This window comes from Vibrio hepatarius, from assembly GCF_011806575.1.
GTDB lineage: Bacteria > Pseudomonadota > Gammaproteobacteria > Enterobacterales > Vibrionaceae > Vibrio > Vibrio hepatarius_A.
Genome location: NZ_JAATOO010000004.1, coordinates 1 through 57,671, shown reverse-complemented (window position 1 = coordinate 57,671; position 57,671 = coordinate 1). Strand labels below are relative to the sequence as shown.

The 57,671-nt window shown below is 46.5% G+C and carries 50 protein-coding genes (1 of these 50 running past the window's edge); 37 read left to right on the top strand and 13 right to left on the bottom strand.

Going from position 1 to position 57,671, the window contains the following annotated elements; all coding sequences use genetic code 11:
• Nucleotides 1–238 carry the 3' end of an NADPH-dependent 2,4-dienoyl-CoA reductase gene (locus tag HCZ42_RS04050; RefSeq protein WP_167419614.1) on the top strand. It extends 1,766 nt beyond the left edge of the window, so the window shows 238 of its 2,004 coding nt (coding positions 1,767–2,004); its start codon lies off the left edge, out of view; its stop codon occupies nt 236–238.
• 71 nt (nt 239–309) lie between these two features.
• Here HCZ42_RS04050 and purU read toward each other — a convergent pair whose 3' ends face one another.
• Nucleotides 310–1,143, bottom strand: a complete 834-nt coding sequence (gene purU / locus HCZ42_RS04045; RefSeq protein WP_167419474.1) for a formyltetrahydrofolate deformylase — start codon at nt 1,141–1,143, stop codon at nt 310–312.
• 253 nt (nt 1,144–1,396) lie between these two features.
• Here purU and HCZ42_RS04040 point away from each other — a divergent pair, with 253 nt between their 5' ends.
• From HCZ42_RS04040 to HCZ42_RS03980, 13 genes are all read left to right on the top strand, one after another.
• Nucleotides 1,397–3,313: an ATP-dependent DNA helicase gene (locus HCZ42_RS04040; RefSeq protein WP_167419473.1), complete on the top strand. Its 1,917-nt coding sequence runs from the start codon at nt 1,397–1,399 to the stop codon at nt 3,311–3,313.
• Nucleotides 3,314–3,341: 28 nt separating this feature from the next.
• Nucleotides 3,342–4,040 (top strand): tRNA (adenosine(37)-N6)-threonylcarbamoyltransferase complex dimerization subunit type 1 TsaB, encoded by a 699-nt coding sequence (tsaB, locus tag HCZ42_RS04035; protein ID WP_167419472.1) that lies wholly within the window; start codon nt 3,342–3,344, stop codon nt 4,038–4,040.
• A gap of 18 nt (nt 4,041–4,058) precedes the next feature.
• Nucleotides 4,059–4,361 (top strand): chromosome partitioning protein ParA, encoded by a 303-nt coding sequence (locus tag HCZ42_RS04030; protein WP_167419471.1) that lies wholly within the window; start codon nt 4,059–4,061, stop codon nt 4,359–4,361.
• A 27-nt stretch (nt 4,362–4,388) separates the two neighbouring features.
• Nucleotides 4,389–4,958, top strand: coding sequence for a Slp family lipoprotein (locus tag HCZ42_RS04025; protein ID WP_167419470.1), 570 nt, complete (start codon nt 4,389–4,391; stop codon nt 4,956–4,958).
• On the top strand, nt 4,958–5,812 hold the full coding sequence (locus HCZ42_RS04020; RefSeq protein WP_167419469.1) for an alpha/beta fold hydrolase: 855 nt from the start codon (nt 4,958–4,960) through the stop codon (nt 5,810–5,812). The genes HCZ42_RS04025 and HCZ42_RS04020 overlap by 1 nt, the downstream gene beginning before the upstream one ends.
• Nucleotides 5,813–5,924: 112 nt before the next feature.
• A complete protein-coding gene (gene fadD, locus HCZ42_RS04015) occupies nt 5,925–7,619 on the top strand; it encodes a long-chain-fatty-acid--CoA ligase FadD (protein WP_167419468.1) in 1,695 nt (564 codons plus the stop codon).
• 96 nt (nt 7,620–7,715) lie between these two features.
• Nucleotides 7,716–8,831, top strand: coding sequence for a ribonuclease D (rnd, locus tag HCZ42_RS04010; protein ID WP_167419467.1), 1,116 nt, complete (start codon nt 7,716–7,718; stop codon nt 8,829–8,831).
• 287 nt (nt 8,832–9,118) lie between these two features.
• A complete protein-coding gene (locus tag HCZ42_RS04005; RefSeq protein ID WP_167419466.1) occupies nt 9,119–10,315 on the top strand; it encodes an extracellular solute-binding protein in 1,197 nt (398 codons plus the stop codon).
• The gene (locus tag HCZ42_RS04000; RefSeq protein WP_167419465.1) at nt 10,315–12,348 is read left to right on the top strand and encodes an ATP-binding protein; all 2,034 of its coding nucleotides are present in this window, start codon (nt 10,315–10,317) and stop codon (nt 12,346–12,348) included. The genes HCZ42_RS04005 and HCZ42_RS04000 overlap by 1 nt, the downstream gene beginning before the upstream one ends.
• Nucleotides 12,291–13,643: a sigma-54-dependent transcriptional regulator gene (locus HCZ42_RS03995; RefSeq protein ID WP_167419464.1), complete on the top strand. Its 1,353-nt coding sequence runs from the start codon at nt 12,291–12,293 to the stop codon at nt 13,641–13,643. Before HCZ42_RS04000 ends, HCZ42_RS03995 begins: the two co-directional genes overlap by 58 nt.
• Nucleotides 13,644–13,821: 178 nt before the next feature.
• A complete protein-coding gene (locus tag HCZ42_RS03990; RefSeq protein WP_167419463.1) occupies nt 13,822–15,162 on the top strand; it encodes an ABC transporter substrate-binding protein in 1,341 nt (446 codons plus the stop codon).
• A gap of 88 nt (nt 15,163–15,250) precedes the next feature.
• Nucleotides 15,251–16,999 (top strand): ABC transporter permease, encoded by a 1,749-nt coding sequence (locus HCZ42_RS03985; RefSeq protein ID WP_167419462.1) that lies wholly within the window; start codon nt 15,251–15,253, stop codon nt 16,997–16,999.
• Nucleotides 17,000–17,014: 15 nt separating this feature from the next.
• The gene (locus HCZ42_RS03980; RefSeq protein ID WP_167419461.1) at nt 17,015–18,094 is read left to right on the top strand and encodes an ABC transporter ATP-binding protein; all 1,080 of its coding nucleotides are present in this window, start codon (nt 17,015–17,017) and stop codon (nt 18,092–18,094) included.
• 45 nt (nt 18,095–18,139) lie between these two features.
• On the opposite strand, the gene HCZ42_RS03975 is transcribed toward HCZ42_RS03980, so the two are convergent.
• Nucleotides 18,140–19,699, bottom strand: a complete 1,560-nt coding sequence (locus HCZ42_RS03975) for a SulP family inorganic anion transporter (RefSeq protein ID WP_167419460.1) — start codon at nt 19,697–19,699, stop codon at nt 18,140–18,142.
• A gap of 261 nt (nt 19,700–19,960) precedes the next feature.
• Nucleotides 19,961–22,936 (bottom strand): ribonuclease E, encoded by a 2,976-nt coding sequence (gene rne / locus HCZ42_RS03970; protein WP_167419459.1) that lies wholly within the window; start codon nt 22,934–22,936, stop codon nt 19,961–19,963.
• 733 nt (nt 22,937–23,669) lie between these two features.
• Here rne and rluC point away from each other — a divergent pair.
• On the top strand, nt 23,670–24,617 hold the full coding sequence (gene rluC / locus HCZ42_RS03965) for a 23S rRNA pseudouridine(955/2504/2580) synthase RluC (RefSeq protein WP_167419458.1): 948 nt from the start codon (nt 23,670–23,672) through the stop codon (nt 24,615–24,617).
• A gap of 47 nt (nt 24,618–24,664) precedes the next feature.
• On the opposite strand, the gene HCZ42_RS03960 is transcribed toward rluC, so the two are convergent.
• Complete coding sequence (locus tag HCZ42_RS03960; protein WP_167419457.1) at nt 24,665–25,246, bottom strand: Maf family protein; 582 nt, start codon at nt 25,244–25,246, stop codon at nt 24,665–24,667.
• Nucleotides 25,247–25,393: 147 nt separating this feature from the next.
• Here HCZ42_RS03960 and yceD point away from each other — a divergent pair, with 147 nt between their 5' ends.
• From yceD to HCZ42_RS03885, 15 genes are all read left to right on the top strand, one after another.
• Nucleotides 25,394–25,918 carry a 23S rRNA accumulation protein YceD gene (gene yceD, locus HCZ42_RS03955; RefSeq protein ID WP_053408166.1) on the top strand — a complete coding sequence of 175 codons (525 nt, stop codon included), beginning with the start codon at nt 25,394–25,396 and terminating at the stop codon, nt 25,916–25,918.
• 31 nt (nt 25,919–25,949) lie between these two features.
• Nucleotides 25,950–26,120, top strand: a complete 171-nt coding sequence (rpmF, locus tag HCZ42_RS03950; RefSeq protein ID WP_014232495.1) for a 50S ribosomal protein L32 — start codon at nt 25,950–25,952, stop codon at nt 26,118–26,120.
• A 9-nt stretch (nt 26,121–26,129) separates the two neighbouring features.
• Nucleotides 26,130–27,155, top strand: a complete 1,026-nt coding sequence (plsX, locus tag HCZ42_RS03945) for a phosphate acyltransferase PlsX (RefSeq protein WP_167419456.1) — start codon at nt 26,130–26,132, stop codon at nt 27,153–27,155.
• Between the two features lie 5 nt (nt 27,156–27,160).
• Nucleotides 27,161–28,111 (top strand): beta-ketoacyl-ACP synthase III, encoded by a 951-nt coding sequence (locus HCZ42_RS03940; RefSeq protein WP_167419455.1) that lies wholly within the window; start codon nt 27,161–27,163, stop codon nt 28,109–28,111.
• Nucleotides 28,112–28,185: 74 nt separating this feature from the next.
• A complete protein-coding gene (gene fabD, locus HCZ42_RS03935; protein WP_167419454.1) occupies nt 28,186–29,109 on the top strand; it encodes an ACP S-malonyltransferase in 924 nt (307 codons plus the stop codon).
• A gap of 22 nt (nt 29,110–29,131) precedes the next feature.
• On the top strand, nt 29,132–29,866 hold the full coding sequence (fabG, locus tag HCZ42_RS03930) for a 3-oxoacyl-ACP reductase FabG (RefSeq protein ID WP_167419613.1): 735 nt from the start codon (nt 29,132–29,134) through the stop codon (nt 29,864–29,866).
• Between the two features lie 306 nt (nt 29,867–30,172).
• Nucleotides 30,173–30,406, top strand: a complete 234-nt coding sequence (gene acpP, locus HCZ42_RS03925) for an acyl carrier protein (RefSeq protein WP_004406112.1) — start codon at nt 30,173–30,175, stop codon at nt 30,404–30,406.
• A gap of 89 nt (nt 30,407–30,495) precedes the next feature.
• Nucleotides 30,496–31,740 (top strand): beta-ketoacyl-ACP synthase II, encoded by a 1,245-nt coding sequence (gene fabF, locus HCZ42_RS03920; protein WP_167419453.1) that lies wholly within the window; start codon nt 30,496–30,498, stop codon nt 31,738–31,740.
• A 79-nt stretch (nt 31,741–31,819) separates the two neighbouring features.
• Nucleotides 31,820–32,623: an aminodeoxychorismate lyase gene (gene pabC / locus HCZ42_RS03915; RefSeq protein WP_167419452.1), complete on the top strand. Its 804-nt coding sequence runs from the start codon at nt 31,820–31,822 to the stop codon at nt 32,621–32,623.
• Complete coding sequence (gene mltG, locus HCZ42_RS03910) at nt 32,620–33,636, top strand: endolytic transglycosylase MltG (RefSeq protein ID WP_167419451.1); 1,017 nt, start codon at nt 32,620–32,622, stop codon at nt 33,634–33,636. Before pabC ends, mltG begins: the two co-directional genes overlap by 4 nt.
• Nucleotides 33,633–34,262 (top strand): dTMP kinase, encoded by a 630-nt coding sequence (tmk, locus tag HCZ42_RS03905; protein ID WP_167419450.1) that lies wholly within the window; start codon nt 33,633–33,635, stop codon nt 34,260–34,262. Before mltG ends, tmk begins: the two co-directional genes overlap by 4 nt.
• A gap of 2 nt (nt 34,263–34,264) precedes the next feature.
• Nucleotides 34,265–35,227 (top strand): DNA polymerase III subunit delta', encoded by a 963-nt coding sequence (locus tag HCZ42_RS03900; RefSeq protein ID WP_167419449.1) that lies wholly within the window; start codon nt 34,265–34,267, stop codon nt 35,225–35,227.
• Nucleotides 35,218–35,985: a TatD family hydrolase gene (locus tag HCZ42_RS03895; protein WP_167419448.1), complete on the top strand. Its 768-nt coding sequence runs from the start codon at nt 35,218–35,220 to the stop codon at nt 35,983–35,985. The genes HCZ42_RS03900 and HCZ42_RS03895 overlap by 10 nt, the downstream gene beginning before the upstream one ends.
• A gap of 445 nt (nt 35,986–36,430) precedes the next feature.
• On the top strand, nt 36,431–37,861 hold the full coding sequence (gene ptsG, locus HCZ42_RS03890; RefSeq protein ID WP_167419447.1) for a PTS glucose transporter subunit IIBC: 1,431 nt from the start codon (nt 36,431–36,433) through the stop codon (nt 37,859–37,861).
• A 171-nt stretch (nt 37,862–38,032) separates the two neighbouring features.
• The gene (locus tag HCZ42_RS03885) at nt 38,033–38,443 is read left to right on the top strand and encodes a hypothetical protein (RefSeq protein WP_167419446.1); all 411 of its coding nucleotides are present in this window, start codon (nt 38,033–38,035) and stop codon (nt 38,441–38,443) included.
• A gap of 61 nt (nt 38,444–38,504) precedes the next feature.
• Here HCZ42_RS03885 and HCZ42_RS03880 read toward each other — a convergent pair whose 3' ends face one another.
• Complete coding sequence (locus tag HCZ42_RS03880; RefSeq protein WP_167419445.1) at nt 38,505–39,098, bottom strand: outer membrane beta-barrel protein; 594 nt, start codon at nt 39,096–39,098, stop codon at nt 38,505–38,507.
• A 134-nt stretch (nt 39,099–39,232) separates the two neighbouring features.
• On the opposite strand from HCZ42_RS03880, the gene cydH reads away from it, so the two are divergent.
• Entirely contained in the window at nt 39,233–39,325 is a 93-nt protein-coding gene (gene cydH / locus HCZ42_RS03875) for a cytochrome bd-I oxidase subunit CydH (RefSeq protein ID WP_157052321.1), read from the top strand.
• A 12-nt stretch (nt 39,326–39,337) separates the two neighbouring features.
• Nucleotides 39,338–40,486, top strand: a complete 1,149-nt coding sequence (locus HCZ42_RS03870) for a patatin-like phospholipase family protein (RefSeq protein WP_167419444.1) — start codon at nt 39,338–39,340, stop codon at nt 40,484–40,486.
• A gap of 66 nt (nt 40,487–40,552) precedes the next feature.
• Here HCZ42_RS03870 and pyk read toward each other — a convergent pair whose 3' ends face one another.
• The gene (gene pyk / locus HCZ42_RS03865; protein ID WP_167419443.1) at nt 40,553–41,995 is read right to left on the bottom strand and encodes a pyruvate kinase; all 1,443 of its coding nucleotides are present in this window, start codon (nt 41,993–41,995) and stop codon (nt 40,553–40,555) included.
• A 239-nt stretch (nt 41,996–42,234) separates the two neighbouring features.
• On the opposite strand from pyk, the gene mlc reads away from it, so the two are divergent.
• Entirely contained in the window at nt 42,235–43,452 is a 1,218-nt protein-coding gene (mlc, locus tag HCZ42_RS03860; protein ID WP_167419442.1) for a sugar metabolism global transcriptional regulator Mlc, read from the top strand.
• 224 nt (nt 43,453–43,676) lie between these two features.
• The gene (locus tag HCZ42_RS03855; protein ID WP_167419441.1) at nt 43,677–44,624 is read left to right on the top strand and encodes a chemotaxis protein CheV; all 948 of its coding nucleotides are present in this window, start codon (nt 43,677–43,679) and stop codon (nt 44,622–44,624) included.
• A gap of 73 nt (nt 44,625–44,697) precedes the next feature.
• On the opposite strand, the gene HCZ42_RS03850 is transcribed toward HCZ42_RS03855, so the two are convergent.
• From HCZ42_RS03850 to HCZ42_RS03840, 3 genes are all read right to left on the bottom strand, one after another.
• Nucleotides 44,698–45,207, bottom strand: coding sequence for a DUF2301 domain-containing membrane protein (locus HCZ42_RS03850; RefSeq protein ID WP_167419440.1), 510 nt, complete (start codon nt 45,205–45,207; stop codon nt 44,698–44,700).
• A gap of 317 nt (nt 45,208–45,524) precedes the next feature.
• The gene (locus tag HCZ42_RS03845) at nt 45,525–46,382 is read right to left on the bottom strand and encodes an alpha/beta fold hydrolase (protein ID WP_050482087.1); all 858 of its coding nucleotides are present in this window, start codon (nt 46,380–46,382) and stop codon (nt 45,525–45,527) included.
• A 60-nt stretch (nt 46,383–46,442) separates the two neighbouring features.
• The gene (locus tag HCZ42_RS03840) at nt 46,443–48,341 is read right to left on the bottom strand and encodes an alkyl sulfatase dimerization domain-containing protein (RefSeq protein WP_167419439.1); all 1,899 of its coding nucleotides are present in this window, start codon (nt 48,339–48,341) and stop codon (nt 46,443–46,445) included.
• A 102-nt stretch (nt 48,342–48,443) separates the two neighbouring features.
• Between HCZ42_RS03840 and HCZ42_RS03835 the strand changes: the two genes are divergently transcribed.
• Complete coding sequence (locus tag HCZ42_RS03835) at nt 48,444–49,343, top strand: LysR family transcriptional regulator (protein WP_167419438.1); 900 nt, start codon at nt 48,444–48,446, stop codon at nt 49,341–49,343.
• 131 nt (nt 49,344–49,474) lie between these two features.
• Here HCZ42_RS03835 and HCZ42_RS03830 read toward each other — a convergent pair whose 3' ends face one another.
• The 4 genes from HCZ42_RS03830 to HCZ42_RS03815 all read right to left on the bottom strand — a co-directional run bounded on the left by HCZ42_RS03830 (nt 49,475) and on the right by HCZ42_RS03815 (nt 55,538).
• Nucleotides 49,475–52,546, bottom strand: coding sequence for an error-prone DNA polymerase (locus tag HCZ42_RS03830; protein WP_167419437.1), 3,072 nt, complete (start codon nt 52,544–52,546; stop codon nt 49,475–49,477).
• Nucleotides 52,547–52,558: 12 nt separating this feature from the next.
• Nucleotides 52,559–53,974, bottom strand: coding sequence for a Y-family DNA polymerase (locus tag HCZ42_RS03825; protein WP_167419436.1), 1,416 nt, complete (start codon nt 53,972–53,974; stop codon nt 52,559–52,561).
• A gap of 2 nt (nt 53,975–53,976) precedes the next feature.
• Nucleotides 53,977–54,654 carry a translesion DNA synthesis-associated protein ImuA gene (imuA, locus tag HCZ42_RS03820; protein ID WP_167419435.1) on the bottom strand — a complete coding sequence of 226 codons (678 nt, stop codon included), beginning with the start codon at nt 54,652–54,654 and terminating at the stop codon, nt 53,977–53,979.
• Nucleotides 54,655–54,797: 143 nt separating this feature from the next.
• Nucleotides 54,798–55,538, bottom strand: coding sequence for a YciK family oxidoreductase (locus tag HCZ42_RS03815; protein ID WP_167419434.1), 741 nt, complete (start codon nt 55,536–55,538; stop codon nt 54,798–54,800).
• Between the two features lie 87 nt (nt 55,539–55,625).
• Here HCZ42_RS03815 and sohB point away from each other — a divergent pair, with 87 nt between their 5' ends.
• Nucleotides 55,626–56,687, top strand: coding sequence for a protease SohB (sohB, locus tag HCZ42_RS03810; protein ID WP_167419433.1), 1,062 nt, complete (start codon nt 55,626–55,628; stop codon nt 56,685–56,687).
• A 545-nt stretch (nt 56,688–57,232) separates the two neighbouring features.
• The coding region (locus HCZ42_RS03805) for a hypothetical protein (protein ID WP_167419432.1) at nt 57,233–57,671 on the top strand (439 nt) is incomplete at its 3' end.

Below are 57,671 nucleotides of genomic sequence, written 5' to 3'. Positions count from 1 at the left end.
TGTGAGCTACGAGAAAATTGATGACCAAGGCCTGCATATTTCTATTGATGACAAAGAGCAGTTATTGGAAGCCGATAAAGTGATCATTTGTGCTGGACAAGAGTCGGTGCGCCCGTTTGAAGATAAGTGGTCACAACTCGAAGGTAAACTCCACGTGATCGGTGGTGCAGATTACGCCGGAGAACTCGACGCTGTTCGAGCAATTCGACAAGGCGTTGAGTTGGCAGTGAAGCTTTAAGCAAGACGATTAAACAATGAGTCATAAAAAGGCCTCCGCTGTGGAGGCCTTTTTGTTGTTTTGAACCGAGACTACAAAATAACGGTCTTATTACCGTAAACAAAAACGTGGTCATTCAGCACTTTGTTCAAGGCTTTACTTAACACGTTCTTTTCTACGTCACGACCCGCTTGCGCCATGTCTTGTGCGCTGAAGGTATGGTCGACAGGAATAACATCTTGTTTGATGATCGGACCTTCGTCTAAGTCATTGGTGACGAAATGCGCGGTTGCACCGATGATTTTAACCCCACGCTCGTACGCTTGTTGATACGGTTTCGCGCCGATAAACGCAGGTAAGAAACTGTGGTGAATATTGATGATCTTGTGGTGGTATTTCTCGACAAACGATGGTGTCAGTACACGCATGTATTTCGCTAGAACTAGGAAGTCCGCATTGTACTCGTCGATCACTTCCAGTAGTTTCGCTTCGTGTTCTTCGCGGTTTAAGCCTTCGTGAGAAACGCAGTGATAAGGGATATCAAAGCGTTCAGTAAGGTTTTGTAGTGAGTCGTAGTTGCCGACAACCGCAGCAATCTCTACGTCTAAACTGCCGTCGTAATTCTTCATCAGGATATCGCCCAAACAGTGCGCTTCTTTGGTCACAAGGACTACGATGCGTTTGCGGCGTGAGCTGATGAGTTTGTACTTGGCTTTATCTGGTAACGCGTGGCTAAGATCGGCTAGCAGCGTCTCGTCGTTGAAATAGCCTTCCAGTTCGGTGCGCATAAAGAAATGGCCACTGGTGTTATCAACGTATTCATTGTTGTGAATGATATTGAGTTGGTGCTTATAACAAATATTGGTGATTTTCGAGATCAGACCCGGGGCATCAGCACAGTGTGTGAGTAGTGTTTTCTTTTCCATTAAATTGGTACTTCCATGAAATAATTTTTGTTGTATTTTCAATCTTTGACAGGGCTTCGAACGGTGAAGTAACCCGCGGCATGGCAATAACAATTAAACTAATTACCCAAGTGTTTCAACAAATATTGTGAGTTAATCGTTTGTCTGCTTATAAGTGAGCAGATTTTTCGAGTGATGATGGTGATCGATGTTCGCGCCGTGCAGCGAAAACTGCCATAATCTCAAACCCAAATAGCTCGACCGATAACTTTTGATGATCTGCAAAACTTTCTCCTCTGATGGCGCTCTTGGTAAAGCGATTCCCGGATTTCAGCCTCGTCAGGCTCAGCTTGATATGGCCGAAGCGGTCACCGATGCGATCAAGCATGACTCGCAGTTGGTGGTCGAAGCCGGGACCGGAACGGGCAAAACCTTTGCGTATTTAGTACCAGCGTTGCTCAGTGGTAAGAAAATCATCATCAGTACCGGTTCTAAAAACCTGCAAGAACAGTTGTTTCACCGCGACTTGCCGTTAATGGTCAGTGCGTTGGGATTTTACGGCCAAGTGGCTTTGTTGAAAGGGCGGGCGAACTACCTGTGCCTCGACAGACTTAGCCGCCAGATGATTGAAAGCCACACTAACAGTGCAGATCCAACCTTGCTTAGCCAACTGGTCAAAGTGCGTTCGTGGGCGAGTGAGACCAAAACAGGTGATTTAGGTGACTGTGACGCGATCGCCGAAGATAGCTTAGTCATCCCAACGATCACGTCGACCAACGATAATTGCCTTGGGAAAGAATGTCCGAGTTATCAGGATTGTTTTGTGCTCAAAGCGCGTAAGAAAGCGATGGATTCTGATGTGGTGGTGGTTAACCACCATCTGTTCCTCGCCGACTTAGCGATTAAAGAAACGGGCTTTGGTGAGTTAATCCCTGAAGCGGACGTGTTTATTTTTGATGAAGCGCACCAGCTTCCGGACATTGCCAGCCAGTATTTCGGTCAATCGCTTTCCAGCCGTCAAATTCAAGAGCTATCCAAAGATATCGAAATTGGCTATCGCACCGAAGCCAAAGATATGCGCCAATTGCAGAAAGTGGGCGAGAAACTCCAGCAAGCCGCGATGGATTTACGCATTACATTAGGCGAACCTGGTTTTCGTGGTAACTGGCGTGAAGCGATTAAATCCCCGTCTATTGCGCGCGAGTTAGAGCGACTACAAGAAGCACTCGATTTTGCCTTAGAAGTACTAAAACTAGCGTTGGGGCGTAGTCAACTGCTCGATACCGCGTTTGAGCGGGCAAACACGATTCAAGCGCGATTGCAGCGCGTGTGTGATGTATCCATTACTGGCTATTCATATTGGTACGACACCACGCCAAGGCACTTTAGCCTGCATATTACACCGCTGTCGGTTGCCGATAAGTTTCACGAGCAAATCGAACTTAAACAGGGCGCGTGGATTTTTACATCTGCGACTTTAGCGGTTAATGATGACTTTGGGCACTTCACTTCCCGCTTAGGCTTAAAACCGTCCAAGCAGTTTTCTTTGCCGAGTCCGTTTGATTACCAAAGCCAAGCGAGACTGTGTGTGCCGCGTTACCTGCCCGAGCCGAACAGTCCGGGGCTGGCTGACAAGTTAGTTCGTATGCTCGCTCCGCTGATAGAGAAAAACCAAGGCCGCTGCTTCTTCTTGTGTACTTCACACAGCATGATGCGAGATTTAGGTGAACGCTTTAGAGAAACCCTTTCCGTCCCAGTGCTGTTGCAAGGTGAAACCAGTAAACAGAAAACGCTGGCAGAGTTTATGGAGCTCGGTAACGCGTTACTGGTGGCAACAGGCGCATTTTGGGAAGGCATAGATGTTAGAGGTGACGCGCTGAGCTGTGTTATCATCGACAAATTACCGTTTACCGCACCCGATGACCCATTATTGAAGGCTCGCATCGAAGATTGTCAGTTAAAAGGCGGCGATCCGTTTTCACAGGTTCAAATACCCGATGCAGTGATTACACTTAAGCAGGGAGTCGGGCGGTTAATACGAGACAAGAAAGACAAAGGTGCGTTGATCATCTGTGACAACCGCTTAGTGACGCGAGAGTATGGTGGCGTGTTTCTCGCCAGCTTACCGCCTATTCCGCGTACGCGTGATTTGGCTGTGGTGAGCAACTTTCTTGACCATATTTCAGATTAGAAACAACCAACAAAATTTAGAGATTTCAATGAGCGCAAAGATTCTTGCCCTAGATACGGCTACAGAGAACTGTTCTGTAGCGCTTTTAGTCGATGACCAAGTGTATGTTCGTAGTGAAGTTGCACCGAGGGATCACACCAAAAAGATCTTACCTATGGTGGACGAAGTACTAAAAGAAGCGGGACTTACCTTGAACGACTTGGATGCCTTGGCGTTTGGTCGTGGTCCTGGCAGTTTTACTGGGGTTCGTATCGGTATTGGTATTGCGCAAGGTTTAGCGTTTGGCGCAGAACTGCCTATGATTGGCGTATCTACCCTTGAAACGATGGCGCAAGGCTGTTTCCGTAAGCATGAAGCTCAACATGTCGCGTGTGCGATTGATGCACGTATGAGTGAGGTCTATTGGGGACGCTTTGCTCGTCAAGAAGACGGTAGCTGGCTGCAAGTGGATCCTGAGTGTGTGATTCCACCTGCGCTTCTCGCTGAAAACAGTCAAGCGGATGAGCACGTTTGGCATACTGCAGGGACGGGTTGGGACGCGTATTCAGAGCTATCAGCGCTTAAATTTGAGCGTACTGGCAGCGAAGTTCTTTTCCCAGACGCAGAAGATATTGTTCAACTGGCGAAACTGGAATGGCTAAAAGGCAACACGGTGGATGCAGAAGAGGCGAGTCCGACTTACCTGCGTGACAAGGTTGCTTGGAAGAAGTTACCCGGTCGCGAATAAACAACATAAGCGGATAGTATGGTTTCAATTAACGGATTACCTCCTTCGGTCAATGGTCCCAATCGAACCAATAAGACCAACAAAAAGAACGAGGTTAAGAAGTCACAGCAGAAAGACCCAGTAGGACAGCCATCGAAGGTGGCGAATGCTGTGGCGCATACTATCCGCCAAGTAAGCGAATCAGAAGTACACAAAGCTCAGATCCAATATGATCTCCCTGAAGGGAAAGGTCGTAAAGCGATGGAAGAGTACATGAACGTGATGAATCAAACGAAACGTGATGAACTCTCCTCCATGCTAGGTGTCGATATCTATATCTAGTTTCACTTCTTAGTCTTGGTGGTCGTTATGACTAACAGTATGTTTTATCGCCGATTTTTCTCCAAGGTCATGGTTCTTGCTGGCGTACTATTATTGAGTGCGTGTAGCTCTCTTCCTGAGTCGTTAAAAACCGATAACACCAATCTGATTACCGATTACAGTCAATGGCAATCAAATACAGCCAGCAATGGTGAAGTTAGGTTGGGTGGCGTGATTGCGAAAGTGACCAATCTTGAAAATCAAACCCGTGTTGAAGTGGTCAATTTGCCGATCAATTCAACCGGCAGGCCAGACATTGATATGGAGCCCCAGGGGCGCTTTGTCGGTTACATCAGCGGATTTGCAGACCCGGTTACTTTGTCGGAAGGTCGTTTGATTACTCTGCTAGGCCAATCGGCTGGCCGGGAAGAGAATCAGGTCGGTGACTATAGCTACGATTTCCCTGTGATGAAGGTGAAAGGTTTCCATTTGTGGCGCATCGAAGAAACCGTGGTCACTAACGATTTTGATAGCCATTTCTATCCTTGTCGCACGCTTTATTGTCAGGATCTTCGCTTTGGAACGAGGCGAGCGAAAGTGATACAGGAAGTCAGGTAATGTTTGAGAGTAAACGCTATCCACTCCATGAGGGGTTTCTTGAGGCTGTGGAGTATGGCAACAGCAAAACGGCCGATATATCGGTCGTTTTTTTGCATGGTTGGTTGGATAACGCCGCGAGTTTCTTTCCCATTCTAGAGGGATTACACCAAGCCGCGCCAAAGCTACACCTCTGCGCAATCGATTTACCTGGTCATGGCCTTTCAAGTCATAAAAGTTACGGCAATTTCTATCCATTTCACGACTATATTGACGATATTTACCAGCTTTTGGTTAACTTCTCGCCAAACAGAATAGTGTTAGTAGGGCATTCGCTTGGTGCTTTGGTCGCAAGTTGTTATAGTGCCGCCTTTCCTGAACAAGTCAGTGGGTTAGTTCAGATAGAAGGTTATGGACCTTTGGCTGAAGAAGAAAGCCAAACCGTCTCTCGATTAAGGGATGGTGTGCTCAGTCGACAAAGGCTCCGTAGAAAACCAGCAAGAGCATTTGCATCACTACAAGATGCCATTGAGAGAAGGGCGAAGGTCAATCACCTATTGCCACAACAGATCGCTCCGATAGTGACTCGAGGGGTGGTTGAACGCGACTCTCAATGGTACTGGCGACATGATATCAAGCTGCAAAGCCAGTCTTTATATCGAATGTCGTGGCAACATGCGCACTCCATTCGTCAACACATCACCTGTCCTCAGGTGGTCATATTAGGCGAGCAAGGTTTTTCTCATTTGCAGAGTTTTCGACAAGATGCGTCTGAAGCGATTCAAATTGAATTGGTCGCAGGCGGGCATCATTGCCACCTACAATCTCCAGTTAGAGTAATTGACCTAATCTTTGGCTTAGTTAACAAAATTTAAACAAGTGTTTGGCTGTTTCGTGCTCCAACACTTTGCCTGTGGTGTAATAGTCGGCAATAAAAAACACGGCGTTTCGTCGACAACTGCCCGCTTATTTTCGAGGAGTATTACCGTGGATAAACCTTGGTTATCACGTTATCCAAGCGATGTGCCTGAGCACATCAACCCAGATCAGTATCCATCACTGGTTGAGATGTTCGAACAATCAGTCCAAAAATACGCTGACCAGCCTGCATTCATGAATATGGGTTCGGTAATGACATTCCGTAAGCTTGAAGAGCGCAGCCGAGCATTTGCCGCTTATCTGCAAAACGACCTCAAGCTTAAGAAAGGTGACCGAGTTGCGCTAATGATGCCAAACCTGCTGCAATATCCAGTAGCGCTGTTTGGTGTCTTACGCGCAGGTTTGATCGCGGTAAACGTGAACCCACTCTACACACCACGTGAGCTGGAGCATCAGCTGAACGACGCTGGCGCTAAAGCGATTGTTATCGTATCGAACTTTGCCAATACACTGGAGCAAATCGTTGATAATACGCCAGTTAAACACGTGGTTCTGACCAGTCTTGGTCAGATGCTGCCACGCGCCAAAGGTACGATTGTCGATTTCGTCGTTAAATACGTGAAAGGCATGGTACCTAAGTACGATTTGCCAGGTGCGATTTCAATGCGTAAAGCACTGCGTAAAGGTCGTCGTCTACAGTACGTGAAACCATTTATGTCCGGCGAAGATATTGCCTTCTTGCAGTACACAGGTGGCACTACTGGGGTGGCAAAAGGCGCGATCCTGACTCACCGCAATATGATTGCCAATGTGATGCAAGCCAAAGGTGCCTACGGACCAGTATTGTCTGAAGGCCGTGAGCTGGTGGTTACAGCACTTCCGCTTTACCACGTTTTTGCTTTAACGGTGAACTGCTTGCTGTTCATTGAGATGGGTGGTAGTAACCTGTTGATCACCAACCCACGTGATATTCCGGGCTTTATCAAAGAGCTACAGAAATACCCATTCACTGCGATTACTGGTGTAAACACGCTTTTCAATGCTTTAGTGAACAACGAAGACTTCCACGAGCTTGATTTCAGCAACCTGAAACTTTCTGTTGGTGGTGGTATGGCAGTGCAGCGTGCGGTTGCTGACCAGTGGCAGAAAACCACAGGTATTCACTTGCTGGAAGGTTACGGTCTAACCGAATGTTCACCACTGGTCACGGGTAACCCATACGACTTGACTCAATACACGGGTGCCATCGGTCTACCAGTACCGTCGACAGAAGTTCGTATCGTCGATGATGAAGGCAAAGAGCTACCGATTACCGAAGTGGGTGAGCTTCAAGTTCGTGGTCCACAGGTGATGCAAGGTTACTGGCAGCGTCCGGAAGCAACCAAAGAAGTGATTGACGCCGACGGTTGGCTATCAACCGGTGATATCGTTAAGTTTGACGACGAAGGCCTTATCCATATCGTTGACCGTAAGAAAGACATGATCCTTGTGTCTGGCTTCAACGTCTATCCAAACGAGATTGAAGATGTGGTCGCGTTGCACGGCAAAGTGCTTGAAGTGGCGGCGATTGGTCAGGAACATCCAGTCTCGGGAGAAGTCGTGAAGGTGTACGTTGTGAAACGTGACCCAAGCTTAACCAAAGACGAAGTGATCACTCACTGTCGCCAGCATCTGACTGGCTACAAAGTGCCTAAACTTGTTGAGTTCAAAGAAGACTTACCAAAAACGAATGTAGGTAAGATTCTGCGCCGTGAATTGCGCGAAGAGAACGAAGCAAACCTAGCAAAAACTCAGCAAAGCTAACTAGCCGAGCAGAGTTAAAACAGAAATGATAGAATGCCGACAATCCCTTGTCGGCATTTTGTTTTCCGGCGTATTTAACTTCACAGCGAGAACTTAGTGAATTATCAAATCATCACCCAATCGGAACAATTAGAAACGGTCTGTTTGCAGGCAAGAGATACCGACATCGTTATGCTGGATACCGAGTTTGTTCGTACGCGAACGTTCTATCCTCAGCTCGGTTTGATTCAGCTTTATGACGGCCAGACATTATCCTTGATTGACCCGACAACCATCGAAGATATGAGTGCTTTCGAACAGCTGTTGAAAGACACCTCTGTCCTTAAAGTGTTGCACGCGTGCGGTGAAGATTTGGAAGTGTTCCAGAATAGCTTTGGTTGTTTGCCTTACCCTATGGTAGACACGCAAGTAATAGCGGCGTTTTTGGGGCATGGTCTATCAACCGGCTTCGCTTCACTGGTGGAGTCTTACCTGAGCGTTGAACTGGACAAGAGTGAGTCGCGCACCGATTGGTTGGCAAGACCACTGACCACGAAGCAGTTGGAATACGCCGCGGCTGACGTTTACTATCTCTACCCACTGTTTGAGAAGCTAGAACAACAAGTGACAGAAGCAGGCTGGTGGGAAGCGGCGCAGCAAGAGAGTGATTTGCTGGCGGCGAAACGTGTGAAAAATGTCGACCCAGACAACGCGTACCTTGATATTAAGGGCGCTTGGCAGCTTAAACCGAGTGAGCTAGCAATACTCAAGCCTTTGGCAACTTGGCGCTACAAAGAAGCAATTCGCCGAGACTTGGCTCTGAACTTTGTTTTTAAAGAAAACGACCTGTTAATGGTTGCGCGTTTGGGGATTCAAAATCGCCAACGTATGGAGCAAGAAGGCATCGACCCACGTTCGGTTGGTCGCCACTCAGCGCGAATTATCTCTATCGTCAAAGCGGCTAAAAACATTCCGGCTGAAGAGTATCCAGCGAAAATAGAGCGCTTGATGGATATGCCGAGTTATAAGCAGCTGTTCAAAAAGCTAAAAGATGAAGTCAAACACGCATCGCAGTCATCGGGTTTGGCGACGGAGTTTTTAGCCTCGAAGAAGCAATTAAATCAGTTCATCAGCTGGGTATGGAGAAAAGACCGTGACCCTTCAAGGTTGCCGGATTTGATGCAGGGCTGGCGCTTAGAGTTACTCGGCGAAAAGCTCAATAAAATGATTTAACGAAAGGCTCCGACAGGAGCCTTTTTTATCTCGCCGATTCACAATGTTATGTATGGCGAGATAAGTAATACCAATCGTAGTAAATAACTGCTCATTCTAGCTTGTTAAAACACTCGATAACTGCGTTGAAATTTTTGATTGTAGAATAACTACTTATCGAAAAATTTTGCCTTGTTCTCAAGTGTTTTTCCGACGCTATATCTGATCATTTACTTACTGTGATTGGTATATGTTTTATTTTTGTTGCAGTTTGGTTAATGTTGTCAGTAAGGGATAGGAGATTGACAATGTTAATTAGGTTATGGATTTGCTTGTGGCTGCTGGTTGCATCTCTTTCTTCATGGGCTGAAACGGTAGTTATCACCTCTTTCCCGGAAAACTTTTATTCTCAAGTCTCTCAGCAGTTTAAACGTGAGTATCCTAGTTCCGACATACGCTTCATTAATAAGAAAACCCCAGCACTGATCGCGCATTTCATGCAGAAACGCCAGCCTGAGCCAGACTTGGTATGGGTTTCGTCATCCGATGCGATGGCGCTGATGCAGCAGGCGGGTTATATCCAAACACCGGTGACATTTGCATGGTCTGAGTTTGGTTTTTTTTGGCATCAAGATGCGCTCACAAGCGACAACTTGCCGCAACCCGATAGTTGGGAAACACTGCTTTCTCCCCAGTTTGAAGGCAAAGTCGCGCTCAGTGCGCCGTCGCGATCGGGGACTAACCACATCGTGATCGAGCTGATATTACAGCAATACGGCTGGCAAGAGGGGTGGGCGCTAATCGCACAACTGAGTGGCAATTTAGCGACCATTACCGCTCGCAGTTTTGGTGTGCGTCAAGGCATTATCAAGCAGCGTTTTGCCGTTGCGCCTGTGGTGGACTTCTTCTACAAAAACGCTAAGGGCGAAGGCGAGAACGTCGGTTATGCGGCGCTGCCTAACACGCCACTGGTTCCCGCTCAAATTGCGTTAAGCGCCAATACTCAACAAGCTACGACCGCCCAACAGTTTATTGATTTTTTACTCGGAGACAGCGGGCAGCGTCTGCTCTCTTCTCCTTCGCTGAGTCGTCTGTCGCTTAAGCAAGCGGCTAACCAAAGTCAGCGCTCAACGAGTCGCTTTGACCAACAACTTTCCGCTGAACGCTATCATCTGGTCAATCGCTTGTTCGATGCGTTTGTCACCGAACGTTTAACCTCTTTGCAAACCTTTTGGCACGCGTGGCACGAGTTAGACAGACGTGAATTGAACACTGAACAGCGCAATGAGTTACAGCAAATCTTTCGCCAAGTGACTCAAATCCCGATTGATGAATCCGTCGCGCGAGACCCGAAATTAAACCAAGAATTAAGCCCGAATAATCGTTATAGCAACTTCTATCAGCGATTAACCTCTCAGTGGCAAGAACAGCTAACTCAAAGCCTCAATGATGCGATTGAACGTGTCGAGCGTTTGAGTTTGGATGTCACTAAGGATGGTCAGTGATGAAAAAACGGCACAGTATCGCGACCAAGATTTTTTTGCTGTTCGCGTTGTCAGGTGGTATTGCGGGTGGGGTTGTGTTGATTAACTTTTTCACCTTCTATCAGGTGGCGGACAGCGTTGAAGTGACGGTGCATGAGCACTTGCCCGTTCTTACGTCTGCAGCGAAAATTGCCCATATTGGCGGTATGATCACTACAGATGCGTCAAAACTGGCGTCAGCGGATTCGGTGCTGGCGCTGACTCGAGCACAAGTTAACCTTAAAAAAAGCTTACCGATCCTAACCGAGTTGGCTCAGTCGGGTTTAACCGATAATCGGCGTAATGAGTTGCAGGCGTTGGTTGAGTCTCTTGAGGTCAATGTCGCCAACTTATTTGCCAACAGTCAGGAAAAGCTCAAACTGCGAGAGCGTCAGGATCAACTGCGCCAACAGCTGCATTGGCTGCAAATCGATTTTGTCGATGAGGTAGCGCCGCTTACCGCAGAGAGCCAATACAACCTCGCACAATTGGTGTTTGGTTTTAAGGGCACTCAGTCGCTCAGTGACAGGGAGTTAGATCAGTTAGCTGCCGAAGCCAATATTCAGGCTCAGCTACTCAAGTTTGAGGCCGATGTGAATTTGGTGCTGGATCTACTGCAACGTGTGCCTTTGTTCAGCTCACGCAACGATGTACTGGCTGCCCAGAGTATGATCGATGAGAACATGCACGCGATCGAGACGCAAATCTCTGTACTAAAAAGCAACCCGAGCACCATTACATTGCGGCAAATGGCGCAGAGCCTAGAAGAACACGTGAGCGGCTCTGATAATGCGTTAGACCGAAGCCTGCGAGTATTAGTGCTTGATGAGCAAAACCAGACATTGTTGGAAGATAACCGCCAGCTTATTCAACGCATCAAGTTGATCATCGACCAAGCCATTGTCGATGCTGAAACCGCGAACCGAGAGACCACCACTGAGCTAACCAAAACGCTAGACAACAGTCGAACTCAACTGACGTTAGCTCTGTTGGGCATACTAACGCTATTAGTGTCGATGGCGTGGTACTTGAAATATCACATCCTGCATCGCCTCGCTTATGTACTTCGAAGCATGCGCCACCTAGCGGAAGGTCAACCGCAAAGTATGATTCATGTATCCGGTAAAGATGAAGTCGCGTCTTTGGCGGATGCGACCAACTTGTTTAACTATCAGTCGCAAGAATTGCGTCGTTATACCGAAACGTTAGAAGCTACCAACCAAAAGCTGGTGGTCGAAATTCAGCAGCGTAAACAAGCTGAGCAAACCCTCAAAGATACCCAAGATGAGCTGATTCAAGCGGGGAAATTGGCGGTGCTTGGGCAGTTAACTACGGGTATCGTACACGAGTTTAGTCAGCCTCTGGCGGCGATTCGCTCTAATACTTACTTAGCTGAGCAGTATATTGTTAACGACGATGTGGCCAAAGCGGGTGATAAACTCATTAAAATCAACAATATCACTGACCGTGCGACCAAGCTGTGTCAGCACTTAAAATCGTTTGCACGCAAAGCCGATGACTACAATCAAACCGTTAAGTTGCGCCCTGTGATTGAAAACGCATTGGAGCTGTTTACTGAAAACATCCCGCCTTCATGGGTTGAACTTAATGTCGATGCTAATTTGCAGGTGCTAGCAAACGAAGTTCGCTTGGAGCAAGTGATGGTCAACTTGCTCAGCAACAGTATTGAAGCGCTGGAGCGAGTTGACGGACGAGATGAGCCGAAGATTTGTATTAATGCTGAGCAAAACGATGATGAAGTTGAAATCAAAGTGATCGATAACGGCTGCGGCATCGAAAACTCCCAACTCAAACAGATTTTCGAACCCTTTTTTACTACCAAGGACGTGGGGAAAGGGTTAGGACTGGGCATGTCTATCACGCACAATATTATTCAAGACTTTGGCGGAAGCATCCAGGTCACATCGCAAGTTAACCAAGGAACGGAGGTGACGATATGTCTCAAGCATCCATCATTCTCGTCGAAGACGACAAAGAACTCAGAGAAAGCTTAAGTGAAATCCTCGAACTGAATGGTTTTCGCGTTAACGCTTTCCCTTCGGCAGACAAAGCGTTGCCCTGCATCAGTTATGGTTGTGACGCGACGATTGTCTCGGATATACGTATGCCCAATATGGACGGAGTGACGTTTCTAGAGCATATCCGACAAATCGATGAGGAAATCCCGGTCATCTTGATCTCAGGTCATGCAGATATCGAAACCGCGTTGCAGTGTATTAAGCTCGGCGCGTTCGATTTTGTTGAAAAGCCACTGCGGCCGGAACATTTAATCGGGCTCGTCACTAAGGCAAGCCAGCACCGCCAACTGACGTTAGAGAACCGCCGATTAAAGCAGAGCTCACGTCGACAGATATCACTCGATGAAGTATTGCTCGGACAGTCTGAAGCGATGGTGAAGCTCAAGCAGCGTCTGATTACTCTAGCGAATGCCGACGTTAACATCGTGATCAATGGTGAAACTGGGACAGGTAAAGAGAAGATTGCCCGAACGCTGCACGCGCAGTCAGAGCGTAAAGATAAGCCGTTTGTTGCGATCAACTGCGGTGCGATGCCTGAAAACCTAATCGAATCGGAACTGTTTGGACATGAGCAAGGCAGCTTTACTGGTGCGAGTAAAAAGCGCATTGGTAAAATTGAGTACGCGTCTGGCGGGACGTTGTTTCTTGATGAAATAGAGAGCATGCCACTATCTGCGCAAATTCGTCTGCTGCGTGTGATTCAGGAAGGAGAGTTGGAACGTGTTGGCAGTAACCAGTTGGTACATGTGGATCTGAAAGTGCTGTCTGCCTCGAAAGAAGACCTTTTGGCGTTGTCGCAAAAAGGCGGTTTTCGTCAGGACTTATATTACCGTTTGAGCGTGGCTAGCTTGGATATTCCGCCGCTTAGAGAGCGAAAAGACGACATCCCGCTGCTGTTGAGCCATTTTATTCACGAGTCAGAATCGCGTTTAGGAAAGAAAGCACCGCCGTTATCACCGCTGCATTTTCAGCAGTTAATTGCCCACGACTGGCCGGGAAACGTGCGCGAGTTAATGAATGAAGCCGACCGCATTGCGCTTGGGATCTCTGACCTCATCAATGTAAGCAACAAACCAGAATGTACCAGCTTAGCTCACCAGTTAGCGCAGTTTGAGTTGCAAGTACTGCATCACGCACTGGCAAGGTTTTCAGGCCATATTGGTGATACCGCTGAGCACTTGGATATCCCACGCAAAAACCTCTATTTAAGAATGAAAAAATACGGTTTGAAGCGCGAAGAGTATGCCAATGAAGATGACCCTGAAGAGTAGGTCGTTTTTGACATACCGTGAGACGCGTTTAGTCTGTATTTGACCTAGTTTGAAATAAGTGGTTTTTATAAGGCATTGAAATATAACGGGTTAACATTTTCATAACATTGGCATGCCGTTTGATTTATCTAGAGGAAGAGTCTGAGCTCTTTACCTCTACAACAATACGGAGTGCAACATGAAACAAGGAAATAAACTACTCTCTCTGACGCTGGCCGTGAGTTTCGCGCTAGGCACTAGCTCTGCGTTTGCAATGTCTGATAAAAATCTGGTTGTAGTAACGTCATTCCCAACCGACGTTACAGATGTCTACAAAACGGCATTTGAGAAAAAGTACCCTGAAGTCAAAGTAGAAATCCTGTCGAAGAAGACCACCGCAGGGATTAAATACCTACAAGAAACGGCTTCGAACAACAAATCTGACATCTTTTGGGCATCAGCACCGGATGCGTTTGAAGTACTAAAAGATAACCAACTCCTCGCTCAATATACCTCTTCAGTGGCGGGCATTCCTGACAAAGTTGGCTCTTTCCCAATCAACGACCCTGACGGTTACTACAAGGGTTTTGCGCTGTCAGGTTACGGCATCATGTGGAATGAGCGTTACATGAAAGCGAAGAAGCTGCCGATACCAAAAGAGTGGGAAGATCTGGAAAACCCGATTTACCACAAACATATTGGTATGTCGGCACCGTCGCGCTCAGGTACCACGCACCTAACCGTTGAAGCGATTTTGCAAGGTAAAGGTTGGCAAGAAGGTTGGGCGACGCTGAAATCGATCTCGGGTAACTTCAAGACCGTTACAGAGCGCAGTTTTGGTGTACCAGATGGCGTAAACAGTGGTTCATTTGGCTTGGGTATCGTTATCGACTTCTTTGGTTTGTCTTCCAAGGCAACAGGTTTCCCGGTGGACTTCCATTACCCAACTGTGACGGCTCTGGTTCCTGCTAACGTCGGCAAAATCAAAAATGCGCCAAATGACGAAGCCGCGAGCGCGTTTATCGACTTCTTACTCTCTGAGCAGGGCCAAGAGTTGCTGCTTGATAAAAAGATTCAACGTCTTCCCGTAAACCCTGCGGTGTACGCAAGTACGCCTGAAGGCTTCCCGAATCCATTTACGGGTCAGAAACTCGGTACTGTGGACTTTGACCTTGAACTGTCTAAGTCGCGCTACAACGTCGTGAACAGCTTGTTTGACGTGATGATCACTTACCGTTTGGATGAACTAAGAGAAGCGACCGATGCAATTGCTGAAGCTGAGCAAAAAGCGAAGAAAGCGAATAACTCGGAAGCGTTGGAGTTAGTCAGTCAAGCGAAGGCGTTAATCAATCAAATGCCAATCACTGCTGAACAAGCTAGCGATCCTGAGTTCGCGGCGATCTTCACCAAAAAACGTAAGAAAAAGACCGACAGTGTTGGCGCTCGCCAAGCTGAAGTTGAACAAGATTGGGACAACAAAGTCGTGGCAAATTATAAGCAGGCGACTGAGTTAGCAGAAAAAGCGCTCGATATTTTGTAATCCTCCTTACTCCCCCTTTCTTAACGAGAGAGTGCCGCGATTTGCGGCGCTCTGGGGGCTTTTTAACCATGAATAATGGAGAACTCCAATGAGTAGCGTTTCTCTACCTCAATCGAGTAAAACCGCAGGCAAGGAAAATAGCGGCTGGTTAAAGAAAATCAGAGAGGACTGGGGTCTTTACCTCAGCGCTGTGATTATCGGCTTATTCATTTTGGTCTTCTTGTTTGTTCCTGTAATTAAGGTGATTTTCGTTGCCTTTCAGGATAGTGAAGGCAGCTTATCGCTAGTTAACTTTCAAGACTTCTTTAGTTCGAGCCTGTTCCAAGAATCATTTTTTAACTCGTTTTACGTGGCGTTTATGTCGGTGATCGTTGCGTCGATTATCGCTATGCCGTTGGCGTACTTCACGAGTCGTTTCCAGTTCAAAGGGACGGTGCTTATCCAAACGCTGGGTATCGTGCCGTTGATCATGCCACCGTTTATCGGTGCGGTCGCGATGCAGCTATTGTTTGGTGAGAACGGCACCATGAACCTCCTGCTCGATGAATATTTTGGATTCACTATTCCGATTATGGAAGGGTTGAACGGGGTTATCTTCGTTCAGAGTGTTCACTATTTCCCGTTTATCTTGATTAACTTGTCTGCTGCGCTGCAGAACATTGACCGCTCAATGGAAGAATCTGCGCAGTCGTTAGGTTCATCGGGCATCAAATTGTTCCGCAAGATTGTACTGCCGTTGGCGATGCCGGGTTATGTCGCTGGGGCGTCTTTGGTGTTCGTTAAAGTGTTTGATGATTTGGGTACGCCACTACTGCTTAATGTTAACAACATGCTTGCACCTCAAGCGTACCTACGTATCTCGTCTGTCGGTATTTCTGACCCGATGGGTTACGTCATTTCGGTCATCTTAGTCGCATTCTCTGTGTTCGCATTGTGGGTCTCATTCCTTGCGCTGCGAGGTAAAGATTACTCAACGACGCAGAAAGGTGGTGGCGGTCTATCCAAACGTGAACTGCGTCCGGCTGAAATGGTGGGTTGCTACGCGGTGATCGCTTTAATCTTAATGCTGGTACTGGCGCCGCACTTCGCGTTGCTACTGTTGTCGTTTGGTACCATTTGGTCTTTCAGCCCATTACCAGATGCTTACACCCTGGAACACTACTCGACGGCGATTACTCAAGCGTCTGACTTTATTACCAATACGCTGCTGTATGCCGGTCTTGCTGGCATTATCGATGTGGTGCTCGGTACTGCGATTGCTTACCTAGTGTGGCGAACCAAAATGGTTGGTCGCAAATGGCTGGACTTTGGCGCAATGGCCGCACTGGCGGTGCCTGGGGTGGTATTGGGTATCGGTTATTTACGTACATTCTACGACGTTGATTTACCGTTCGTTGGCTCTTCAATGGCGACGTGGTGGGGCATCATCGTGATTGCACTTGCGGTAAGACGTCTTCCTTATGCATTACGCTCTTGTGTCGCAGCGCTGCAGCAAGTGAGCCCTTCACTTGAGGAAGCGTCAGAGAACTTAGGTGCAACGCGCGCGACCACGATTAGAAAAATCGTCGTGCCATTAATGGCTGCCGGGATTCTCGCGGGTTTTGTTACCGCGTTTGCCACCGCAGCGGTTGAGCTGTCGGCAACCATCATGCTGGTCTCACAAGAATCAGACGCGCCATTGGCGTACGGCTTGTACTTGTTTATGCAGAGTGCAGCGGGTCGAGGTCCAGGTGCCGCATTGGGCGTTATCGCGGTTCTTATTGTCGGACTCGCGACTTACGTTTCTCACACAATTGTTGAACGTACGCGTCAGGCGCACGGACTGAAAAGTCAATAACAGAAGGATTTGAAAATGAGTTTAGTAAATACAGAGCAAGTAGGCATCTCAATTGAGAATTTAACTCTGTCTTTTGGCGATACTGAAGTTTTGAAGGGCGTGAATCTCGATATCAAACCCGGTGAGTTCTTTGCCTTTCTAGGACCTTCGGGGTCGGGTAAATCGACCCTGCTTCGCGCCATCGCAGGTTTTGGCCCCACACCACAGGGTAGGATTCTGCTCGGCAAAGAAGACGTTATTTCACAGCCGCCCTGGAAGCGCAATGTCGGTATGGTGTTCCAGAGCTACGCCTTGTGGCCCCACATGACAGTAAGACAAAACGTCGCCTACGGTTTAGAAGAGCGCAAGGTTGCAAAACCAGAGATCAAACGCCGCGTTGATGATGCGCTCCATTTGGTTGGTCTGCACCATCTCGCTGATCGTAGACCGTCACAGTTATCAGGTGGTCAGCAGCAGCGTGTCGCGATTGCGCGTACCGTGGTGGTTGAACCGCGAGTTCTGCTTCTCGATGAGCCGCTGTCTAACTTGGATGCGAACTTGCGAGAACAGATGCGTCGTGATTTGCTGGAACTGCAACGACAACTAGGGCTTACGACGATTTTCGTTACCCACGATCAAGAGGAAGCCAATACCATCTCTGACCGTATTGCTGTATTGGACCAAGGGGTTATCCAGCAAGTTGGCGCGCCAATGGAATTGTATGACAACCCATCGAACAAGTTCGTCGCGGATTTCTTAGGTACGGCAAACGTGCTAAACGGCCACGTTGAAAAAACGCCGTATGGCAGTCACTTTGTCTCTGATAATGGCATCCACTTCCCGTATGCAGCGAAAGAACAGCAAGACTTATCGCTTATCTTCCGTCCGCAAAGTCTGGGCATTTGCCATGGTGCAGCCGAGGAGGGGACGATTCAGTTAGAAGGTAAGGTGATGCACCGAGAGTTCTTAGGCCATTTGGTGCGCTACGGTATCGATGTCGGTGGCGAGATGTTAATGGTGGATGACCCGCATTTGCGGGGAGCCCAACACTATTCAAACGGTTCGACGATACGTGTTGCGCTAAAGCCAGACGAAATCGTCGCATTAAGCCAGTAACAAAAAAGGGCTTCCATTTGGAAGCCCTTTTTCTTCAATCAGAGATTAACCAGCCAGTACATCAGTTGCAACTTTGTAGCTTGGGTCTTCTTTGACGTTGATTTCAACTAAGCTGCCCGCTTTATGTAGCAGTGCGCGACAGTCTTGGCTCAAGTGGCGTAAATGCAGTGTTTTACCCTGAGTGGCGTAACGCTCTGCGAGTGTTTCGATCGCTTCAATCGCAGAGTGGTCAGTTACGCGTGAGTCTGCGAAATCGACGATAACGTCTACCGGATCGTTTTGAGCATCAAAAATCTCTAGGAAGTTTGCTACTGAGCCAAAGAATACTGGGCCGTGGATTCTGTATTCCTTTGAACCTTCTTCATTGGTACGCGTATCTGCGTAGATGTGTTTCGCGTGTTGCCATGCGAACATCAGCGCCGATGCGATAACACCAACAAATACTGCGATAGCAAGGTCAGTCATAACCGTTACCACAGTTACCAATACGATAACAAAGAAGTCTTGTTTTGGTACGCGGCGTGCCAGTTTGAATGTTGCCCATTCGAACGTGCCGATAACAACCATAAACATAACACCAACCAGTGCTGCGAGTGGAATCATCTCAATTAGCGCTGAAGCAAACAGGATGAACATCAGTAGCATTACCGCTGCAACGATACCAGACAGACGGCCACGACCACCTGAGTTTACGTTGATCATTGATTGTCCGATCATTGCACAACCACCCATCGCGCCAAATACTGAACAAGTCATGTTTGCCATGCCTTGACCAATACATTCACGGTTAGACTGACCACGAGTATTGGTCATCTCATCTAGAACCGTCAGGGTTAGTAGTGACTCAATCAAGCCGATCGCCGCAAGAATGATCGCGTAAGGCAGAATGATTTGCAGTGTCTCTAGTGATAGTGGTACTGCTGGAATAGAGAAGGTTGGCAGTGAGCCAGCAAGCGTTGCCGCTTCATCGCCAGACATAGTACGCAGGAAGTCGACAACTGTGCGTGTTTCAAGATCCAAACCCACAACCAGTGCTGTAACAGTCACAATCGCAACCAACGATGATGGTACTGCGGTAGTGAACTTAGGTAAGAAGTGGATGATTGCCATAGTCAGTGCAACAAGCCCTAGCATAAGCATCATTTGGTCTTGAGGTAGCCAAGTAAGCATGCCGTTGATGTCAGGGGCTTTAAACTGTCCAAGCTGGGCAAGGAAGATAACGATCGCTAGACCGTTTACAAAGCCGATCATTACTGGGTGTGGCACGATGCGAATGAATTTACCCAGTTTGAATATACCTGCTGCAATCTGCAAGATACCCGCCAGCATGATTGCTGCGAATAGGTATTGAACGCCGTGGCTCGCAACCAGCGATACCATAACAACAGCCATCGCGCCTGTTGCACCAGAGATCATACCTGGGCGGCCGCCGAAAATAGAAGTGACAAGACCAACGATGAAAGCCGCGTAAAGGCCAACCATAGGGTCAACACCAGCGACGAAGGCGAATGCTACCGCTTCAGGAACCAATGCGAGTGCAACGGTTAGACCTGACAGCACATCATTTTTTACAGAGTGCTTAGAAAATTGTGGAAATTCAAACATGCTTGCTCAGTTTTGCTAAGTATTTAAATGTATTCTGAAAAACGGCCCTGAAATTCCATGAGCAAAAATGCGATATAAAAGAGCGGATAAAACAAAGCGTTTGTTTCAGATCGAGTCGGCGAATGCTACCGAAAAGTGTGATTAAGTTCAAGAATGAACCAAATATTGACCAATATTTGTGATAAATGAATGAAGCACAAATATTTCGCCAATAAAAAAGCAGCCCCTAACAAGAGGGGCTGCTTTCATTTTCTGCTTAGATTAGAAACCTTGCGGCTTTGTCATTGCAGCGCCAGCTTGGCTCTTCGCAACTTGGCTACCTGCGCCTTTCGGCTGGTAACGCTCTTCGCGGAATGGAGCGGCGACGACAGTGATTTCTTTCATCTCTGCTGAACCTGATGCTTTGGTCATTGGTGCTGAAGCTTGACCTTTGAATACAGGTTTCGCTGCTTCAACCACGGTTTCCTCAACTTGTTCAACAACCGCTTCAACCGCTGCTGTTTCTTCAACTGGTGTTGTTTCAGTAACGATCTCTTCAGCAGCGTTCACGACCTCTGCGGTTTCAACTGTTTCAACAGGTGCAACCACTGGCGCTTCGACTGTTTCAGTAGGTTGTTGTGCTACTTCAACTGCAGGCGTTGCCACTTCAGTTTCTACCGCTTCAACCACTGGCTGCTCGCGACGAATGATCACTTTACCCATCGCCATCTCTGGGCAAGCGAAACCACCAAATGCTACTTTAGTTTCTGCTTGTTCAACAGCTGCTTTTTCTGCTTTAGGTTTCGACTTCGGCGCTGGTTTAGTAATGCCGTAACTTGGCATCACTTTACCCATAGCCATCTCTGGAGAGGCTACACCACCTTTACGAAGGCGGAATGGGTTAGGGCGACGGTCACGACCACGGCGACGACGTTGACCACTTGCACGTAGGTGACGCGGAGAACGACGGTTACGACGTTGCTTCGATTGTTCACCTTCTTGTGCTTCTGTATCTACGTTTTGTTCTGTCGTTTCAGCAACGGCTTCCGCTTTTGCTTCTTTAGCAACTTCTTTCGCTTCCGCTTGAGCTTGTTGGTCTTTAACGCGAACTTGCTTAGTCAGCTTACGACGCTGACGGCGCTCTTTCACTTTCGCTGCTTTCTCTTCAGCACGGTTTGGTTTCTCCGTCTGTTGAGCATCAGCGGCTAGTTTTAGACCTTCTTCCGCTACCTTACTCGCTTTCGCGTCGTCACGTTTGTTGCGACGCTCTTGCTTAGGCTTACGGTTTTGTTGTTTACGCTCGCTCGCTGGCTTGTTGTCAGTCGTAGCTTCGTCGCGGTCACGTTGCTGAGGTTTACGCTTGTTATCGCGCTTCTCATCACGCTTCTCATCACGGTTCTCGTTACGGTTATCGCGAGAGTTACGACGACGTTGGTCGTTACGGTTGCGACGGTTGCGGTTGTTGCGCTGGCCTTCTTTCTTCTCTGGCTTGTTCTGTTTCTCTTCTTCTTTTGAAGGTTCAGAGCTAGAGCCAAATAGGAAGCTACCTAGTGCTTTAAACAAACGGCTTACCAGACCTGGTTGAGGTTCAGTTGGTTCTACTTTCTTCTCAACTTTTGGTGCTGGTTTTGGAGTTGGAGCAGACTGCGCAGGAGCGGCAAAACCTTTTAGCGCTGGTTCTTCCAGTTTCTTCGGTTTCGCTTCAGCTTCAGGCACTTCACGACCTTCCGCCTCTTTCATTGCTTCCAGTTTCTTAGGTAGCAAGTAAGAGAGTAGGTCGAACTCTTCACCTTCGCGCACACGAATAACGTCGAAGTGAGGAGTTTCCATATCTGAATTAGGTACAACCGTGATCTTCACTTCTTGAATACGCTCAATGTGGTTCACAGAGCGACGTTTTTCATTCAGAAGGTAAGATGCGATTGGTACCGGCACTACCGCAAGTACTTGTGCAGTGTTGTCTTTCAGTGCTTCTTCTTCAATCAGACGAAGTACAGAAAGCGCAAGAGATTCGTTGTCGCGGACTACACCAGTACCTGTACAGCGAGGACAAATATGGTGACTTGCCTCAGCCAATGAAGGGCTTAGGCGTTGACGAGACATCTCTAGTAGACCAAAGCGCGAGATACGACCGATCTGAACGCGGGCACGATCCATACGGACAGCATCACGCAGACGGTTTTCAACTTCACGCTGGTGGCGTACTGGCGTCATATCGATAAAGTCGATAACCACTAGGCCGCCTAGGTCACGCAGACGTAATTGACGTGCAATTTCATCCGCTGCTTCTAGGTTGGTGTTCAGTGCTGTTTCTTCGATATCGCCGCCCTTTGTTGCACGAGCAGAGTTGATATCGATAGACGTTAGCGCCTCAGTTGGGTCGATAACGATTGAACCACCTGAAGGTAGACGAACTTCGCGTTGGAACGCAGATTCGATCTGGCTTTCAATCTGGTAGTGGCTGAATAGTGGTACTTCACCTTCGTACTTCTTCACTCGGTTAACGAAATCAGGGCGTACGAGGCGAATGTGGTCAAGAGCGCGTTCGTAGATTGTGTTGCTATCGATAAGAATTTCGCCGATATCACGACGCAAATAATCACGAATCGCACGTACAATCACGTTACTTTCTTGGTGAATTAGGAATGGTGCTGGGTTGGCATCAGATGCCTGCTTGATAGCACCCCAGTGGTTAAGGAGAACGTTTAAATCCCACTCAAGTTCTTCTGCGCTCTTACCAACGCCGGCTGTACGAACAATCAGACCCATGCCTTGCGGCAGTTCTAGAGTGCTTAGTGCAGCTTTAAGTTGAGTACGCTCGTCACCTTCGATTCGACGAGAAATACCGCCAGCACGAGGGTTATTAGGCATAAGAACAAGATAACTACCTGCAAGAGAGATAAAAGTCGTTAACGCAGCGCCTTTGCTGCCACGTTCTTCTTTCTCTACTTGTACGATGACTTCTTGACCTTCAGTTAGCACTTCTTTAATGCTTGGACGGCCTTGATAAGTGTAACCTTCAGGGAAGTATTCGCGGGCAATTTCTTTAAGGGGAAGGAAACCGTGTCTTTCTGCACCGTAGTCAACGAAGGCTGCTTCCAGACTTGGTTCGATGCGAGTGATACGTCCTTTGTAGATATTTGCTTTTTTAGATTCATGACCAGGGCTTTCGATATCCAAATCGTACAAGCGCTGACCATCAACCAAAGCAACACGCAACTCTTCTTTTTGAGTTGCGTTAATTAACATTCTTTTCATTGATAAATCTCGTTGTCATTCTGTGTTTTTGCTTGTTGCCGCTGGTTACTTTCACGGTGCCTGATCCCATGGCTTATTTCGGTGCAGCCTCCCGGCTGGAGGGATGCTCTTTGGGCACGTCAGCCTTACAAGCTGTTTTAGGCTTGTAAGCCGCAATGATGGCGGAAAATACTCAACATGAAAGTTAATGCCAATGTCATCGACGAGTTGTTCAGTCTTGCTAGTTAAAGTTATCGATTGCGGCGTAATGAATCATGCAATTAGAGTAACTAGTTAGCTGCAATTTACGCTGTGCGGTCGATAATTTTACTGCGCAATTGATTGATCATCAGATCAATGGCATTCGCATCATGAGTAGGGCAACAAGATTGCTAAGTTCGAAAATGTCTTACGCCGTGTGCTGCATTTTGGTAAATTAGCGGGCTACTCATTAATTTGCTCTAAATTGATTGGCTTTGTTTAAAATGCAACCAAATCAAATATTGCAGGTGAGAACTATAGCAGTACCCAATAAAGTCAGCAATCTGCTTTATTATAAAACGCTAAAAAATCCAATTTTATTTTTGTTAAGTGACTGTATTTTAAGTGTTTAGAAAAGCTTTATTTCGAATTAGTAAATGAGTTGATTGAATTTTGTTCGTAGTTGAACAGAAACTCACTCTAAAAGATAAAATTGCCAGCCTGTTGCGTAGAAAATGTGATTCTACGCAAGGTTGAATGTTAGAATGGCGACATGAGCGAAATTAGAACAAAAGTCCAGTTTGTTGATATCGATGACGATATGGCTGGCCAGCGAATTGACAATTTTCTGCGTAACCAATTGAAAAGCATCCCTAAAAGCATGGTGTATCGTATCGTGCGTAAAGGGGAAGTACGCGTAAATAAGAAGCGCGTAAAAGCCGAGTACAAGCTTCAGGCTGGTGACTTAGTCCGTATCCCTCCGGTGACGATCGAGGAGAAAGCAGAAGAAGTCGCGCCAAGTACCAAACTAAACAAAGTGGCCGAACTGGAAGATAAAATCATCTACGAAGATGACCACGTTCTGATCCTGAATAAGCCGTCAGGAACCGCCGTACACGGTGGTAGTGGTTTGAAGTTCGGTGCGATTGAAGCGTTGCGGGCGTTGCGTCCACAGGCACGCTTTCTAGAATTGGTGCACCGTATTGACCGCGATACATCGGGTATCTTGCTCGTCGCTAAGAAACGCTCGGCGCTGCGTCACCTGCAAGCTCAATTTCGTGAGAAAACGGTTAAGAAGTTTTACTTCGCATTAGTGATGGGGCAGTGGAAGAGCAGTTGCAAAGTGGTGAATGCGCCGCTGTTGAAAAATGAAGTAAACAGCATTGTGCGTGTGAATCCGCAGGGGAAACCGTCGGAAACCCGCTTTAAGATTATTGAGAAGTTTGCCGAAGCGACTTTGGTTCAGGCGAGCCCGATCACTGGTCGAACTCACCAGATTCGCGTTCACACCCAATACACTGGTCACCCGATCGCTTGGGATGACCGTTACGGTGACAGACGTTTTGACGCGTACACCGGCAAGTTAGGTCTGGACCGACTTTTCCTGCATGCGGCTAACATTAAGTTTATTCACCCTGCGACAAACGAGTGGATGGAAATTAATGCACCGATTGAAGCCAAACTTGAAAAGACCTTATCTGGGCTAAGAAAGCAAGGTTAAGTTAATTAGACGTAAAAACGCCGCGACATTCGCGGCGTTTTTTATCCTTAAAGCACGTGCATCCCTTGTTTTTCGAGCATATCGACAAGGTCAATCAGCGGCAAACCCACCAAGGTGTTGGGGTCTTTGCCTTCCAGTTTCTCAAACAGCGCAATGCCTAAACCTTCACTTTTGAAACTGCCGGCGCAGTAATAGGGCTCTTCTTTCTCGACATAGCTTTCGATCTGCTGTTGGCTGAGCGAGCGGAAGTGAACGGAAAAGGTATCCACTTTGATGTCAGTTTCGCCGCTCTCTGTGTTGTGCAGCGCTAGCCCGGTGTAAAACTGAATCGATTTGCCACTTTGCGCGCTGAGTTGTTTGATTGCGTTTTGCTTGTTCAGCGGTTTGCCGATGATTTCACCGTCAATCACACAAACTTGGTCACTACCGATCACCAAACTTGGCTTATCGGTTGGACAAGACTCTGCTTTGCCTTTCGCTAGGCGTTCAACCAATGCGAGAGGTGTTTCGTGCTCTAAAGGTGTCTCATCGCATTGTGGCGACAACGTGATAAAGGGAAGTGCTAGTTTATTGAGCAGTTGCTTACGATAAGGCGAGGTAGACGCTAAAACTAGTTGGTAATTTGGCATTTTTATTTACAATCAAAGGTCGATTGGCATTAGCTTAATCGATCTGGTGGTGGAGTGCCTACCTCTCTCAGTGGTAAGGAAAAAAAGTACAACTTTTTGTCCTTTTCCTTTGACTCTAAACAATTTGGAAGATAGAATTCGCGCCCTATGCAAAAGGTAAAAATACCGCGAACGGTTGATCCGGCAAGAGCGGCTCAAAAGCGACTTGATTTTGATGGTATCATTCAGGTTAGTCTTTTTAAGCGCTTAGAGGAATCGGTCGAAGGCGTTAAACGCGACGCTCAAGTGTCATTGTCATTTGGGTTGGATGAGCAGCGACTCGTTGTTATCTCTGGTAAAGCTAACATCGAAGTTGATTTAGAGTGTCAACGCTGTAACGAGGTTTTCACACATGAGTGTGAAGTCGAATTCACTTATACGCCGTATTACAGCGAAAAAAGTGAAGAAGACGCACCGGAAGAGTACGATTTGGTAGATCCGAACGAGTACGGTGAAATCGACCTAGTACAGTTGGTTGAAGACGAGTTCATTCTAAACTTGCCTCAAATTGCAATGCATGATGAAGCGGACTGTAGCGTTAATTCAGATAATATGGTGTTTGGCGAACTTCCCGAAGAAGTTGTGGAAGAGAAACCGAATCCATTCGACGTTTTAAAAAGCTTAAAGAAGTAATTCTTTAAGGATTAACACAGGAGTAGGGTCCATGGCCGTACAGAAAAACCGTAAAACACGTTCTAAGCGTGGTATGCGTCGTTCACACGATGCCCTAACTACAGCTGCACTTTCTGTTGACGCAACTTCAGGTGAAACTCACCTACGTCACAACGTGACTGCTGAAGGTTACTACCGCGGCAAGAAGGTTATCAACAAGTAAGGTTGACCTTTGCAAAATATAACCGTTGCACTTGATGCAATGGGCGGGGATTTCGGTCCTCGCGTTACAGTGCCTGCCGCCGTGCAGGCACTGTCGCATTTCCCAGAGCTAAAAGTGGTCCTATTAGGTGATCAAACTGCGATCACAACTCAATTATCTATCCTTGGTTATAAGCCAGATGCTCGCTTGAGTATCGATCACTGTGACCGAGTGATCTCCAACTCAGAAAAACCTTCTCTCGCATTAAGAAACAGTAACGGCACGTCTATGGGCTCAGCGATTGATGCTGTAGCACAAGGCAAAGCAGACGCTTGTGTCAGTGGCGGTAACACCGGTGCATTGATGGCGCTATCTCGTTTTCGTCTGAAGCTCCTACCGGGGATTGAAAGACCAGCACTGATATCTGCACTGCCGACGATTTCTGGAAATAAGACTTGGATGCTTGATTTGGGCGCGAATGTGTCCAGTGATGCCGACTCATTATTTCAGTTTGCTGTGATGGGGAGCGCGCTCGCAGAACAGTACTTGCAGCGCCCGCCTAGAGTCGCGATTCTCAATATTGGCGCTGAAGAAATAAAAGGCAACGATCTTGTCAAGCGCTGCGCAGAAATGCTTTCTAGCACCCAATCTGTTAACTTTGTTGGCTATATTGAAGGTAATCAATTGTTACACGATGCCGCAGATGTTGTAGTCTGTGATGGGTTCGTGGGTAATGTGTGCTTAAAAGCTTGTGAAGGTACAGCCCAGCTTTTCATAGATAAGCTGAAATCGAGTATGATCTCCTCATCTATAAAGGGTTGGATTGCAAGAAAATTATTTTCTGGGCTATTTAATGAGCTAAAAACATTGAACCCCGACCAGTATAACGGTGCAAGTTTGCTAGGATTGCGCGGCATTGTCATAAAAAGCCACGGAAGCGCTGACGTAGAAGCGGTTACCAACGCGATTGGTGAAGCTCTGCACGAGGTCAAACGACAAGTACCCAGCCGTATTAGCGATCGTTTGGAAGCGGTTTTACTCGAGAGGCACTATTAGTCTTCATGTATAGCAAAATTTTAGGTACTGGCAGCTACCTGCCATCTCAGGTGCGTACTAACGCAGATTTAGAGAAAATGGTAGATACAAGTGATGAGTGGATCGTAACTCGCACAGGTATTAAAGAACGTCGCATTGCTGCTGAGAATGAAACCGTTGCAGATATGGGGTATATCGCAGCTAAAAACGCTATTGAAATGGCGGGTATTGATAAGAACGATATCGATCTGATCATTGTTGCAACAACCAGCGGTAGCCATACGTTCCCATCATCTGCGTGTCAGGTGCAAGCTAAGCTTGATATCAAAGGCTGCCCTGCGTTTGATTTGGCAGCGGCATGTTCTGGCTTTGTCTACGCTCTTTCAGTTGCAGACCAGCACGTTAAATCGGGCATGTGTAAAAACGTGCTTGTGATTGGCGCAGACGCATTATCAAAAACATGTGACCCAACGGATCGCTCGACTATCATCCTATTTGGAGATGGTGCGGGTGCGGTTGTGGTAGGCGCAAGCGAAGAGCCTGGTATCTTATCGACTCACATCTACTCAGATGGTCGTTTCGGTGAGCTATTAAGCCTAGAAGTTCCTGTGCGTGGTAAAGATGCCGATAAATGGCTTCACATGGCAGGTAATGAAGTATTCAAGGTCGCGGTAACGCAATTGTCGAAGCTAGTTAAAGATACGCTAGCGGCAAACGATATGCACAAATCTGAGCTAGATTGGTTAGTCCCGCACCAAGCAAACTACCGCATTATTTCAGCGACAGCGAAAAAACTGTCGATGTCTCTTGACCAAGTGGTGATCACGCTGGATAGGCACGGCAATACGTCGGCAGCGACGGTTCCGACAGCACTTGATGAAGCGGTACGTGATGGCCGAATTAAACGCGGTCAGAAACTTCTGCTGGAAGCATTCGGTGGTGGTTTCACTTGGGGTTCAGCACTGGTTAAGTTCTAAACCCTACAGAATTTTAAAATTAAGGTGCCTTTTGAGGCATCTTTTCTTTCTTACTTTGGTTAAAGGAAAAGTATATGAGCAAGTTTGCTATCGTATTTCCAGGTCAAGGTTCTCAAGCTGTAGGTATGCTTGCTGAGCTTGGCGAACAGTATGAAGTCGTTAAACAAACTTTCGCGGAAGCGTCTGACGCATTAGGCTACGATCTTTGGGCATTGGTTCAAGATGGACCAGTTGAAGATCTAAACCAAACATTCCGCACTCAACCAGCTCTGCTTGCATCTTCTGTTGCTATTTGGCGTGTATGGCAAGAGCTAGGTCTAGAACAACCAGCAAACCTAGCAGGTCACAGCCTAGGTGAGTACTCAGCACTCGTTTGTGCTGGCGTTATCGACTTCAAAGAAGCGATTAAACTGGTAGAACTGCGTGGTCGTCTAATGCAAGAAGCGGTACCAGCAGGTACTGGTGCGATGTACGCAATCATCGGTCTTGATGATGACGCGATCGCAAAAGCATGTGAAGACGCAGCGCAGGGTGATGTGGTTTCACCAGTAAACTTTAACTCGCCTGGTCAAGTGGTTATCGCGGGTAGCAAAGATGCAGTAGAGCGCGCAGGCGCACTATGTAAAGAAGCAGGCGCAAAACGTGCTCTTCCACTTCCTGTTTCTGTACCGTCTCACTGTGCGCTAATGAAGCCAGCGGCAGACAAGCTAGCAGTTGCACTTGAAGAGATTCAATTCAATACACCTCAGCTGCCTGTTATCAACAACGTAGACGTTGTTGCTGAAACAGACCCTGCAAAAATTAAAGATGCACTAGTACGTCAACTATACAGCCCAGTTCGTTGGACTGAGAGCGTTCAGCTAATGAGCGAGCAAGGCGTTGAGAAACTACTAGAGCTTGGCCCAGGTAAAGTGCTAACTGGCCTAACTAAACGTATTGTGAAGACACTAAGTGGCGCGGCAGTGAACGACATCGCTTCACTAGACGCTGCTAAGTAAACTTTAAGGAACAACAATCATGATGAACCTAGAAGGCAAAATTGCCCTAGTAACTGGCGCAAGCCGCGGTATCGGCCGTGCTATTGCTGAGCTTCTTGTTGAGCGTGGCGCGACTGTAATCGGTACTGCAACATCAGAAGGCGGCGCTGCAGCTATCAGTGAGTACCTAGGCGCAAACGGTAAAGGTCTAGCACTGAACGTAACAGACGTTGAGTCAATTGAAGCGACACTAAAAACCATCAACGATGAGTTTGGTGCTATTGATATCCTAGTGAACAACGCAGGTATCACGCGCGATAACCTTCTAATGCGTATGAAAGATGACGAATGGAACGACATCATCAACACTAACCTAACGCCAATTTACCGCATGTCTAAAGCGGTACTGCGTGGCATGATGAAAAAACGTGCAGGTCGTATCATTAACGTTGGTTCAGTTGTTGGTACTATGGGTAACGCTGGTCAAGCTAACTACGCAGCAGCAAAAGCAGGTGTGATTGGTTTTACTAAATCAATGGCGCGTGAAGTGGCTTCTCGTGGCGTAACGGTTAACACAGTAGCACCAGGTTTTATCGAAACTGATATGACTAAAGCGCTAAATGATGACCAACGTGCAGCAACATTGGCGAACGTTCCATCTGGTCGCCTTGGTGACCCACGTGAGATTGCAGCGGCTGTTGTGTTCCTAGCTTCTCCAGAGGCGGCGTACATTACAGGCGAAACTTTGCATGTAAATGGTGGTATGTACATGGTGTAATTGGCTTATTAGGCAGAATTGGTGCAATTTTTCGTGAAGGTGCGCCCAAATATCTGCATAATTGGTCAATTCACTTATAATGTCATCAATCTTGTTAGGGATTGTCACTGAAATGTCCTATATTTGGTGATAAATGACATTAACTTGCGCAACATTTGTGCATGATATAGGTCAAAAATGTATTGAATTTCGGTTAAATTCGCTAAAATTGTGGTTTGACCAGCAAGGAGCCTCTTGCAACTTTCAATAGTTCGAATAAACTACGGAATCATCGCATTAGGCGAAATCTGTAAAGGAAAAGAAAAAATGAGCAACATCGAAGAACGCGTAAAGAAAATCATTGTTGAACAGCTAGGTGTAGACGAAGCTGAAGTTAAAAACGAAGCTTCATTCGTTGATGATCTAGGTGCTGATTCTCTAGACACTGTTGAACTAGTAATGGCTCTAGAAGAAGAATTCGACACTGAGATCCCAGACGAAGAAGCTGAGAAGATCACTACTGTTCAAGCTGCTATCGACTACGTGAACAGCGCTCAGTAATATCTCCCCCAGGCGGCCTTCTGGCCGCCTGAGTTTTTTAAACTCTTCTATCCTCTCATAGAATCATTTCAATCCCGGAGAATAAAATCGTGTCCAAGCGTCGTGTTGTTGTCACTGGCATGGGTATGTTGTCACCGGTAGGCAACACTGTAGAATCATCTTGGAAAGCCCTGCTAGAAGGTCAAAGTGGTATTGTAAATATTGACCATTTCGATACTGAAAATTTCTCTACTCGTTTCGCAGGTCTTGTAAAAGACTTTGACTGCACTGAGTACATGTCGAAAAAAGATGCTCGTAAAATGGATCTATTCATCCAATACGGCATTGCAGCGGGTATTCAAGCTTTAGATGACTCTGGCTTACAAATTACCGAAGAAAACGCCCCTCGTGTTGGCGTAGCGATTGGCTCAGGTATCGGCGGTTTAGATCTTATTGAAACAGGCCACACTGCGCTTGTTGAAAAAGGCCCTCGTAAAGTTAGCCCATTCTTCGTACCGTCAACTATCGTAAACATGGTTGCAGGTAACTTATCTATTATGCGTGGTCTTCGCGGTCCAAACATCGCGATCTCGACGGCGTGTACGACAGGTCTTCATAACATTGGTCACGCGGCACGTATGATTGCATACGGCGATGCAGACGCAATGGTTGCTGGTGGTTCTGAAAAAGCATCGACTCCACTAGGTATGGCTGGCTTCGGTGCTGCGAAAGCACTTTCAACTCGTAACGATGAGCCACAAAAAGCATCTCGTCCGTGGGACAAAGACCGTGACGGTTTTGTGTTAGGTGACGGTGCTGGCATCATGGTTATTGAAGAGTACGAGCACGCAAAAGCTCGTGGCGCTAAGATCTATGCTGAGCTCGTTGGCTTCGGTATGTCTGGTGACGCTTACCACATGACTTCGCCAAGCGAAGACGGTTCAGGTGGTGCACTAGCGATGGAAGCGGCGATGCGTGATGCAGGTATTGTTGGTACTCAAGTGGGTTACGTAAATGCTCACGGTACTTCTACACCAGCAGGTGACGTAGCTGAGATTAAAGGCGTACGTCGTGCTCTAGGTGAAGAAGGCGCGAAACAAGTGAAAGTATCTTCAACCAAATCTATGACCGGTCACCTACTGGGTGCAGCAGGTTCTGTTGAAGCTATCATCACTGTACTGTCTCTTGTTGATCAAATCGTTCCACCGACGATCAACCTAGACAACCGCGACGAAGGTCTTGATGATATCGACCTTGTACCGCACACAGCTCAGAAAGTTGAGATGGAGTACGCAATCTGTAACTCATTCGGCTTTGGTGGCACAAATGGCTCTCTAGTATTTAAAAAGATCTAAAGAGTCACGCTACGAAATATGTTAAAACGGCTTAATGCTTCGGCATTAAGCCGTTTTGTTATCTAAAGTGGAAATAAAAGTGTATTGGCTAAATGGACAATTAACCGACTCCGTCTCTTTGAGCGACCGCTCGTTCCAGTACGGCGATGGCTGTTTCACTACCATGTTGACCGTCGACGGCAAAATATCACATTGGGAAATGCACATTCAGCGCATGGAAAGCTGTCTTAATGTATTAGGAATCGAGATCCCAAATTGGCATACCGTTGAAACTTGGTTGACTCTGGCCATACACACGAAAGGCAAAGCGGGTGTTAAGCTACATATCAGCCGAGGGGAGGGGGGCAGAGGATATAGTCCTACTCAAGTAACCTCACCAAATGTTACTATTAGCGCCTTTCAATTTCCGTCTCATTATGAACAATGGTGTCGTGACGGTATTGAACTCGGTATCTGCGAGCCTCGACTGGGTCTGAATCCGTTACTCGCAGGCCATAAGCACAACAATCGTTTAGAGCAAGTAATGCTGAAAGCGGATATTGAACGTCAGGGCTTTAGTGACGGTGTCGCTCTTGACTGCCAAGACCATGTGATTGAAACCACGATGGCGAATATCTTTTGGCTTCGCGATGGCATTTTGTATACCCCTGAGTTGAGTCATGCGGGAGTGGCCGGTGTGATGCGCCGCGTCATTATGTCTTACGCCGCAGAACATTCATGGCAAGTGGTGGAAGGGCAGTTTACGCTCGAATCGTTACTCAATGCGGATGAAGTGTTCATCTCAAATTCAATATTAGGGGTCGCCCCGATTATCGCGATAGGCGAGCAGCGCTTTTCGATAGGAAAACTAACAAGAACAATTCAGGAGACTGTACTCTCGTGATTAAAAAGATCACCTTTTTCTTAGCCTTGGTCGCGCTGATTGCTGCGGCAGGGTACCTCTACATTACCAAGCAAGTCGAACAGTACATCACCCAGCCTTTGCAAATCGAGCAAGAGCAAATCTTTACTATCAAGCCTGGTACCAGTTTCTCTCGCGTACTCGCTGATTTGACCGAAGAGCAATACATTGCCCAAAGCGAGGTTGCCAAACTCGTTAGACGTTTACATCCAGAGCTGACCCAGCTCAAAGCCGGCACTTACTTATTAGAACCGGGCCTGAACCTGACCCAAGCCCTAGAAGTATTCAAGCAAGGTAAAGAACACCAATTCTCGATTACCTTTGTTGAAGGTTCAACATTTAAAGAATGGCGCGAAGCGTTAGTGAACGCCTCTTACCTAGAGCACGAAATTACCGGACTGAGTGAAGCCGAGATCGCCAAATTGCTCGGTATTGAACGTGAAAAACTGGAAGGTCTATTACTCGCAGAAACGTATCATTACACCTTTGGTACTTCGGATCTTGATATCCTCAAACGCGCCGCGCAAAAGCTTCAACAGGTACTCGACCAGCAATGGCAAACCCGCCAAGACAAGTTACCACTAAAGACACCTTACGAAGCGTTGATTTTGGCATCGATAATTGAAAAAGAAACCGCTGTTGAAGAAGAACGTGAGCGTGTTGCATCTGTGTTTGTCAATCGCTTGAACAAGCGTATGCGCCTGCAAACTGACCCGACGGTGATTTATGGTATGGGTGACAAGTACGATGGCAATATTCGTAAGAAAGACTTACGCACCCCAACGCCTTACAATACCTATGTGATTTCTGGCTTACCGCCAACCCCGATTGCGATGCCGGGTGAAGCATCGATTGCAGCAGCCCTAAACCCAGAAGCGAGCAACTACTTGTATTTTGTGGCGAGTGGTAAAGGGGGGCACGTGTTCTCAAAAACATTGAATGAGCACAATCGCGCGGTAAGAGCCTATTTAAAACAATTAAGAAGTAACCAATGAAACAAGCTAAATTCATCGTTATAGAAGGTCTGGAAGGGGCCGGTAAAAGTACGGCTATCAACGCTGTGTTAGAAACCCTTAAGCAAGCGGGTATCGAGAACATTCGTAATACTCGCGAACCAGGTGGTACAGCGTTAGCGGAAAAGCTGCGAGAGTTGGTGAAACAAGAACACGAAGGCGAAGATCTGCAAGATATGACAGAGCTGCTGTTGATGTATGCAGCGCGTGTTCAATTAGTTGAAAATGTCATCAAGCCAGCATTAAACAGCGGTACTTGGGTGGTAGGGGATCGCCACGATATGTCTTCTCAGGCTTATCAAGGTGGTGGTCGTCAGATCGCCAGAGAGACGATGCAAGCGCTGAAACAAACCACGCTAGGAGATTTCAAACCGGATTTGACGCTGTACTTGGATATCGACCCAAGAGTTGGGCTGGAGCGCGCACGCGGTCGCGGCGAGCTGGATCGTATCGAGAAGATGAACATGAGCTTCTTTGACCGTACCCGTGAACGTTATCTAGAATTAGCCAATCAGGACGACAGCGTGCTTATCATTAATGCTGAACAAGCGATAGAGCAAGTGGCGGCTGATATCAAAACTGCTTTAGAGTCTTGGTTGGAAGCGTAATTATGGCTCAGCTTTATCCTTGGTTAGACGAGTTATGGAAAGAGTGGCGAGACAGCTTAGACGCTGGACGTTTCTCTAACTCAGCCATTCTGACTGCCGACTATGGTTTAGGGCATGAGCAGTTGGTCGACGCTTTTAGCCGCGCGGTGATGTGTAGCAACTACGCCAGTGAAGCGTGTGGGTTTTGTCACAGCTGTCAGCTGATGAATTCTGGTAGCCACCCCGATTACCATGTTGTCGAACCGGAGAAAGAAGGCAAATCGATCACCGTAGAACAAATTCGTCACTGTAATCGACAAGCTCAAGAGTCATCACAGCTGGCTGGTGTGCGTCTATTTGTGATTCAACCAGCGGAAGCGATGAATGAATCTGCCGCCAATGCATTGTTAAAAACACTCGAAGAACCGTCAGCAAACTGTATGTTCTTATTGGTGACTCATCGTCCTAGTTTGCTACTGCCAACCATCACCAGTCGTTGTCAGCAATGGACGTTGGCTGCACCTAATTCAGCGACCATCAGCGAATGGATAGCTCAGCAGGATTCAGTTTCTGTTCCACCTTACGCCGCGCATATCAACAACAATTCGCCACTAAAAACGCTCACCTTTGCCAAAGAAGGCGAAGCGGACACCTATCAAGTGATAGAACAACAGTTGCTGAAATCCGTGAATGGTCAAGGTGACGTGATGAAGCTCGCCAAAGAGCTGTCGGCAAATCCAGCCGAGCGCTTAACTTGGATGTGGTATTTGTTGACCGATGCGCAGAAAGTACATTTTGGTGTTGATGCACCATTCTTTACACCGGGGGCAGCACAATTAGCGGCTGTGTTGAGCTATACCAAGTTGTACGAGCAGGCGGAGGCACTTGCTTCGTTGATAGAGCAGTTGCGTGAGCACACCGGATTGAACAGCGAACTGCTTATTTTAGATTGGTTATTTAAGTTTAACGAGGAAACATGTTTGTAGATTCTCACTGTCATTTGGACAAATTGGATTATCAAGAGTTACACAATGGGATTGAAGACGTTATCGCAAAAGCAAAAGCGGTAAACGTCACTGAGATGCTGTCTGTTGGTGTGACTTTAGACTCATTCCCATCCATGCTTGAGATGATTGAGCCTTATGAGAACATCTACGCCTCTTGCGGGGTTCATCCACTGGATGTTGAGAGTGACTTTTCTCTTGATAAGCTACACCAATACGCGGCTAACCCTCGAGTCGTCGCGATCGGCGAGACTGGCCTTGATTACCATTACCAACCTGAAACGGCAGAGCTACAAAAGCTGCGCTTTGAGCAGCAAGTTGATTTAGCGGTGAATCTAAACAAACCTTTGATTATCCATACTCGCAATGCCAGACAAGATACATTAGATATCTTAAAACAGGGTGGGGCAGATAAGTGTGGTGGCGTGATCCACTGCTTTACTGAAGACTTACCATTTGCTGAAGCAGCAATGGAACTGGGTTTCTATATCTCGATCTCTGGGATTGTCACCTTCCGCCAAGCAACAGAGTTAAAAGAAGTGGTTAAGGCGTTGCCGCTAGAAAGATTGTTAGTCGAAACTGATTCACCATATTTGGCGCCAGTGCCACATCGTGGCAAACAGAACCAACCTGCGTATGTGGTGGAAGTCGCTGCCTATATCGCTCAACTTAAAGGGGTGTCTTTGGGTGAGGTTGGCGCACAAACTACACAAAACTTCCGAAATCTTTTTTTGAGATAGAAACTAAACATTGGATAGAAAAGGAGCGAAAGCTCCTTTTTTTATGTCTCAATTTTGGATGTAAACGATTTCTTTAGCGTGTTTACCAAAAATGTTGATAACGGGAGAACAATATCGTCAAAATGTAATTTTGTTACGAAAAATAACAATCGACCTTATTTTATTTACTCTTAGAAATTAATCTCAATGAAATATTTTTGCAATAAAAACAGTATGTTAATATGCTTGTAAAGCATTTCATCAATAGGATCTTATTGTGATCTATCTACTAGTTTGAAATTTAATTCCGTAAGTCTCTAGTAACACTGTTCAGCATCAATATATATTTAGAGCCGGAAAATATAATGACATATGTGGTTACATTTTTGCTGGGTGCTAACATTTAGGCTACGGGGGTGTGCCGTTAGAACCCAATAATTCTTATAAACTTTTCAGGAGCATAAACATGTTTAAGAACGCTTTTGCTAACCTGCAGAAAGTAGGTAAGGCACTGATGCTTCCAGTATCGGTCCTACCTGTTGCAGGTATCTTGCTTGGTGTCGGTGCCGCTAACTTCAGTTGGCTACCGGAAATCGTCTCGAATCTGATGGAACAAGCGGGTGGTTCTGTATTCGGCCAAATGGCACTTCTATTTGCAGTAGGTGTTGCCCTTGGTTTTACTAACAATGATGGTGTATCAGGTCTATCAGCTATCGTTGGTTACGGCATCATGGTTGCTACGCTAAAAGTAATGGCGATAGCAATGGGTGCAGACAAAATCGATACTGGTGTACTAGGCGGTATCTTAGCGGGTGGTGTGGCTGCTTGGGCATTCAACCGTTTCTACAAGATTCAACTGCCGGATTACCTAGGCTTCTTTGCCGGTAAGCGTGCGGTGCCTATCATCACTGGTTTCTTATCTATCATCCTTGGTGTTGTACTCTCTTTCATTTGGCCTCCAATTGGTTCAGCAATCGGTGCTTTCTCTGATTGGGCAGCACACCAAAACCCAGTTGCAGCATTTGGTATTTACGGTGTTGTTGAGCGTTCACTGATCCCATTCGGTCTACACCACATTTGGAACGTACCATTCTTCTACGAAGCGGGTACTTGTGTGAACGGTAATGGTGAAACTGTACACGGCATCATGACTTGTTTCCTAACTGCTGATGACGCTTCTCGCGCAGCGGGTAATGGTTTCGGTCAGCTTGCAGGTGGTTACCTATTCAAGATGTTCGGTCTACCAGCAGCAGCGTTTGCAATCGCGCACTGTGCTAAACCTGAAAACCGTGCAAAAGTAATGGGTATCATGGCTTCAGCAGCTCTGACTTCATTCCTAACAGGTATTACAGAGCCAATTGAATTCTCATTCTTGTTTGTTGCTCCTGTACTTTACGCAATCCACGCGGTACTTGCAGGTCTAGCTTACGTACTAACTAACGCTCTAGGCGTTGTACACGGCCATACCTTCTCAAACGGTTTCATTGACTTTGTAGTTCAATCACCACGTGCAGAGAACATGCTACTTCTAGTTGGTCTTGGTGTCGCTTACGCTGTACTTTACTACGTAGTGTTTACTTTCGTTATCCGCACTATGGACCTAAAAACTCCTGGTCGTGAAGATGAAAGCGCAGACGAAGGTGTTACAGAAGGCACTGAAATGGCAGGTGAGTTAGTTGCGGCATTCGGTGGCAAAGCTAACATCACTAACCTTGATGCTTGTATTACTCGTCTACGTGTATCAGTAGCAGATACTGAAGTGGTTGACCAAGACAAGCTTAAGAAATTAGGTGCAGCAGGCGTAGTTGTAGTATCAGGTGGTGTTCAAGCTATCTTTGGTACTAAGTCTGACAACCTTAAGACAGAAATGGATGAGTGGATTCGTAACCACGGCTAATCTCATTCATTCCCCACGATAAGAAAAGGAGGCCAAGTGCCTCCTTTTTGTGTTCTTGGACTGGTGGTTTCATTTTATGTTGTTCAAACGTTAACCTTGTTCTGACATCCTATTCTTACAAGTGCCGATAATTTTATGAGTTTTAAATATGCATTGTCTTAGGAGATTAAGATGAAGAAAATCATCGTGCCTACCGCTGTTTGTTCCCTGTTTGCCCTTAGTTCGTTTTCCTCTTTTGCTGAACAAGGACTGTCTGCGGGTATGGCTTGGGACCAAGGATTAAGTGCAGTGCTTGAGATCGATGATCAGTTCCGTTTCACCGCGGGTAACGATGGTGCTGCGTTTGACTACATTTTTGCGAGAGGCCAATTCAACGCTGACACACCATTTACTTGGTATGTAGGTGCGGGCGCTTGGAGCGAATGGGACCACGATGAATTTGGTGCTCGTGTTCCTCTCGGTGTGGATTGGGAATTTAGCCCAGGCTGGAATATGTACGGGCAAGTTCATCCAGAGCTAGATTTGTACTCGGGGCCAGAACTGCAAATCGGCGCGGCGCTTGGCGTAACTTATTCGTTTTAAGTCAACGCTCGTACGGCGCAAGGTATATCAATAAGGCAGCGTGGTGACGCTGCCTTAATTTTTAGAATTGCCATGTTATGCCTGCGTTGGCAGAGAATTGGTTCATCCAAGAGGTTTTAAATTGAATGATACAGCCGTCGCTGTGGGTGGTCGGCAGGTTACATACTCCGCGTGTGTCGTTATCAACAGCAGTGCCCAGCCAGCGTAGCTGAGTGTTTAGTGACAAAGAATCACTCAGGCGATATTCGACACCGCCCATGATCGAGGCTGAAAAACCCCACTCGTCATCTACCCAGTCGGCGTCTATGTAAGAACCACCAATACCGACACCAAGATAAGACGATGCTCTTTCACTAAAGGGGAATGCTAAGCTGCTTTGAAAGTGCAGGTAATGGATGTCCAAGTCTGAATCGATGGTTTCCACATCGCTAGACTGACGAGCGTAGAAAAAGCCAACCCGGCCGTTCTCTACGGTTGTTTCAATACTTAGTGCCACATTAGCGGCAGCTTCTAAATCGAACTCTTCCCCCTCTTGATTTTCAACGCTTCCGCCTACGGTATAACCAATCCATGGTGTGACAAACACTTGTGCGGATGCCGATAAACTCAAACCAGAAAAGGTAAGCGCAATAGCAGCTTTGGTGAGGTATTCCATCGTCTATTTCCCTAAACAAACAGTAAACCTACTAATTGTGATGGTAACGCCATAATTACGCAGAAAAAAAAGGCATAGTTTGAACATATTTCACAGTGGTGTTATTACTTTGTTACATATTTTAGGAGGTATCTATGGAACGCGATCTAAAATTTGCTCTTACTGTTACCGGCATCATTTTCACTGTGCTGATTGGGTATGGCTTAATTGCAATCACTTCCGCCTAAGGAAATCTGCAAATGACTAATAGCGGTGTCGTATCTAATACTGCTGTCCAGTTAGATGTCCAAAGGTTTAAAAAGTACACTGGTGGTAAAAATGCGTTGGTCGCTCAAGGTGGGGGACAAAGAGGGATTTTTACTGCCGGAGTGCTAGATGCATTCATCCTTTCCAACTTCGACCCATTCAATGCCTTTTATGGCACATCAGCGGGTGCGCTAAACCTAAGTGCGTTCCTTTGTCGTCAGCGTGGTATCGGTAAATCATTTATACTCGAACTAACCACTGACCCAGCGTTCTTCAATCTATTCAGTTACATTCGACGCAGGCAATATCTAGGTTTGGATTGGGCACTGGATCAAATCAGTGACTTCCCATATAAACTGGATATCGACTTGGGTCGCAAGGTGTTAGGCAATCGCGAAGCATATGCCGCGGTCACGGATGCACGTCGCCTTATCGACATTTACCTACCTATGCTAAAAGACGATTGGAAGAAAGTCTTGGTTGCTACTTGTGCGATCCCACGTCTTTATCATCAAGCGGTAGAGTTCGATCATGGAACTTACGTTGACGGAGGCGTTTCTGCCTCGATTCCTGTGCAGGAAGCGTGGCGTAAAGAGGCGCGTTGTATTGTGGTGATCCGTACTGAAGGGGATGACTTAGCCGTAGAACCAGAGATTGTTCCACAAGAAACGCGCGTTGAGTGGTTTAGGGATTCGTTTAACTCATTGCAAGAACAGTGGCAATTTAAGATGACGCAGTGGAAAAGCGATTGGGGCGCATTTTTGAATGAGAAAGTTGCTCAGGCGAGGCTGCAAAAAGCCGACCAAGGCCATTTTGAATCGCTTAATGGTGGGCGTTGGCTGTTTGGTGCGGATGAAATTTATCGTTTAAGCCACTTGCTTGGAGATAAGTTCGACTCAGGACTGGCGGATATGTTGATGGTGCACTATCAAACCTATGCGTTGACGCAGGATTTCTTACATTCTCCACCAGATGATTGCTTCATTGTTCAGATCAAGCCGGACAAGCCATTGCTGTCGAGCTCGTTGATGAGCAGCAAAGAAGATCTGCTGCACGACTACCAAGTTGGGTTGGATGCGGGCTATCGATTTATCGACATGTACGCGACCAATGTGCAGAAACCATTAAACCTCGCCAAATAAAAAGGGAGCTTCTGCTCCCTTAATCTTTTCTGATGTATTTACTCTTATGTATCTATTCTTGTGTTCTTAAGCTTGTAAGATACGCATACAGTTGGTTGAACCCACCACATCCATAACGTCACCTTGAGTGATGATTACAAGATCTCCATCATTGAGTAAACCACGCTGTTTAAGCGCTTCTACGGCTTCCTGAGCGGTTTCTAAACCAGTGTTGCTCTTGGTGTCAAAGTAAACTGGAAACACGCCACGGTAGAGCGCAGAGATATTTAACGTCCTTTCATTACGCGATAGAGCAAAGATTGGTAGGCCCGAACTCAAGCGTGATGTCATCAAAGCGGTACGACCGGACTCTGTTAGTGTGATGATACCTTTGATACCACGCATGTGGTTCGCGGCGTACATGGTCGACATCGCGATGGTTTCTTCGCTGCTTTCGAACACCGACTCCATACGATAGCTAGAGCGGTTAATCGCCGCCATCTTCTCGGCGCCTAAACAAACTTCTGCCATTGAACGCACGGTTTCTACTGGGTATTTACCCGCCGCGGTTTCGCCGGACAGCATGACCGCATCGGTACCGTCGAGCACCGCATTTGCCACGTCCATAACTTCCGCTCGGGTCGGCATTGGGCTTGAAATCATCGACTCCATCATTTGTGTCGCGGTAATCACGGTGCGGTTTAATGAGCGCGCTCGGCGGATAAGTTGCTTTTGTACACCGACTAACTCTGGGTCACCAATTTCTACCCCTAAATCACCGCGCGCAACCATCACAGCGTCAGAGGCGAGGATGATATCGTCGATGCTTTCAGCACTGGCGACGGTTTCGGCGCGTTCTACTTTGGCTACCAGTCTGGCTTCAAGTCCGGCATCACGAGCTAGGCGTCTCGCGTATTTCATGTCTTCGCCGTTACGCGGGAAAGAGACGGCAAGGTAGTCGACGTTAATTTCTGCGGCGAGTTTGATGTCGTTTTTATCTTTTTCGGTCAGCGCATCAGCCGATAAGCCACCGCCTTTTTTGTTGATGCCTTTATTATTGGATAGCGGCCCACCGATGGTCACTGTGGTTCTGACAGTGGTGTCGGTCACGCCAATCACTTGCAACTGAACGCGTCCGTCATCAAGCAGCAGAATATCACCGCTGGTGACGTCTTGTGGTAACGCCTTATAGTCTAAGCCCACCGCGTCAGAATTCCCTTTTCCCTTCTCTAAAGTACTATCTAGCGTGAAGACATCGCCAACTTTGAGGTCAACCTTATCGTTTTCAAACGTAGAGACACGAATCTTAGGCCCTTGCAAGTCACCTAAAATCGCGACGTGAGTCCCCAGTTTTGCCGCAATGTTGCGCACTTTGGTTGCCCGTTGACGGTGATCGTCTGCTGTGCCGTGAGAAAAGTTCATGCGCACGACGTTAACGCCTGCTTCAAGTATTGCTTCCAAAACGCCCGGTTCGTCGGTTGATGGACCTAATGTTGAGACAATTTTTGTTCTTCTTTGAGTTGAACCCATTCTGCTCTCCTTGATCTGGCAACGCTTAGGTAAAAACATTAGTGTAGTCTGATGACAAAAATACATATTTATTTATGCAAAAAAATGCGGAATTAAACGTGATGTAGCCGCCGTGATTTGACTCGGGACACAAACAATTATGTTTATACGTGACCCTTGTCACGGCGATGTATCAAAGCTCTTCACAATTACTTCGCAAAGTAAAAAAATTGGTTCGTTGTTGATATTCGGAGCACCCTATGTACATGGCTCAACCTGGCCATATTGATCACATCAAGCAGGTCAATGCTGGCCGTGTATATAAACTCATTGATCAAAAAGGTCCTATTTCTCGCATCGACTTGTCGAAAGAGAGTGAACTTGCACCTGCAAGTATTACCAAAATCACTCGCGAGCTAATAGAGGCACACCTCGTTCATGAAACTACGGTTCAGGAAGCGACCAGTCGTGGGCGTCCTGCTGTGGGGTTGCAAGTGAACAATGAAGGCTGGCAATTCCTTTCAATGCGTTTAGGACGCGGTTATTTGACCATCGCACTGCATGAACTGGGTGGCGAGGTACTGATCGATACCAAAATTGATATCCACGAGATTGATCAAGAAGACGTAATGGCGCGTCTGCTGCACGAAATCGACGAATTCTTCCAAACTTACGCTGACCAACTTGACCGTGTCACCAGTATTGCACTGACGTTACCTGGCTTGGTGAACTCAGAGCAGGGCGTTGTGCTGCAAATGCCGCACTACAATGTTGAAAACTTGGCGATTGGCCCTGAAATCTACAAAGCGACCGGCCTCCCAGTGTTTATCGCCAATGATACCCGCGCTTGGGCACTGGCAGAGAAGCTGTTTGGTCACTCGCAAGAGAACGAAAACTCAGTCCTTATCTCGATTCACCACGGCTTGGGCGCTGGTATCGTACTTGACGGGCGAGTGCTTCAAGGTCGTCACGGTAACATCGGCGAACTCGGCCATATCCAAATCGACCCGAACGGCAAGCGATGCCATTGTGGTAATCGCGGTTGTCTTGAAACTGTGGCCAGTTCACAAGCGATCCGTGATGAAGTCACCGAGCGTATTCGTAACGGTGAACTCTCTTCTTTGTCTGAAATTGAAGAAATCTCAGTGGAAGACATTTGTGAAGCAGCAGCGAATGGTGACCCGCTGGCAGTAGATGCAGTCGAAAAGCTTGGCCGCTATTTAGGCTCGGCGATTTCTATCGTAATCAATCTGTTTAACCCGGAAAAAATCCTCATTGGCGGTGCGATTAACCAAGCTAAAGAAGTGCTTTATCCTGCGGTTCAAAAGTGTATTGAAGAACAAAGTCTGCCCGTTTATCACCAAGACCTTGAGCTGGTGGAATCTCGTTTTTATAAACAAGCAACCATGCCAGGTGCGGCGCTTATCAAGCAAGCACTGTATGATGGTTTACTGCTGATGAAAGTGATTGAAGGTTAATCATCCTTTCTTATTCAAATCAATGATACTCATATTGGCGTTTCCATGCGCCGATATGAAACACTCCGTTCGATATACCTGTTTTTCGTACAAATAATGATGGCTGACTTGATGATTGTCTCTTAGTTGGCAGTTTTAAGCTAAATTTACTAGTCTTAGTATTAGTTTTTGTTTTAATCTCTTAGTTAACTATTCTGTTTATAACCTAATGGTAGAGAAGTAGTATGTTTGGAGTTTTAGATACGGTCGATCAACGAACTAACCTGGTTGGCGAAAACCGCTTGGAGTTGTTGTTATTTAGTCTTAACAGCCGACAAATCTTTGCCATTAACGTGTTCAAAGTACGCGAGGTTATTAAAGTTCCGCCGCTAACCAAAATGCCGGGTTCACACCATAATATATCGGGTGTGGCGTCTATCCGCGGAGTTTCAGTGCCAGTCATTGACTTGCGTTCCGCGATTGGCTTCCCGCCGTCTCGCCTTGAAAACCAAGAACAAAACCTGATCATCACCGAGTACAACCGTACCGTGCAGGGCTTTTTGGTTGGGCAGGTGCGTAACATCATTAACACTGCTTGGACTGAAGTTCAGCCGCCACCAAAAACCGTTGGTCGCTCTAACTACTTGACCGCGATTACACGCCTGAATGAAGGCGACTCGCAACAAATAGTTGAGATCATCGATGTCGAAAAAGTGCTGGCGGAAATCATTGATTACGATGTATCGATCTCTGACGGTGTGCTAGACGAAGAACTAGCGGCACAAATGGTCGGCCGTAATGTATTGATCGTCGATGACTCCTCAACGGCACGCTCTCAGGTTAAAGGTACTTTGTCTCAGCTTGGTTTGAACATTATTGAATGTCGTGACGGCCTAGAAGCGTTTCGTCAGTTACAAGAATGGTGTGATAGCGGTAAAGATGTTGCTAAAGAGCTACTGATGATGATCACCGACGCCGAAATGCCAGAAATGGATGGCTATAAGCTGACCCACGAAGTGCGCAACGATCCGCGTATGAAGGATTTGTTTATCACACTAAACACCTCGTTAAGCGGCAGCTTCAACGAAGCTATGGTGAAGAAAGTTGGCTGTGACCGTTTTATCTCTAAGTTCCAGCCGGATCTGTTGGTCGAAGTCGCTCAGGATCGTTTACGAGAAATTCTGCAGAAATAACACCCAAACCAATAAACCAAAGGGAGCTAAGGCTCCCTTTGTTGTTTTTGCTTAACTCACTGATAAGTTTTCGCTAGACGTCATATTTCGTTTTATCACCGATATCGAAGTGCCTTGGCATTCGCCATTTGTAGAAGCTAGTAACAAGAAAAAGAGAAGCAGATATGGTAGCAAGTATCTTTGCTGCGATACCCACATCAAACACCATACAGAACCACAATGCTGCCAGAATCAGTGGCTGAAATTGCAGCCCTGGAACTTTGAAGCAGAAATATTCTTTATAGCATAGCCCGCCCAAAGTGATAAAAGCACCGCCCAGGCCTATAGTCGGCAAACCAAACACAAAGCATAGTAGACCTGCCCATGTGGCAAACTGGAGTAGTAAACGGATTGGCTTACTGTATATATGCAGAGATGATGCACACATGACAGCAGATAAAAACACAAAATTCTCAACTGGGTAATCAAGCCCCCAAGGAAGAAGTGCGATAACAGGGAATGCGAGAGTAAAGCCTAAACGGTAAATGATGACCGTAAGGTGGTCCCATTGATCCATTGGTGATTCGATATGTGGGTCAGCCATTGCAATCCCTTATCTGTATTTATCGTAAGTCAACCGACGTTGTGGACTGGAGAGTCTGTCCAACGTGAGCAGTTCCGGTAATTCGGGTGAATCTGCTAGTTTAGAGCATAGACTTTTCAAGAACTGTAATACAGAAATGTTAGAGCTGGAACTTCAGAAACTTGTTATTGCTCCTTTCTTTGTTTACTGAGTGTTTCCATTAGTAACGCTTTCGGGATTTCATCATAATTATTCAAATGGCCCCGCGACTTCTATAAACGGACAAAGCCAGTAACATAAGTTACTGGCTTAATTAAAAGACGAAAATATTCAGTGTATTAACGATGCTTTTCGGTAAAGTTGAGTACAATTTCGTTAATTTCATCTGGCTTATCAAGCTGCACCCAGTGAGTTGCATCATTCACACGAGTAAACTCAAAGCTGCCATATTCACCGATGAAGTGGGCTGAATCTTTCATTTGCTTTTCACCTAGATAGTAGTCTTGTTCCGACCAAATACCTAAACAAGGTGCTTGAACGTGACCAAGGTCTTCCGCTTTCATTGGACTTTCTAGGTTTAACGCATTGCGATACCAGTTAAGGCCTGGGACGATATCTTTGCCTTCTTTAAAAGCTTCTTTCCAATGTTCCCACTCAGGATGGTTTCGGATCCACTCTTTAAATAGTTTCCAATCTTCAGCAGCGAGCAGGTCTTGCGCCATCGGTAATTGGAAGAAGAAGAAATACCATGACATTTCACGTTGTTGGATATCAGGCATAGTAAGTATACCGAGTGGATGACCAGCCGAAATTGCAGTCAGAGATTTTGTCGCTTGTGGGTAAATACCGGCAAAAGCCCAAGACACAACCGAACCCCAGTCATGACCCACAACATGAGCCTGCTCTATATTAAGGTGATCGAGAACAGCTTTCACATCCGAAGCAAGCATCGTGATGTGATAATGTTCTTTTTCCATTGGCTTAGATGTTTTACCGTAGCCACGCATGTCCAAAGTAATGACACGGTAGCCAGCACTGACAAACGGGTCAACTTGGTGACGCCAAGCATTCGCTGAGTCAGGGAAACCATGAACGAAAATAATAGGTTCACCTTGACCTTTTTCATAAGCCTGAATGGTAATGTCACCATTTATTACTTGGAATTCACGACCTAGATGTGACATATCTGTATTCATATTTTTTCCTTCTTAAAATCAGTAGTCACCAGTGGCGACTACTGAAAAAGTGACAACGAATTATTGTTCTGACTGACCAAACATTTTTGCTAGATCTTGTAAGCCTTTATCGTTTTTCCAATCATAAATAGGGTCAAACAATCCCATTAGCTGAGAGGCTTTAGCGTTGCCACCTTGAGTGACTTTAACTTTTCCAGCTTTTAGCAGATCATCAAAAGTCGCGATATTGTTGTAAATTTCAGCCCAAACTTCTGGTTTCATTTGTACGGTCACATCTGATTTAGCTGTACTCATTTCAGCGTTATCAAGGTAATTTACTACCGCTCGGCTGATTTCAAGTCCGTAAACGTGGTTGTCACCAAAATCGAATTTGATGGTTGCCTCAGTATCACCTGAACGCTCAGGGTTGATACGAATACGGTAGTAGTCAACGTAATCGTTGATATTTTTCATGATAGCTGCAGGTAATGCTGGAACGTTCTTAATGATATTCACTTGTCCACGAAGTTCCGCCGCTTGTGCCATATAGAAAGAACGAGAATTAGTTGATGTTGCACGGTAACCCATCTGTTCAAGTGCATCAGCTTTTAACTCTTTGTTCTCCTGAGTCGGGTTGACCTTGACCAGAAAATCAGAAAGTTGCGCCGACCATAAATAGTCGCCGTTATCGAAGGCTGTCTTCGCTAGATTGTAAACTTTATCTTCGCCGCCCATTGCTGAGACCATGCGTGTCGCTTCGTCTTGTGGGTGCAACTTATTCAAGTGCGTTGCATTACGATCAAATTGTCCGAATAACGCCGTGTAAATGCGTGGCGCCATGATGGATACTTCACCATAGTTTTGCACGAGGATTGGCGATTCTTCCAGGTATTTAGGTAGTTTTACACTATAACGTAGTTCGTCCGGACCTTGGCCCAATGCAATATTTTTTAATGTTTGGTCAAGAACAAACGCCAAACCATCGTGGTAATCTTTCAGGCGCTTATTAATTTTGTCATTACCAACCACTGAAGTTGAATGCGTTGACATTACGATTTCTGGTTTTAGTTCTTTGATTTTTTCTACCGCATTCATCCATTCATTTGGATTACGATAACGTCCACCGCGAGCACTGTAGATATTCGGGAACCATCCCCAAAGAACGTTGTTCACCACGGCTTTTTTACTTGGAATATAAGACATTAGCTGATTCGCAGTATCAGTAGCGATACCGTCCATGTAGAACACAATGTCTAAGCCTGCAACATTAATAGTTTCACCATCATAAGTTGGCGATAAGTTTACTGGTACGAAACCACTTTGGTCTGGCATGATGGTGTTCTTGTATGCCGCATTGTCACCTTTTTCTGGTGTTGCATACGCATTAAATTGTTCAATACTACGACCGATTGTTATACCACTGGTCTCTGGATGGATTGATGCTGCACCGCCATTTTTAGCGATCGAGGCATTAGTATTAGGATGGCCGATGATTTTGATATTGTTGTTGCCACGGGCGGCTTCTTGGTCAACGAAGTAACGCGCCCCAAAAACATAGTGCTCGTGAGAATATACGATTGCTGCAATAGGCTTATCTGTTTCTTTACGCAGCATTGCATAGAACTCTGCTGCATCATGCCCATTGTCACCCGTATCAAAAACAATCAAACCTTCAGGTGCTTCAACCACACTGACATTCAAAATGGAACGAGTGGCAAAAGTCCAAATACCATCGGCAACGTTTATTGTAATTGGATCATCGTAAGAGGCACGTTGCTCACTGTTTACGTCTAAATTCCAGTATTTGGCTGTTTCTAGATTTACTTTAGCGTTATTGCCGTTTTCTGGAAGGTGGGTTAATGGCGTATCTTTCGCATCCATGTAGGGAGAGTTGAAATCAGCATTATTAGCTGCAAATGATGATGTTGCTGTTAACGCCATGATAGAGGCTAGCGCTAGAGTCAGAGTTTTCACTTTCATATTTATAACCTTTGTGTGGTCAATTTCATATGATAATGCCCTTGTAAAAACTATAACTAAAGTTAAGATTAACTTGCGTTTTTTGCAAGAAGGTAGCAAAGCATGGAATTACAAAATCGTTATGTAGATTTGCCATTAGAGCTAATGAAAACGATGGTTCTGCTCTATCACAACCCGAATCTTAAGAAAGTTGGGGACATTCTTAACAAGTCTGAAAGTGCCGTTAGCCGAGATATCACCAAGCTGCGTGAAAGGTTGAATGATCCAATTTTCATTCGAAGTGCTCAGGGTATGGAGCTGACGCCTTTGGTGCAACAACTCGCTCCGCAAGTGGAGCAACATTACAATCAAATAGCGAATGTATTGAAGCAAGCGGCGACTTCTTATACTGATTTTTCACAATATACTCAGCCTATTGTGATTGCGCTTAATTCTTATATCTATCAGTATGCCGCGGCAAAATTGACAAAAGTTTTGCTTCAACATTTTCCGCAAGCGACCGTTCATATCCAACGTTGGGGGAAGAACTCCCTTGATGGTATTGATTTGGGGGATATAGATATTGGTGTGCACTTTAGCAACTTTGAAACCAATAAAAGCATCGCTCAAAGGCATATTTGCAAATACCATGTCTACTTAGCGTGCCATCCCGAAGTGCAAATTACCCAATTAGATGATGTGCATGATAATTTACTGATTGTGTCTAGATTACCTTCTTGGAATGAACATCGTTATCGCCTTTTAGAGAAGCTAAAGCTTAAACCTAAAAAAGTTGCCTATGTTGATTCATTATCTACGGCTTACGAAGTTGTTCAAACCGTGCCGTCGGTTTCATTTCTACCTGAGTTTATCTATGACAGTTCAAAAGTGAAAGCCATAAAATTAGATGACAATATTGATTACTCGCTTTCGTCTTTTTTTAAACAAAGTTATAGCCGAGAACCATTTACGCAGCATCTACATCAGTTAATACAGTCCGTGTTTTCTCCTAAAGAGCCTTGATGTTTGGTTGGACTAAAAGTTGGTCTATCAAAAGTTTTCCGTAGTTGCCTTATTTAGCAAAGTTACTGACAAAGTTTTGTCCAAACACAATTTTGAAGTTACTGTTTGAACGGTAAGTGAATCAACGCAAATCAATGAAAATCCCGCGATTTGCTTTGTAGTCCTTGCAGCTTCTCTGTCATATCAATTAGCCGTCCGGCGATAATGTGCGTGATTTCGCCTTCGCGTTCTAAAATGCCTTTCACCATGAGCACTTTAGCAGTCAAATAGGCTTGCTTTTGCGCTCTGGCGGTGGCTTGCCACACCACCACATTGATATTGCCGGTGTCATCTTCAAGGGTAAAAAACGTCACGCCTGCTGCGGTACCCGGTGCTTGTTTACCTGTCACGACGCCAACTACCGTGACTAACGATTGGTGCGGTTTTGCTACCAGCTCTTTCATACGGCAAAAACGGCCGAGTTGGCCTGCTTGGTCGAGCAAGGTGATTGGGTGCTGGTTCAAAGAGAGCCCTGTTGCGGCGTAGTCTTCCAATAAGGTCTGAACGTCTGACGGCGCTTGCACCGTATAAGGTTCGGGCTCTTCTATCTGACTAAATAACGGCAAATCGGATAACGAATCCATCATCGACCAGCGGGTTTGGTAACGGTTATTGGCAATAGATTGCATCGCATCGGCGGAGGCGAGCCGTTCAATATCGTGGCGGCTTAAGCCAATATGTTTCAGCTGTGAGGGATGTCTGAATCCTTTGCTCGCGCGGGCTTTTATCAGTTGTCGGCTGCTGTCGGGGCTAAAGCCTTTCACTTGTCTAAAGCCAAGGCGAATCGCGAGCTGTTTCCCGCATCGCACCACCTGATGATCGTGTAAAGAGTGGTTCACGCAAACGGGCAGTATTAATACATGGTGTCGGCGAGCGTCTTGCACTAACTGTGAAGCGCTATAAAACCCCATAGGTAAGCTGTTAAGCAGTGAGGTGTAAAAGGCTTCAGGATAATAATATTTTAACCACGCAGAGCAATAAGCCAGAACCGCAAAAGAAGCGGAATGGCTCTCAGGAAAACCGTATTCCCCGAAGCCCATAATTTGGTCAAAAATCCGCTCGGCAAACTCTTGCTCGTAGCCACGGCTAAGCATGCCATCGATCAGTTTGTTCTTAAATTTGACCAAGTCACCGGTTTTCTTCCATGAGGCCATGGCACGGCGCAGTTGGTCTGCTTCACCACCACTAAAACCTGCCGCAACCATCGCCAGTTTGATCACCTGTTCTTGAAAGATAGGTACGCCCATGGTGCGCTCGAGCACCTCTTCGACTTCTTTAGAAGGGTAGGTGACAGGTTCGATGCCATCACGGCGTTTTAAAAATGGATGCACCATATCGCCTTGGATTGGGCCGGGTCGGACAATCGCAATTTGCACCACTAAGTCGTAGTACGTTTTGGGTTTTAACCTTGGCAGCATGCTCATTTGTGCGCGCGATTCTATCTGAAACACTCCGATGGTATCGGCTTTTTGAATCATACCGTATACGTCTTGGTCATCCTGCCTGCGGGTAATTTCCGCGATGGAGAGTTCGGTGTGATGCAGTCGTTTGACCAAGTCAAAGCATTTACGAATAGCGGTCAACATGCCAAGGGCCAAGACATCAACTTTGAGCAGTTTTAAGCTCTCTAAATCGTCTTTATCCCATTGGATGACGGTTCGGTCAGCCATCGCGGCGTTCTCGATGGGTACTAGTTCATAGAGTGGCCCAGCGGCAATGACAAAGCCACCGACATGCTGGGAAAGGTGACGCGGAAAGCCGAGTATCTCGTTAACCAGTGAAATGAACTGCTCGCCTTTCATCGAAGATGGCTCTAAGCCAAGCTCGGTAATCTGCGCTTGCCAGCCGAGGGAACGGTCACGGCGATTAACGTTTTTAATAAAGTAATCGAGTTGGCTTTCTTCTATTCCCAGTGCTTTGCCGACATCGCGTACCGCGCTTTTAAAGCGATACGAAATCACGGTCGCAGCCAATGCGGCGCGCTCACGACCGTATTTTTTGTAGATGTACTGAATCACTTCTTCGCGGCGTTCGTGCTCGAAGTCGACATCAATATCCGGCGGCTCATCGCGTTCCCTACTGATGAAACGTTCAAACAACACCGAGATCTGTCGTGGGTCGACAGCGGTAATCTCAAGACAATAACAAACCACAGAGTTCGCCGCAGAGCCGCGCCCTTGGTAGAGAATCCGGTTTCGTTTGGCGAACATCACAATGTCGTGAATGGTCAAAAAGTAAAACGGGTAGTTCAGTTCTTCGATAAGTTGAAGCTCTTTACTAATCGTTTCTTCTATTTGTGCAGTCGTTCCTTCGGGAAAGCGAATCGCCTTGCCTTTTTCTACGAGCTTACGTAGGTAACTCATCGGCGTTTCACCGTCTGGGACCAACTCGCTTGGGTATTCATATTTCAGCTCACTCAAACAAAACTGGCAGCGCTCAGCGATACGCACGCTCTCATCAAGCCACTCCGGCTTAAACAGCTTGGCGAGTTTATCTTTACTGCGCAACGTGCGTTCAGTATTGGTGAGTAAGTCTGCTCCCATGTGGTCTACCCTGTTGCCGTGTTTGATTGCGGTAAGCACATGCTGCAGAGGCAATCGTGTGGCAGTGTGCATCAGTACGCCACCACAAGCGGTGATAGGCAGTGAAAGCTCCTGCGCAAGACGTTCACAATGCTGTAAGTAGGCTTTATCTTTGGCATCCAAATGGCGCTGTACGCCAAGCCAAAGGCGGTGATTATGATGCTGTGCGAGCCATTGTCCCCATTTTCTATCGCTGGGTTTGTCACTCGGAAGCCAAAGTAACAAACAATGTTTTACCGACATCAAATCCCATTCAGAAAGCTGATATTGACCTTTTTCTGAGCGTCTACGGGCATTGGTGATGATTCGGCATAACTCGGCATAAGCTTCACGGTTTGGGCAAAGCAGCACGACCTGACACTCCTGATTGAGCCAGAACATGCTGCCGATGATCAGTTTTATCGCCAGTTGGTGCTGATTCATCGCGGTATAGGCACGAACCACACCCGCGACCGAGCATTCGTCGGTAATGGCTAACGAGTGGTAGCGGAGAAAGTCTGCTTGCAGGATCAACTCCTCTGCGTGTGATGCTCCGCTGAGAAAAGAAAAGTTGGTCTGACAAAACAGTTCGGCGTATGTCATCGTGACTCTCCGCTAACTGAACAATCCGTGTAGAAACCATTGCTTTTGCTGGTTTCTGAATACCCAAAGCCAGCGGCCTGTTTGGCTACGGGCGATAAAGTAATCGCGTGTCATTTCATCGCCGTCCCACCAGCCAGTTACAAAGCGTTCTGGGCCTTGGATAATCGAGATTTGCTCGGCCAAAGGCTCTGGTGTTGGCAGCATCATAAACGGGCGCAGACGTTTCACTTGTGGCGTGGTTGGGATAGACGTTCCCAGCTGACAAGAGTCCGGCTGACAAAGTAGGGTCGATTTTTCAGGTCTTGGGTCACCAGTTAACGCCACTTTGCGTACGCTGTCTTTGCCCAGCTTGGCTTGCAATAAACCAATCAGCTCCAACTCACTTTGCTGACCTTTGTGACCAGCAAATATATCTTGGCTGGTGGATTCCAGTTCTCCACCGCGTATCAACTTCAGCGTCAAGCCGTGTACTGACGCATCCAGTTTGAGTGACTCCATCGTCAACTGGCATAGGCGCAACCAGCGCTCGGCGTAGTAGTCGCCACAAGCGGAAGTAAAACGAATCTTGCCGTCTGGATAATCTCGTTGGTGCAGAGTAAGTTCTAACTCATAAGCGACTTGGTTACGCAGAGTTAAAAACAGCTCCAATTTGTCGAGCAGTTTGCTCAACGGTTTTTCTAACCATTGAATATTCTCGATATCAAACAGCAGCTCTAAGTAACTGTGGAATTTTTCCGGTGGATGATAAAACTCAATCGGGTGCTTAAACTGCCCCAATAGACGGCCCACATAGTTCACCAGTTCAATGTTAAAGCGGCGAGCAATGTCTTGCATCGGCAGACTGAGTAAGTCCTGCAGAGTGTTGACTCCGACGCGTGACAGCTTTTCAACTTGCTTATCTTCTAGCTCGGTGGCGGTTAACGGGAAATGATTAATGGTATTACGGATTTGCGTCTTATCTTGGCTGAGTAACGCCCGTCCTGACTTTGCCAGCAACATGGCCGAAAAAGGGGAAAAACCGCTCGAATAAAAATAGCGGAAACCCAACTGATTCAGGTGCTGCGAGACTCGTTGCCAGTACGTTTCTAACCCACCATATAACGACAACATATCGATCGCTTTAAGCAATATGCCTTGAGGTGGAAATAGCGCGATATCGGACGTGACCATATACAGCCACTGGGCAATATCATGCAGCGTTTGCTGTTCAATTTTCTCATCATATGGGTGAACTTGAAGCTGGTGGCACAGGGCGCTGGCACTGCCTAACCCCATGCCGTGCTGAATCCCTTGCTCCTCGGCCAGCGTATTACATTGCACCACCTTAAAACGTGTTGATTCGACGATAGCCAAAGGTTTATCGGACTCGTCGGAATAGAGTGCGTCGAGCTGTAGCGCTGGGAAGTGAAGATAGATCCAAACTTGCATGCTTAACCTTGTTTACGCGCAGGAAAAGGAATCACGACCGGATCGGGCTGCTGTAGCGTCAACGATGGCCATAATGTACGCATATCGAGCACAAAACTGGCGTGCGGCCAGCCGCCTTTGCGTTTAGTGATGGTGACTTCAACTCCCAAAGCGTGGGGCAGTAGCGTCATGCTCAAACTGACAGGTAAAGAAAACAGGCTCTTTCGCTCTGCTTTGAAAAGAAAAGAGAGGCAATTGCCCGTTTCGCTTGCGACTTGTAAGCGCCGTGCCTGATGAACTTCTAAGTCGGCTTGCCACAACAATACGTTGCTGCACGCGCCGCTTTTTAAACATTGCTCGGCAGCCCAAAGTGCTTCTTTTGCCGTTTTCGGGTAGATCAACAGGATCTTATTCGCGTCGAGTCCTTCCGCTGACAACTGTTCAGCAGAGAGATAGCCCGGAGGCTGAATAAAAACAGACAAACGTTCGTTGCTGGTGTGCTTTAAGTGCGGCGTCAATAAGCGCAGCTCGCCAATAGCTTGCGGTGTTTGTAGCTCGACGACACCATGTTTTGGAAAGCCGCCCTGTAATTTACGATCGAGAAGATCGTAGCCAGTTGAGTAGTGCTCTTCTGACTCAGGAGTTTGGCTACCCTGCCAAAGCCATTGTTTCTGCTTAAGATGTTCTATCAATTCATACATAACAAAATACCTGTATATATGTACAGTATAAATTATTATAGAACGACGGCAAGAGATCGGTATATCAGACGGATAAAAAAACGCCTTGTGGCTGAGAGTTAGCTCACAAGGCGTTGATTCTAAATGATCTTATTGTATGGCGATTATTTTGGTTGCGCGTCGATGCATTGACCATTGACGGCTTTGCCTTCTGGCGCCATCAAGTAAAGGTAAAGCGGCATGATATCCAGAGGTGTTTTCAGTAGCTCTACGTCTTCTGCAGGGTAAGCTTTTGCACGCATACTGGTGCGCGTACCGCCTGGGTTAATCGCGTTAACGCGGATCGTAGTGTCGCTCAGTTCATCCGCTAGGATCTGCATCATGCCTTCGGTGGCAAACTTAGACATCGCGTAAGTACCCCAATAAGCGCGCCCACTGTGACCAACGGTTGACGAGGTAAAGACAATGCGTGCGTCTTCCGACTTATGTAGCAGAGGGAGCACCGCTTGAGTCATCAGGAACTGAGCTTTAACGTTCACTTGCATGATATCGTCGTAAGTATCTTCGCCGATTTGATCAAATGGGCTAAGCACACCAAGTAGACCTGCGTTGTGAAGCACACCATCAAGACGACCAAACTGACTTTCGATCGTATCGACCATGTCGATGTAATTCTGCTTAGTTGCGCCTTTCATATCCAGAGGGATAATTGCTGGCTGTGGGTAACCAGCCGCTTCGATTTCGTCGTAGGTTGCTTCCAGCTTTTTCACTGTGCGGCCGAGCAAAATAACCGTCGCACCGTGCTGTGCGTAAGAGATTGCGGCTTGTTTGCCAATACCATCACCAGCACCGGTAACGAGAATAACTTTACCTTTCAGGGCATCTGAAGAAACAGCATATTCCACGATGTGTATCCTTTTGTAATGTTCTGCTTTAAGTCTTCGTGACAAGGTGGTTACAATACACTAATTCGCATATGAGGGGATATCACATTGGAATTTTTGTTGGACTATGGGCTGTTTTTAGCCAAGATTGTGACTTTTGTAGTCGCAGTGATTGCGATTTTAGTGATTGCTAAAGCTGTGGGCGGAAAGAGTGGTGCCGCGAAAGGGGAATTGGAAATTACTAACCTAACTGAGCAACATAAAAACACCGTTGATCAGTTGGAGCACCACCTGCATGACGACGCGTTTTTAAAAGCGCGTGATAAAGCAGAGAAGAAACAAGAGAAAGAAAAAGCCAAAGCTCGTGAGAAAGAAGTGAAAAAAGCGTCGAAAGAGGGCGACCTAGACGCACAGCGCGAACCTCACCTGTTTGTTCTGGACTTCAAAGGCAGCATCGATGCGAAAGAAGTGGCTTCACTACGTGAAGAAGTGACGGCGATTCTCGCGGTTGCGCGTGAAGGCGATGAAGTGCTACTGCGTCTTGAGTCCGGTGGCGGTATGGTTCACGGCTACGGCTTAGCGTCTTCTCAGCTAGACCGCATCAAAGCCGCTGGTCTTCCTTTGACGATTGCAGTGGATAAAGTCGCGGCAAGTGGCGGTTACATGATGGCATGTATCGCAGACAAAATTGTCTCTGCACCGTTTGCGATTGTTGGCTCAATTGGTGTGATTGCGCAGCTACCAAACTTCAATAAGCTACTGAAAAAGCATGATATTGAATTTGAACAGCTGACCGCTGGCGAGTACAAGCGTACCCTAACTATGTTTGGTGAAAACACCGATAAAGCGCGTGAGAAGTTCAAAGAAGAGCTGGAAGAGACACATGGCCTGTTTAAGAACTTTATCCGTGACCACCGCCCAGAACTGGACTTGGATAAAGTCGCAACAGGCGAGCACTGGTTTGGCACTCAAGCACACGAGCTAGGTTTAGTCGATGAGATCAAAACCTCAGACGACATTGTCGTGGAAGCGTGTAAAGACAAAACTGTATTGGCGATTCATTACGTTGAGAAGAAAAAACTGGCGTCTAAACTGGCAGGCATTGCCGGTGAAGCCGCAGACAACGTGCTGATGAAACTGATCGACCGCGGCCAACGCCCGATTGTTTAATCAGCAACTGAAAAATGTGCTAGAGCAAAAGATATGTTTATTCGTGCGTGAATAGTCATACTTTATTACATTATTTCTAGTTAAATATTAGCGTACACATTATATATAGTGTGTACGCTTTTTTATTTCCTAAAGTTTTATTACATGTTCTTTTTTCTTGATTAATCGAAGAGAATTGCTTTTTACTGTGTCAGTAAACAAATAATAATTTAACTAGAGCTGTGTAATTCTTGATTAAATATCGAGAGCTGATGCTATAGAGTCATTGATGAGCAAGTTTTTGGGCGCTATTAGCTCAGAAAGTAAAGGTGATGTTAGCGTATTTTAATTAAGGTAAATTAGCAGAACTAGCTACACGATAAATACTTTATTGTGATTTAATTACAAGGGAAGTAATTCGAAAGTCCGAGTGTTCAACGAGAAAAATAACCGTACCCGGTGTTGTTAAAATCTAATGTATAAAGTTATTCATCAGAAAATAGATATATCGGCTGGGATTTAGTGAGTATTACTGAAAGCTGATTTTAAACAAGGCAAATTATAATATGCGAAACAAACAATCCGTGGCGGTGGAGACAAGGTCCCACCATTTAGATAACTATCGCTCTCCCGACTTAATACGTGAGTTTAGTGAAGTATTTATTGATAGTGTTGCCAATAATTTAGAGGACCGATTTAAAGCTAATTTACCAACGTTTTTTCAGCATTATGCCCCCAAAACAGTTGAGTATTGGCTTGAAAAATACATTGAATGCACTGTACTAAACCACTGGCCCCGCGAGCATGGTATGTTTATGCTCGCGCAAGCAGCAGAACTTGCAAGGGGACATTGGATTATGCATCGTCATCAAGGTGAAGCGCTTGATATGAACTGGTTTGATCGTCAGTTTCAGCTAGATACGTACATAGTGCGGCGCGATCTTGATAATTCGGAAGACAGACTAACAGCCTGGTTAACGAACATTAGTGTGGCGGTGCTGTGTA

Bases quoted from the DNA above. Each gene is read 5' to 3' on its own strand.
- tsaB (WP_167419472.1), top strand. From the start codon at position 3,342: ATGAGCGCAAAGATTCTTGCCCTAGATACGGCTACAGAGAACTGTTCT.
- acpP (WP_004406112.1), top strand. From the start codon at position 30,173: ATGAGCAACATCGAAGAACGCGTAAAGAAAATCATTGTTGAACAGCTA.
- HCZ42_RS03940 (WP_167419455.1), top strand. From the start codon at position 27,161: ATGTATAGCAAAATTTTAGGTACTGGCAGCTACCTGCCATCTCAGGTG.
- HCZ42_RS03985 (WP_167419462.1), top strand. From the start codon at position 15,251: ATGAGTAGCGTTTCTCTACCTCAATCGAGTAAAACCGCAGGCAAGGAA.
- HCZ42_RS03990 (WP_167419463.1), top strand. From the start codon at position 13,822: ATGAAACAAGGAAATAAACTACTCTCTCTGACGCTGGCCGTGAGTTTC.
- imuA (WP_167419435.1), bottom strand. From the start codon at position 54,654: ATGTATGAATTGATAGAACATCTTAAGCAGAAACAATGGCTTTGGCAG.
- HCZ42_RS03855 (WP_167419441.1), top strand. From the start codon at position 43,677: ATGTTTGGAGTTTTAGATACGGTCGATCAACGAACTAACCTGGTTGGC.
- HCZ42_RS03880 (WP_167419445.1), bottom strand. From the start codon at position 39,098: ATGGAATACCTCACCAAAGCTGCTATTGCGCTTACCTTTTCTGGTTTG.
- HCZ42_RS03850 (WP_167419440.1), bottom strand. From the start codon at position 45,207: ATGGCTGACCCACATATCGAATCACCAATGGATCAATGGGACCACCTT.
- yceD (WP_053408166.1), top strand. From the start codon at position 25,394: ATGCAAAAGGTAAAAATACCGCGAACGGTTGATCCGGCAAGAGCGGCT.
- HCZ42_RS03835 (WP_167419438.1), top strand. From the start codon at position 48,444: ATGGAATTACAAAATCGTTATGTAGATTTGCCATTAGAGCTAATGAAA.
- HCZ42_RS03870 (WP_167419444.1), top strand. From the start codon at position 39,338: ATGACTAATAGCGGTGTCGTATCTAATACTGCTGTCCAGTTAGATGTC.
- tmk (WP_167419450.1), top strand. From the start codon at position 33,633: ATGAAACAAGCTAAATTCATCGTTATAGAAGGTCTGGAAGGGGCCGGT.
- purU (WP_167419474.1), bottom strand. From the start codon at position 1,143: ATGGAAAAGAAAACACTACTCACACACTGTGCTGATGCCCCGGGTCTG.
- HCZ42_RS03840 (WP_167419439.1), bottom strand. From the start codon at position 48,341: ATGAAAGTGAAAACTCTGACTCTAGCGCTAGCCTCTATCATGGCGTTA.
- HCZ42_RS04020 (WP_167419469.1), top strand. From the start codon at position 4,958: ATGTTTGAGAGTAAACGCTATCCACTCCATGAGGGGTTTCTTGAGGCT.
- rne (WP_167419459.1), bottom strand. From the start codon at position 22,936: ATGAAAAGAATGTTAATTAACGCAACTCAAAAAGAAGAGTTGCGTGTT.
- HCZ42_RS03845 (WP_050482087.1), bottom strand. From the start codon at position 46,382: ATGAATACAGATATGTCACATCTAGGTCGTGAATTCCAAGTAATAAAT.
- fabD (WP_167419454.1), top strand. From the start codon at position 28,186: ATGAGCAAGTTTGCTATCGTATTTCCAGGTCAAGGTTCTCAAGCTGTA.
- pyk (WP_167419443.1), bottom strand. From the start codon at position 41,995: ATGGGTTCAACTCAAAGAAGAACAAAAATTGTCTCAACATTAGGTCCA.
- HCZ42_RS03895 (WP_167419448.1), top strand. From the start codon at position 35,218: ATGTTTGTAGATTCTCACTGTCATTTGGACAAATTGGATTATCAAGAG.
- HCZ42_RS04030 (WP_167419471.1), top strand. From the start codon at position 4,059: ATGGTTTCAATTAACGGATTACCTCCTTCGGTCAATGGTCCCAATCGA.
- fabG (WP_167419613.1), top strand. From the start codon at position 29,132: ATGAACCTAGAAGGCAAAATTGCCCTAGTAACTGGCGCAAGCCGCGGT.
- rluC (WP_167419458.1), top strand. From the start codon at position 23,670: ATGAGCGAAATTAGAACAAAAGTCCAGTTTGTTGATATCGATGACGAT.
- HCZ42_RS03900 (WP_167419449.1), top strand. From the start codon at position 34,265: ATGGCTCAGCTTTATCCTTGGTTAGACGAGTTATGGAAAGAGTGGCGA.
- HCZ42_RS04025 (WP_167419470.1), top strand. From the start codon at position 4,389: ATGACTAACAGTATGTTTTATCGCCGATTTTTCTCCAAGGTCATGGTT.
- HCZ42_RS04000 (WP_167419465.1), top strand. From the start codon at position 10,315: ATGAAAAAACGGCACAGTATCGCGACCAAGATTTTTTTGCTGTTCGCG.
- ptsG (WP_167419447.1), top strand. From the start codon at position 36,431: ATGTTTAAGAACGCTTTTGCTAACCTGCAGAAAGTAGGTAAGGCACTG.
- HCZ42_RS03825 (WP_167419436.1), bottom strand. From the start codon at position 53,974: ATGCAAGTTTGGATCTATCTTCACTTCCCAGCGCTACAGCTCGACGCA.
- HCZ42_RS04040 (WP_167419473.1), top strand. From the start codon at position 1,397: ATGATCTGCAAAACTTTCTCCTCTGATGGCGCTCTTGGTAAAGCGATT.
- cydH (WP_157052321.1), top strand. From the start codon at position 39,233: ATGGAACGCGATCTAAAATTTGCTCTTACTGTTACCGGCATCATTTTC.
- rpmF (WP_014232495.1), top strand. From the start codon at position 25,950: ATGGCCGTACAGAAAAACCGTAAAACACGTTCTAAGCGTGGTATGCGT.
- HCZ42_RS03995 (WP_167419464.1), top strand. From the start codon at position 12,291: ATGTCTCAAGCATCCATCATTCTCGTCGAAGACGACAAAGAACTCAGA.
- HCZ42_RS03975 (WP_167419460.1), bottom strand. From the start codon at position 19,699: ATGTTTGAATTTCCACAATTTTCTAAGCACTCTGTAAAAAATGATGTG.
- mlc (WP_167419442.1), top strand. From the start codon at position 42,235: ATGTACATGGCTCAACCTGGCCATATTGATCACATCAAGCAGGTCAAT.
- HCZ42_RS03885 (WP_167419446.1), top strand. From the start codon at position 38,033: ATGAAGAAAATCATCGTGCCTACCGCTGTTTGTTCCCTGTTTGCCCTT.
- HCZ42_RS03960 (WP_167419457.1), bottom strand. From the start codon at position 25,246: ATGCCAAATTACCAACTAGTTTTAGCGTCTACCTCGCCTTATCGTAAG.
- HCZ42_RS04005 (WP_167419466.1), top strand. From the start codon at position 9,119: ATGTTAATTAGGTTATGGATTTGCTTGTGGCTGCTGGTTGCATCTCTT.
- HCZ42_RS03980 (WP_167419461.1), top strand. From the start codon at position 17,015: ATGAGTTTAGTAAATACAGAGCAAGTAGGCATCTCAATTGAGAATTTA.
- HCZ42_RS03830 (WP_167419437.1), bottom strand. From the start codon at position 52,546: ATGACATACGCCGAACTGTTTTGTCAGACCAACTTTTCTTTTCTCAGC.